Source organism: Pseudomonas morbosilactucae (assembly GCF_023241665.1).
GTDB lineage: Bacteria > Pseudomonadota > Gammaproteobacteria > Pseudomonadales > Pseudomonadaceae > Aquipseudomonas > Aquipseudomonas morbosilactucae.
Genome location: NZ_JALQCX010000031.1, coordinates 57,672 through 104,151, shown reverse-complemented (window position 1 = coordinate 104,151; position 46,480 = coordinate 57,672). Strand labels below are relative to the sequence as shown.

Here is a 46,480-nt window from a genome sequence, read left to right as displayed (position 1 = left end):
ATCGCCTGTTTCCCGTAGGAGCCGGCTTGCCGGCGATGGGGCCCTTGGGGTTTGTGCATGCTTTGAGATCGCCATCGCTGGCAAGCCAGCGCCTACAACGCTAAGGGCCGCTGTGTACTAACCTTGGGCGGCCATCGATTGTTTCGACTTCTGCATAAGGCCATGGAACATGAGTTCACCCCTCTTAAGGCCACAGTTTGCCAGCCACGTGCTGGGCACCCGCGCGCGATTGTTTCCGGCATTACTGTTGTTCGTTTCCGGCACCGCGGCGCTGATTTACCAGGTGCTGTGGATCAAGCAACTGTCGCTGGTGGTCGGGGTCGAGGTGTATGCCATCACCCTCGGCATCAGCGCGTTCTTTGCCGGGCTGGCATTGGGCGGTTGGTGGCTGGGCCGGGTTGCCGACCGGGTGGCCAATCCGCTGCGCCTGTACGCCGGGCTGGAATTGCTGGTGGCCCTGTTCGGGGTCGGCGCGACCCTGGGCCTGGGTCAGGCCGCCGAGCTGTTCGCCACCTTGCAGCAACAGGTCGGCCTGCTGGCCTGGGCCCTGCCCCTGGTGCTGGTGGGCCTGCCGGCAACCTTGATGGGCGGCACCCTGCCGGTGCTGGTCCGCGCTCTGGCGGCCGACCCCGGGCAACTGGGCCAGGCCGGTGGCCGCCTGTATGCGGCCAACACCGCCGGCGCGATTGTCGGCACCCTGCTCAGTGCCTTTGTCCTGATCGCCACCCTGGGGGTGCGCGGCAGTGCACTGTTTGCCGCCCTGCTCAACCTGCTGGCGGCCCTCGGCGCCCTCGGTTGTCAACCGCTACTGGCGCCGCCGCCCACGGCCAAGCCTCGGGGCGACGCCGCGCCCGCGCGCCTGGCGCTGATGCTCTACGCCGTTGCCGGCGGCGTGGCCCTGGGCTACGAGGTGGTCTGGAGCCAATCCATCGTGCAGTTCATGAGCACCCGCACCTACGCCTTTGCGGTGGTGCTGGCCACTTACCTGGCCGGGCTGTTTATCGGCAGCGGCCTGATGGCCCGCCGCGCCGACCGGGTGCGTGATCCCTGGGGCCTGTTCGGCCTGTTGATCGCCGGCGCGGGTTTGCTCGCCTTGCTCGAAGTGGCCTTGCTGGGGCGCTGGCTGATCCTCGCCCAGACCCAGGCCGAAGCCGCGCTGCTGGCCCTGGGTGGCAGCCCGTTGCTGGGCATGAGCGCACGCTTTGCCGTGGCGGCCCTGTGTATGGTGTTTGTGCCAACCCTGCTGCTGGGCGCCGCCTTCCCCCTGGCCTTGCGCCTGTGCGTAGGCCCGCAGCGGGTCGGCCAGGATGTGGGCGCGGTGGTGGCGGTGAACACCCTGGGGGGCATCCTCGGCGTGGCCCTGTGCGGCTTCCTGCTGATACCCCTGCTGGGGCTGGTGCGCACCCTCGGCCTCCTGGCCCTGGTGGCGGCCGGGGTCGGTTACCTGGCCGTGCGCCATGGCCAGGGCGTGACGCGCGGGCGGCGCCAGGGTTTGGTTGCCGTGGCCCTGCTGTCCCTGGCCGTGGCCTGGCTGACCCCTGTGGAGCGCCTGGCGCAGTTGCTGCCCGGGGCGCGCAATGCGCCGTTGGCGTTCTACGAAGAAGGCCGTGGCGGCACCGTCGCCGTGGTCACCCAAGGCCAAGGCAGCCGAGCGTTCCAGCGTCTGTACATCCAGGGGGTGTCGAACACCGGCGACGCCATGCCATCCCTGCGCTACATGCGCATCCAGGCCCTGCTGCCGCTGCTGATCCACAACGGCCAGCCGCGCTCGGCCCTGGTCATCGGCTTTGGCACCGGGATCACCGCCGGCGCCCTGCTGCGCTACCCCGAACTGGAACAGCGGGTGGTGGCAGAGTTGCTACCGTCGGTGATCAAGGCGGCGCCGCTGTTCAAGGGCAACTACCAGGCGGCAGCCGACCCGCGCCTGGACCTGCGCCTGCGGGACGGTCGCCAGGAACTGCTGCGCAGCCCGCAACGCTATGACCTGATCACCCTGGAACCGCCTCCGCCTTCTGCGGCCGGGGTGGTCAACCTGTATTCCACGGACTTCTACCAACTGGCCGCACGCCGCCTGGAGCACCAGGGCCTGGTGGCCCAATGGCTGCCCCTGCCGACCCAGAACATCGACGACTCGCGCGCCCTGGTGCAGAGCTTTCTTGAGGTGTTCCCCTACGCCAGCCTGTGGACCAGCGAGTTTCACGAGATGCTTCTGGTGGGCTCCCTGGCGCCCATCGAACTGGACGCCACGCGCATCGAACAGCGCTTCCGCCAGGACAGCGTGCGCACGGCCCTGCAAGACGTCGGGGTCAGTTCGGCGGCCGCCCTGCTGGCCACCTGGGTCACCGACCGCCAGGGGCTGCAACGCTTTGCCGGGGATGCACCTGCGGTGACCGACGACCGGCCGCGCATCGAGTACGCGCCGTGGGTCCGCTCCCGGGAAATCAGCCGCGTGCTGCCGGCCCTGCTGGACCTGCGCCAGCCAGCACCGCTGCTCAATGCCAGCGCCGACTTCACCCAGCGCATGAACACCCATGGCCAGCGCCTGATGCAGTTCTACCGCGCCAGCCTGCACGCCTACGACGGCGACCGCGAAGCCTGGGCCCGGGATATTCGCGAGGTGTTGCAAGGCGATGGGGCCAACCCCTACTACCGCTGGTTTGTCGGCCAATGACCAGGGCAGCGATGTAGCCGCTGCCCTGGAAGATCTCGCCCGGAACCGGGCCGAGCTTAGTTGCCCTTGAGCTTGAGGTAGGACTGGTGCAAGTCCGAGGCCCAGGCATCGATCACGCCTTTCACGTCATCGGCCTTGAGCACCTGGGTGTCGTTCTCCAGGGGTTTGCCGGTGCCTTTGCGCACCACTTGGGCCACCACGGCGTTACTGCCGCCATTGAGAAACACCGCTTCGGTGGCCAGGGTGGTTTCCTGGTCGCGAATGCCGCTGGCGGTGCTCACTGCCGCGGCCACCAGGGCGATGGGAATCACTTCATAGGGCTTGAGGCCTTCAGTCTTGCTGCTGACCGCCGTGATCGCCGCCCGCACCACAATCACGCCCGGCCCGGGGCCCGTGGCCAGCGGCAAGGATTTGCTCAGCTCGCGTTGCAGCGCCTGGTCGTAGTAACGGGTGATGTTGGACAAGGTGGTTTGAGGGATCTTGGCGGTGGGCTGGGGTTGCGGATAGAACTGGGTGGGCTCGATGTACACGCTGGTGAACTGCTTGACGTTGAGCTTGGGGTCGACCCAACGCATCACTTCCACCCCGGAAGGCGACTTGGCCTCCTTGAGCCGGCTGTAGTCCTTTAGAAAACCGGAATACTCGTCTGGTTGAGTCACGTTGCTGGAGCACCCGGCGACCCCGAGGGTGGCGAGGCACAGCGCGCTTAACGTCAATGCAAGCTTCATAGGTAACTCCTGTCGGTGACGCCGCCAAAGACTGGCTAATGGGAGTTACAGGTATAGCCAAAGCTCGACGGTTTGCCGCCCTCGCCGGCAATCTTTGTCGCGCTTCGGGAAGCCACTCACACTCGGTGATTTGACAGACCCGCAGACCACGTCAAAGCTGCACCCAGCCGGATGGCGTAGTTGGCAGCCTGCTGCCCTTGGATACGGATGCCTTAATGCGCAGAAAGAACAGCCCAACCATCCCCCCGACACCTGATGCCGTTCCTGGATTTTTCACCCGTTTTGCCTTTCCCTTGAGCGCCGCGATGCTGGTGCTGGCCCTTGCCGCACTGGGCTGGTTCCTCACCCGCAGCGCACCGTTGCCGAGCACCCTGCCGCCCCCGGCGCCGGTGCAGGCCAGCCTGCCGGCCAAACCCAGCCCGCCCCTCGCACCAGCCTTGCCAGCGGCGCAGATGGTCGATGAACAACAATGCCAGGGCTGTCACAGCCAGCCGGTGAAGGATTGGCAAGGCTCGCACCACCAACTGGCGATGCAACAAGCCAGCCCCCAGAGCGTGCTGGCGAACTTCAACGACCAGACCTTCAAGGCTGAAGGCGAGACCACGCGCTTCCTGCGCCGGGGCGATGAGTTCTGGGTCAACACCCCGGGCAAAGATGGCCGCAACGCCGACTTCAAAGTGGCCTACGCCTTTGGCATCGCGCCGTTGCAGCAGTACCTGATCGACGTCGGCGACGGCCGTTTGCAGGCCCTCGGCATCGCCTGGGATACCGAGAAAAACCGCTGGTTCCACCTCTACCCGGGCCAGGGCGTGAACTTCAAGGACCCGCTGCACTGGAGCCAGCCGAACCAGAACGCCAACTTCATGTGCGTGGAATGTCACACCACCGGCTACCAGCGCCATTTCGACGCCACCACCAACCGCTTCGATAGCCAGTGGAACAGCCTCGGGGTCGGCTGCCAGGCCTGCCACGGGCCGGCCTCCAATCACCTGGCCTGGAGCGCGGCAAAAAAACCGCTGCCCCACGCCGGTTTCGCCGTGGACCTCAAGGACCGCAACGCCACCACCGAGATCGAAACCTGCGCTCGCTGCCACGCCCGGCGCGCGCCCCTGGGGGACGGCTTCACGGTCGGCAAGCGCCTGATGGACGACTACCTGCCCAGCCCCCTGACCCGGGAACTCTATGCCCTGGACGGCAAGATCCAGGAAGAGGTGTTCGAGCACGGCTCCTTTCTGCAAAGCAAAATGTTCGACAAGGGCGTGCGTTGCAGCAACTGCCACAACCCCCACAGCACCCAGCTCAAGGCTCCTGGCAACGGCGTTTGCCTGCAATGCCACAACAGCGCCGGCAAAAGCACTGTGGACGGCATCGACGGCAAGGGCCTGCAAGCCAAGAACTATGACGCCCCCGAGCACCATCGCCACGTCCAGGGCCAACCGGGTTCGCAGTGCGTGGATTGCCACATGCCCGGCAAGGTCTACATGGGCAACGACTATCGCCACGACCACAGCTTCAGCTTGCCCAACCCGCTGCGGGCGAAAAAGCTCGGCACTTCGGACGCCTGCCTGAGCTGCCACCAGGGCCGCGAGGGCGACAAGATCAGCGAGCCATTCAAGCACTGGAGCCAGCACGACACGCCCCAGGCCCCGCGCTACGACGAAAGCCTGTGGCTGATCCGCGGCGGTCGCCCGGGCGCGGCCCAGGCCCTGTATGAACAGCTGCAACGCAGTAACCTGCCAGCCATTCAGCGCGCCACCCTGCTCGGCGAACTGCCGGGTTACCCCAGTGCCCAAGCCCTGAGCCTGGCCCGCAAGGACCTGGGCCATGGTGAACCGCAAGTGCGGGAAAGCGCCGTGCGCGCCATCAGTGCACTGCTGCCGCCAGCGGAGCGCACCGCCCTGCTCACCCCGTTGCTGGACGACCCGGTCAAGGCGGTGCGCATCGCCGCCGCTCGGGATTTGCTCGGCGCCGCACGCAACGGCCTGGGCCCGGCCCAGGAGCCCTGGAAGCGAGCGATTGGCGAATACGAGACCGTGCAATCCAGCCTGCTGGAACGGGCCGAGGCCAACCTCAACCTGGCCATGCTGTACCAAGCCAACGGGCGCAGCGCCGACGTCGAACCGCTGCTACGGGCGGCGCTGCTGCGCGACCCGAACTTCTTCCCGGCCCTGGTGACCCTGGGGCAATGGCTGGAGGGCCAGGGCCGCCAGGGCGAGGCGCAGCAACTGCTGGCCGAAGCGCTCAAGGCCCACGGTGATTCCGCCCTGCTGCAACACACCCAGGGGCTGGCCCTGGTGCGCGCCGGCCACACCGCCCAGGCCATGACCGCCCTGACCCGGGCCGTGGAGCTGGAACCGCAGAACCCGCAATACGCCTACGTGCTGGCCGTGGCCCTGCACGGCAATGGCCAGGTGGACGCCGCCTGCCGCCAACTGGAACAGCTGCTGCAACAACACCCGGCCCAACGCGACGCGCGCTTGACCCTGATCCAGTACTACCTGGAGAGCGGCCAGGAACCCAAGGCCCAGGTGCTGCTGCAAGGCTGGAAGCAGCTCAATCCGGGGGACCCGGCATTGCAGTAAAGCGCCCGGCTCCAACGCGGCGACCCACTCACCACGTCGACCCCGTTCGTGCCGCCCGATCACGCAGGGTGCTGATGCGCATGGCCTTGAGCAGGGAGACGGTGCCCACCAGGATTAGCACCGCGCCAAACGCGAAGTCGATGCCATACAGCTGGAAGTCGTTCAGCGGCCCCACCAGGAACACGCGGATCGCCGCTACGCCGAGCAGGGTCGCGAGGAAGTCGATGGCCGGCTCGTCGCGATAGCAGGCATGCAACAGCGGCAGGCAAATCACCAGCAGCAACAAGAACACCATCCACTTGATCGAGCTTTTACGCTCGATGGTCAGGGCGCATTCCTGGTTGCTGTAGGGCGGATAGTCGCTTTCGGCCAGGCCGCTGTGGCTGCCGTTGAAATAGGCCAGCGGCGAGTGCTTCTGGGTAGCGGTGAAGCTATTGGACAGGTCCGTGGTGGTGGTCACGTGGCGGAACTTCAGGTCGATCTGCTCGTTGCCCTTGAGGATGTACAGCACCGGGCGGTAGCCGTATTGATAGGTGTCGAAGGGAAAGGCCGTGGCCTGGCCGGCCAAGCGGATCGCCCGCGGCTCCAGTTCGCTGCTGGCGTTGCGGTTGGGGCCGGCGAAGTTGCGGATCAGCGGCTTGAGCCTGACCTCTTCCGGGATCAGCAGCACGTCGGACGCTGAGGTTTGCAGGCGCTCGAGCCGCAGGCGCAATTCATATTTGCCCAGCTCGTAGCGGTTGAAGGTGCGTTCGGAGACATTGACCACGCCCGACAGCGAGAAGGTGCCTTGGGCGGTGTTGCTCAGGAACAATGCCAGGTGGTCCTTCTTGAAAAACTGCTGGTCACTGGGCAACGGGTGACCGCAGGACGCGCCACTGTCAAAAAAGCTCCCCAGGCGACCGTCTTCGACTTCGCTGTAGAGGTAGAAGTAGCCGCCCCACAGCGCCAGCAGCACCGAGAGCGATAGCAAGCAGAGTATTTTTTTACCGAACGTCACAGCCATCCCTCATTTCCCTATGTGTCTTGCACGCGGCCGTCCTTCGGCCGGGCGCCAATATAGCAAAATGACATCATTGCGGGGTATGGGCTGTGACGCGGGCTCAACGCCGGCGGAACAACGGCCTGGGTTCGATCACCGAACGGCCGTAAAGCACGCTCATGCCGGCCAGGCCCTTGAGGGCGTCGTCGGCGCACTTGTCGGCGCGCACCGCAAAACTGTCGAAACCGCATTGGCGCATATGGCTGAGTTGGTCCCGCAGCACATCACCAATGGCCCGCAGCTCGCCGCTCCAGCCCAGGCGCGTACGCAGCAGATAGGCCTGGCTGTAGGCGCGGCCGTCGCGAAAGCTGGGGAAGTCCAGGGCGATCAGCGCCGCCTGCTCGAACCAGGGCGTGAGGCGTTCCACCTCATCGTCGGGCCCCAGCCACACACCGTCCCGTGCCGGATGCTGCTCGATGCGGCGCTGCAGCCACAGGGCCAGGGGCAGGATCAGCGGGCCCCCGGGCAGTTCACCCGGCAGCTCGCTCTGCTCATCGTTTGGCCGCTCGCGAACCAGGGTCCAGGGGTCATCCTCGACCCGCGTGGCGGCGCCGTCCTGTATGCGCAACAGGTTGTTCATGCCGAAGCCTCCAGCGCCTTGGGGTAGACCCGCTCCTTGAACGGCTCCAGGCCGATGCGCTGCAGGGTGTCGATAAATAGCTCGTCGCTTTCCCGGTAGCGGACAAAGGTGCCGATGATGCGCTCGATCACCTGGGGGATTTGCGCCGCGCTGAAAGACGGCCCCATCACTTTGCCCAGGCTGCTGGCCTTGCCCTGGGCGCCGCCGAGGGTGACCTGGTACCACTCGCTGCCGTTTTTATCGACGCCGAGGATACCGATATTGCCGATGTGATGATGGCCGCAGGCGTTGATGCAGCCGGAGATGTTCAGGCTGATGTCCCCCAGGTCGTGGAGGTAATCCAGGTTGTCAAAGCGCTGCTGGATGGCCTGGGCGATGGGGATCGACTTGGCGTTGGCCAGGGCGCAGAAGTCGCCGCCGGGGCAAGCGATGATGTCGGTCAGCAAGCCGACGTTGGCGCTGCCCAGGCCCTGTTCGCAGGCCCGCTGCCACAAGGCGAACAGCATTGACTTGGGCACATCGGGCAAGACGATGTTCTGCTCATGGGCGATACGGATTTCGCCAAAACCGAACTGCTCGGACCAGTCGGCCACCGCGTCCATCTGCTCGGCGCTGACGTCCCCCGGTGGCGCGCTGATGCCGGGCTTGGTGGACACCACCACGCTGACGTAGCCCGGCACCTTGTGCGATTGCACGTTGCGCGCCACCCAGCGGGCAAAGTCCGGGTGCTCAGCCAAGCGACTGCCGTACTCCAGGTCGGTGTCGGACAGGCGTTGGTAGACCGGCATCACAAAGGCATCGGCCACGCGCCGGTACTCGTCGTCGGTGAGCTGGGCCGGGCCGTCCTTGAGGTGCTGCCACTCCTCCTCCACTTCCGCGGCAAAGGCCTCGATGCCCAGGGCCTTGACCAGGATCTTGATCCGCGCCTTGTACTTGTTGTCGCGTCGGCCGTGGCGGTTGTAGACCCGCAACACCGCCTCGACGTAGGACAGCAAGTGCTGCCAGGGCAAGCCTTCACGGATCTGCAAACCGAGGATCGGCGTGCGCCCCAGGCCGCCGCCGACCATCATCCGCAGCAGCATCTGGCCCTCGGCGTCGCGGTAAAGATAGAGGCCAATGTCGTGCATCATGATCGCCGCCCGGTCCTGCTCGGCGGAGCAGATAGCGATCTTGAATTTGCGTGGCAGGAAGAGAAATTCCGGGTTGATGGTCGACCACTGGCGCAGGATCTCGGCCAGGGGGCGCGGGTCCAGCAACTCATCGGCGGCGACCCCGGCGAAGGCTTCAGTGGTGATGTTGCGCACGCAGTTGCCGGAGGTCTGGATGGCGTGCATCTGCACCTGGGCCAGGCGCTCGAGGATGTCCGGCACCTGGTCCAGTTCGATCCAGTTGAACTGCAGGTTCTGGCGGGTGGTGAAGTGCCCGTAACCTCGGTCGTAATCCCGGGCGATGCCGGCCAGGGTGCGCATCTGCGTGGCGCTCAGGGTGCCGTAGGGGATCGCCACCCGCAGCATGTAGGCATGCTTTTGCATGTACAGGCCGTTCTGCAGGCGCAGCGGCAAGAACTCTTCCTCACTCAGTTGCCCCGCCTGGAAGCGTTCGACCTGATCGCGAAACTGCGCCACCCGTTCAAAGACCAGGGCGCGGTCATAGTCGTCGTATTGATACATGGGCCTACCTCATCAGTGCTGATCGTGCTCTGCGGCGCGTTGTACGAGGGGGCGACTATGCACCTGCGGCTCAGGTGGTTACAGATTCAGGTAAAGACGAAAAAACCATATCAGACGCTGCCCCATAGCTGTGGACAGGCCACGGATCTGATCCGCATTAATGCCGTTTTTCTGAGCCTGTTTTGTTTTTGCCCGGCTTTCTACAGTGCGCCTCGTGCCAGACCGGGTGGCCTGGCAAGACTTCGCAACCGTGGAAGCATTGACCATGAACACAGCAACAATCGGACAGGCCTACAACTACAAGGTGGTGCGCCAATTCGTCGTGGCCACCGTGGTCTGGGGCGTGATCGGCATGGCCATGGGCGTATGGATCGCCTCGCAACTGGTGTGGCCCGAGATGAACCTGGACCTGCCCTGGACCACCTTCGGCCGCTTGCGCCCGCTGCACACCAGCCTGGTGATTTTCGGCTTTGCCGGCAGCGCCCAGTTCGCCGCCAGCTACTACGCGGTGCAGCGCACCTGCCAGGTTCGGCTGTACAGCGACACCCTGGCGGCCTTCACCTTCTGGGGCTGGCAGTCGGTGATCGTGATCATGCTGGTCAGCCTGCCCCTGGGCTACACCACCACCAAGGAGTACGCCGAGATCGAATTCACCGGCGCGGTGTGGATGGCCGTGGTCTGGGTGGCCTACGCCGTGGTGTTCTTCACCACCGTGGTGCAGCGCAAGACCAAGCACATCTACGTCGGCAACTGGTTCTTCGGCGCCTTTATCCTGGTGATCGCCATGCTGCACGTGGTCAATCACCTGTCGATCCCGGTGGACTGGTTCAAGTCCTACCCGGTGTATTCCGGGGCCACCGACGCCATGGTGCAGTGGTGGTACGGGCACAACGCGGTGGGCTTTTTTCTCACCACCGGCTTCCTCGGCATGATGTATTACTTCGTGCCCAAGCAGGTCGGGCGCCCGGTGTATTCCTATCGGCTGTCGATCGTGCACTTCTGGGCGCTGATTACGCTGTACATCTGGGCCGGCCCGCACCATTTGCACTACACCGCGCTGCCGGACTGGGCCCAGTCCCTGGGCATGGCCATGTCACTGATCCTGCTGGCGCCGAGTTGGGGCGGGATGATCAACGGCATGATGACCCTCTCCGGCGCGTGGCATAAATTGCGCACCGACCCGATCCTGCGCTTCCTGGTGCTGTCCCTGGCCTTCTATGGCATGTCGACCTTCGAAGGGCCGATGATGGCGATCAAGACGGTCAACGCCCTGTCCCACTACACCGACTGGACCATCGGCCACGTGCACGCGGGCGCCCTGGGCTGGGTGGCGATGATCACCTTTGGCGCCACCTACCACATGATTCCCAAAGTCTTCGGCCGCGCGCAGATGCACAGCACCGCGCTGATCAACCTGCACTTCTGGCTGGCAACCATCGGCACCGTGCTCTACATCGCCTCGATGTGGGTCAACGGCATCACCCAGGGCCTGATGTGGCGCGCGATCAACGAGGACGGCACCCTCACCTACTCCTTTGTCGAAGCCTTGCAGGCCAGCCACCCGGGATTTGTGGTGCGCTTTACCGGCGGCGTGTTCTTCCTCGGCGGCATGCTGCTGATGGCCTACAACACCTGGCGCACCGTACGCGTGGCCGACCCACGGCTGGCCGCCAGCGAAGCGCAGATCGCCTGAACCGACCCTGGAGGAACGAAGCACATGGACGCGTTACTCAACCTGCTGGGGGTGGCCAGCCTGTACCTGATCGTCGAGTACTGCCTGGCCCGGCACAGCCCGCAACACCTGGAAGAGGCCAGCCTGCTGCCCTTTGCCGACGACCCGGACGTGGCGCGCCGGGTCGAGCTGGCCACCGGGCGCAAGGTCCAGGCCGTGGCACCGCCCGCGCCCCGTCCGGGCTGGGGTGAGATCGAGGCCTGAGGCACAAGCGGGAACGCTGGGTGGCGCGGCAACCCTGGTCAGCCCGAGGCCCGTGCTTTAGCATGCCGCGCCCACCCCTGCTGAGTTCTGTGCCATGCGTACCTTGCTGACGGCGCTTGCCATCACCGGCCTGGCCCTGAGCCTCAATGGCTGTGCGTTGGCCTTTCTGCCCGGCTGCTACCTGCGCAGCAGCCCGACACTCGAACCCGCGCAACTGCCCCCGGTGCTCCAGGGGCAAGCGCTGGCCATTCGCTTGACGCTAACGGGGGGGCGGCCGACCGGCCTCTACGTCGACCCGAAGACGCCCTTGCCCCCTGGCCTGACGCTGACCTATCGGCCCGACGAAGGGGATGCCGAGCTCAGCGGCCGCCCGACCACAGCCGGCGACTATGCCTTTACGGTGTATGGCATGACGGCCGGCACCCAATGCACCGGGCAGGTTGCCGAGCGCCACTACCCACTGCGTGTGTTGGCGCCCGACTGAGAACGCCAGCCCGGGCTAGCTGCGTTCGCGGGGGATCAGGCTTTGCAGTTGCGAGGCCAGGAAATTGGCATCAAAGACAAAGGTGTCCGGCGGCTGCAGGCCGTTGGTCTTGCGCCATTGCCAGATGCCGGTGGCGTCGAACACCAGGGACACGCTGCCATAACGGGCGGCGGTCAGGCCCATCACCGCCAGTGCGATCTGGCCGTTGGTGCCCATCACTTCCGGGACGATTTCCACGGTTTTGCCGGCAATCTGGATGGTCAGCTTCTCGGTCTTGAAGATCGAGGCCTCCGGCGCCGAACCGACACTGCACGCCACATAAGGGTCGCGGCTGAACTCCAGCAGGCCGGGCATGCGCACCGGTGCCAGCCATTGTTCGATCAGCCCGAACAGCTCGCCGATGCGGGTGCCCCAGGCCTGGAACTGGGTATCGAATACTTGCTTCTTGTGGGCTTCGCTTTGCGCGTAGTGCCTGAGCATTTCGCCCAGTTGCTGTACATCGTCCATTGCGCGATTCCTCAACCTCGACCTTCAGATACTGCCGGTCGCAGGGGCCGATCATGGCAGATGCGCCCGCCCGGCGTTGGCTTAATACCGCGAACGGTACGGGCCCGGGGTCAGGGCGAGGACCTGGCGCACGGTCTGCACCCAAATTTCGACCATCCAAGCGCGGGCGTGATGCCGATGACGCGGCGAAAATCCCGCAGCAAGCGCACTCACAACTTGTATCGCGCCGCCATCTCTGAAATCGTCTGTCCCCTTGACCACAACGCCCAGCCCCATGAACCCGCACCTCGCCCAGCTTATTTCCGACTACCAAGCCGGCCTCCGCACGGCTGTCGAATGGATGCCGCCACCCGGAAGCCCATCATGAAGTTCACCTCAGCCGGTCACGTCATCGACCCACGAACCGTCAGCTATCGCAGCCTGGGCTTCGGCGAGGCACCGACAACCCCGGCAACGCCCTATGAGCTGTGCATCAACCACAGCGATCTGCCGCACAGCTTTCTGGAATGCGCCGACACCTTTACTGCCGAATGCAAAACCGACGATCAGGCCCAAGGCTTTATCGACATCCCGGAGCTTGCAGCGCTGAACTACCCAAGCTTCAGGGAACTCCTGAAACGCCACCCCGACCTGGCCGCACGCCTGGTCCAGGACTACCTGTATTTCGAGTTGTTCTTTTCCCTGTTCCCGAACGCCAGCGACCTTAAAGTGGTGATAAACAGCATCACCCACGTCGACTCCAAAGAAGGCGTCATCAGGCTGACAGGCGAGACATACGCGGCCAGAAAACCATGAAAACGCCCTGGTTTCAGGGCCACGGGACACGCCTGGATGAACCGCCTTCGGCCCCACCACAAACAGTCAACGACAGGAGCCACACCCCATGCGCACTATTGGCCTGATTGGCGGCATGAGCTGGGAATCCAGCGCCGAATACTATCGATTGATCAACCAGCAGGTGCGCGACCGCCTGGGACCGCTGCGTTCGGCGCAGTTGCTGATGTACAGCGTCGACTTTGGGCCGGTCGAACAGGCCCAGCACGCTGGGCGCTGGGACGACGCGGCGCAGATCCTGGTGGACGCCGCGCAGCGCCTCCAGGCCGGGGGCGCCGAGTGCATCGTGCTCTGCACCAACACCATGCACCGCGTGGCTGAGCACATACAGGCGGTCGTCAGCCTGCCCTTCCTGCACATCGCCGACCCGGCCGGCCAGGCCGCACTGGACCTGCAACTGACCACCGTCGGCCTGCTGGGCACCGCCTTCACCATGGAGCAGGACTTCCTCAAACAACGCCTGGCCGCCCAAGGCCTCAAGGTTCTGGTGCCCGAGCCGGAGGAGCGCCAAGCCGTGCACCGGATCATCTACGACGAACTGTGCGTGGGCGTCATCAACCCCGACTCACGCCAGCGCTACCAAGCGGTGATCGCCGCCCTGCAAGCCCGCGGCGCCCAGGCCGTGATACTCGGCTGCACCGAAATCAGCCTGCTGGTCAAACCCGAACACAGCCCCCTGCCCCTGCTCGACACCACCGAATTGCACGCCCGCGCGGCGGTGGCGTTTGCCTTGGGGGAGTAAGCGGTTGCGGGGTGACGGGGGCGGAACGCGGAACGCCCCCGGCGGCATTCCCACGGGGAACCTAGCCACCAAAAACGTCGTTGCAGCCTCGCGCGCAAAACGGCGTGCGTGTTCACAGTTCAAACGAATAATCCAGATACCTGGGATCGCGCTTGGCGATACCTGATAACGCAGGAAGCGATTGGCGCACGCTGGCCCGGCGTCGCTAAGGTTGACCCCGCGTTGCGCTGAAGCGCCAACGACGGACATAACAACAAAAAAGGTACCAACAGATGAGTGCATCCAACCTCGGCACCCCCATCAGCCTGGGCACAAAGGGCAAACGCGTGGCCGTTATCGGCGCCGGCCCCGGCGGCCTCGCGGCGGGCGTGGCCCTGCATAAAGCCGGCTTTGACGTGAAGGTATTCGAACGCCACCCCGAACTGCGCCCATTGGGCGGCGCCATCATCCTCAACGCCACGGGCATCGTCATCCTGCGCAACCTGGGCGTGCAGGTGGACGACATCTTCGCCGCCGGCCTGCCCGAGTTTCGGCGTTATGACGGCCGGGTTCGCGTCAACTTCGACATCGATATGGAGCTGATGCAACAGGCCGGCGTCAGCGGCTGGCAGTCGGGCATGATGCGCTCGGAACTCTATGAACGCCTGCTGGCGGCGGCGCCGGCCGACATGGTGGTGGCCAACCACGAGTTCAGCCATTACAGCGAACATGAGGCCGGCGTCAGGCTGCACTTCACCCAGGGCCAGAGCTACGAAGCAGACCTGGTGATTGGCGCCGACGGCCTGCAGTCAAAGGTCCGCGAACAACTGTGGGGCCCCTCGGCACTTAAACACCTGGGCATCGCCGTGTGGCTGGGCTGGTGCGAACTGCAAGGGCCCGAACGCAAGAAAATCGTCATCCAGCACAACCACGCCTACCAAATGGGCTACGCCCCCCTTCGCTACAAAGGCAAAGACTGCTTTGAATGGTGGTTCGTCGAAAAATGCACCGAACACCAAGCCGAACCCGCCGACCCGGCCCGCTACGTGCGCGAACGCATCAGCGACTTCGCCTACCCCGTGCCACAGATCCTGGAAGCCACCGACACCTCCCACAACCTGTTCCGCTGGGTGGTGAAATACCGCAAACCGCTCAAACAATGGTCCAAAGGCCGCGTCAGCATCCTGGGCGACGCCGCCCACCCCACCTCGCCCTACGCCGCCTACGGCGCCGGCATGGCCATTGAAGACGCGCACTTCCTGGCCAGCTACCTCAAAGGCCGCGACCTCAGCGACCTCAACGCGCTGCAGGCCGGGCTGCAACGCTACGACGACCAACGAGTCGACTACACCAACCAGACCACCGCCTTCGCCCGCTTCCTCGGCCGCCTGTACCACGGCGTCCCCGCCCCCTTTAACCACCTGCGCGACCTGTTTCTCGACCACTCAGGCCTGCCGGCAAAGATGATCAGCAAAGGCGTGACCCGCGAAGCGCAGGCGTTGTTAAGGGCGGTGCTGAGTTCGGGGGATTGAGTAATGACGCGAGGAAAACGGAGAGAACGTCCATAACGGACGTTGGCTGACATTTAATCCAGGGCGAGGCTTATGCCCGCCCTCGATTAGACACAGTGAAGGGCTGCGAGCCTTACTGAACGTTGTTGAATCGCACCGGCTCTGGCCCAGTGTTTACCTTTTTGATAACCACTGTCCCTGCAAGCTTGTCATGCCAGCCTTGCTTGCGCTTATCAAAAGCCACCCAGAACAGCCCCAGAAACAGGGGAACGATAGAGACAAAGTACGCGAAGTAACGGCCTACCAATTGCGCAGTACTGGCGGGCTCCCCGGTTGTGGCATCGACTATTTTTGCCGAGATTGCCATCTTCCCTGGCGTAGCTTGTTTAAAAATCCAGAAAAGTATCACTGCAATAGCGGGTAAAACCCACGAGATCAAGAAGTCACCCGGACCTGCGACGATACCCAGGTCTTCCGAGGTGAAGTAAGACCAACCGTATATCGATACAAGAAGAGGCGTTGTTATCAGCATCATTAGGATCGTATCGATAATTGAAGCGCCCGTTCTTGCCCAAAAGCCCGCGTATTCCAGTCCTTGATTTTGCATTTTTAGTGCTTCCTTGTTGGTGATGATGCTTGACGATTAAGCCAAGGGACCACGCCCATGGCCTCTCCTTTAGCGCCCTGTACGGCCGCAGTGTGTGAGAGAGGTTTATGGTGTGGAAAAACCCGAACCCTGCTGGCCGCGCCCCTGAAACTAACCATCAGTTTTTTTGTTGGCCGACCCTGTATCGGCCGCTCCAATCAACTCCTTACACGCTTGCGCCATTGAGGCAAGAATGCGGGCCGCCAAGATACGCTGAGTGAGCCGCAGTCTGTAGCCCTGAATGGCAGGTTTTTGCCTCTCGCCCCACACGTTTAGGCCGAACACGGCGCAGTAGCGCTGGCCCGTTCTCAGGCCTCCAGACCTCATAAAACAATCCTACAAAACTTACAGATTCGTCCGGCTATCCGCCCAAAACCTCAACCGCTAAGGTCTCCACTCGGCCACCCGGCGATCAGGTTTGGCGACCTGAAATTAACCAACAACCCGTCACGCGCTCATCGTCCAGCCCCTGCTAACGACAGCCTTAACAACGTGACGACCCAGGACGACCGCCAAGGTCAGCCTGCCTAATAGTGGTTAATACGGAGCCTCACCATGACCCAGCGATACATCCCCCTCACCAGCATCGACTGTCTGATCCCCTGCCTATTTATCGACCAGACCGCACCACTGGACGTCCTTCACGCCAACGGAACAGCCCGCCTACAGGCCGTCACCCAACTGCTGGAAACCTTGTCCCGCGGCGAACTGAAAAACGCCGACGATACGGACCTTCGACATATCGCCAACGTCACCTCGATCCTCCTGCGGGATAGTTGCGACCTGTTGGATTTGATGAGTTGGCGGTTGCAGGCTTGAGTGTTGCGCTCCGCGCCAGGGATGGCGCGGAGTTTTTGAGTGTGTTCTTGATAACTCAACGTCAGCCATTTATGAGCGAAGAAAGAGGCTTGCAAATGACTGCATTCGGTCAAAAGCAGACGGTCAACCCAGGTGACCGCCCTAACAGATGGACCTATGATCTACCCACCAAATGATCGCCACTTCAGGCCTATGATTCTTAAATCATCACCTGTTTGAACTGAGCACGACATGATGATAAATGATTCAGATTTGGCCGAACTGATTCCTTCCGCGCTAACAGGTGTAACGGTTGGGATCGGCTCGCAGACCCTGCTTTTTGGTGATACGGCTAGCGTGTTGATTCAGTGCCCATTCGTTTGTGACATCAATAGGGTTTGCAAGTGGGGGCATGGTGAAGACCCTGCCACCAGCCCTTTACTTTTCGACTTTCTAAACCTCGATGTAGTAGCTTTTTCAATTGATGATTCTGGGGTTTTCACCATCACCTTCAGTACGAAAATGACCTTGAAAATCTTTCCGGAAAAAAATGGGTTTGAGTCTTATGTCGTGAATACGCGGCGCGATATATTTCCAATCTCGGTGTGGTAGCCGGAAGAACGCGATGTCTATGCGGCGTGAATCGCCCCGGCCTTAGTTCTGACTCTGATTGGCCGTCCGGTGTTGATTTCTGCTTGGCGCCAACGCCAGCTAGAGGGTCGGTTAGCGACAGCCCGAGTTCGACCGTCGCTATACATAGTCAAACCTCTGTCTGTTCCACCATCGCCAAAGCATCATCAACCTCAATCCCCAGATATCTCTCAACCGTAGCTGGGGGGTCTACCCGACCAGTTTTCCTTTGTTCCAGGGCTGACGGCTGCGGGTAGCGATGATGTTCATCACATGTCCTGCACGCGTGGAAGGACAAGGATGGCTAACCAGAGCAGCGGTCGCTAACTGGCCAATAGCAGTCATTCAAATCATCGCTTTCAAACCACGCCAGCACGCAGCCCCAATATCAAGCCCTTCGCAAAGACTGCTATCGTTGCACTTTTTACTGGAGGCGATAAGCCATGGGACCAGTGACACGCTCAAAAGCGTCTCTTCGTATCAGCGGTTCGGATCTTGCTGCCGGAGAGATAACCAAGCTTTTGGGGTGCGAGCCCACGTTCGCGAGAACCAAGGGACTACCCGTCAAACCAGGCTCAAACACTCTTTTCCCTACCGGGGGATGGATCCTTCAAGCTAACGAGTCGAGCCCTGAAGACCTGAACGGACAAATCATGGAATTGCTAGACAAGCTCACTCAGGACCTTGAGGTCTGGGCTTCGATAGGCCGCCGATTCCACGTTGATCTGTTTTGCGGACTTTTCATGGAACAAGGCAATCAAGGCGCATCTTTATCCGTGGAGAGTCTCAGCGCCCTGTCTTGCAGGGGGATAGAGCTGAGTCTGAATATCTACGCGCCGTAAAGCGTTACAACCGGATGCTGAGGTCCGCTCTGGGTCGTAGCTGCCCTTCACGACGGGCAGCTACCGGCCAAAAGCGACCATTCGCACCGACACTACGCACCTTCTAGCTTATCTCTTAGAAACTCAATAAACCTTTGGGTTTTCGCCGGAAGCAGGCGCGTTTCGGTCAGTGCATAGACCGACACTGGTGATGCCTGCCATTGCGACAGGACTTTGCAAAGCTTTCCGTCTGCGACGTCCTGCCCCGCGATGCCTTCAGGCAACAATGCAATACCAAGATCCAACGACGCCAAACGCCTGAGCATCCCTACGCTATTGAGTTCGAACCGCCCTCCAACATCGATATCCACGCTCTCGGAGGCGCGTGACAGCGTCCAACGGTCGGCACCTGCGCTACGCATTCGCAGGCATTCATGATTAACCAGGTCGGCTGGGTGCTCAGGCTCGCCGGAAACCTCCAGGTATCGTGGAGATGCATACAGCCCGCGCCCTAAACTCGCGAGTTTGCGAGCGATCAGGTTCGAGTTTGGCGGCTCGCCCATACGGATTACTACATCCACCGGATCGCTGATCAGATCGACCTGACGCGGGCTCAGGTCAAACTCGAAACTGATACCGGGATAGAGCCTAGCGAAGTCTGCAATCAGTGGGGCCAGGTAGACCGTTGCGAAGTCGACCGGTAGCGAAGCGCGCAACAGCCCGCTGGGCCGGGCCAGCATTTCCCCCAGCTGTTCATGCGCCAGACGGGCTTCATCGACGAGTCGTTTGCAGCGTTCAAAGTACAACTGGCCCGCTTCGGTCGGCTCAATCTTGCGAGTCGTGCGGTGCAGCAACCGCAAGCCAATCCCTTTCTCCAGCTCACTGATACGTCGCGACAACGTCGAGTTGGGTATCCCCAGCGTTTCCGCCGCACGCGTGAAACTGCGCGCCTTCACCACCTCGACAAACAGCGCCATGTCGTTGAGAAAATCCACAGAATTATCCCATTAATGGATTAGTTATTTCTATTTTACTGCATTTATCCCGAATTCGGATTGATGAATCATAGCCACATCACTTCTGAGGAGCACCGAAATGAACTCTCTTTTTTCCGAAGTCCAGGTAGGCCGCTACACCCTGTCCAACCGTATGGTCATGGCACCGATGACCCGCTCGCGCTCCGATGATGCTGGTGTGCCCAGCGAGCTGGTTGCCACCTACTACGCACAGCGCGCCACTGCCGGGCTGATCATCAGCGAAGGCGTGTTTCCGGTTGCGCTAGGTAAAGGTTACGTCCGCACCCCAGGTATTGAAACCGCCGAACAAGTCGCGGCCTGGAAGAAAGTCACTGATGCCGTGCATGCTCGTGGTGGTCGCATCTTCATGCAACTGATGCATTGCGGACGAGTGTCTCACCCTTCTTTGCTACCCGAGGGCGCACAGCCACAAGCACCTTCTGCAATCAAGGCCGCTGGCCAGACCTACACCGCCACCGGCTTGCAGGATTTCGTGACACCGCACGCCCTGACCGTCTCTGAAATCGCCGAAGTGGTTGAAGGCTATCGTCAGTCTGCTCGCCGGGCCATTGAAGCCGGTTTCGACGGCGTTGAATTGCACGCTGCCTCGGGCTATCTGCCTGAGCAGTTTCTCTCCACCGGCAGCAACCAGCGCAACGACCAGTACGGTGGCTCGGTTGAAAACCGCACTCGCTTCGTACAGGAAGTGCTCGCCGCCATGGTGAGTGAAGTGGGCAATGACCGTGTCGGCATCAAGATTTCCCCGGAGATGAACTTCAACGACATCGTCGATGCCAATCCGCAGGAAACCTACACGTACCTAGTCAAGCAGCTTCACGACCTCAAGCTCGCTTACCTGCACGTCGCGCTTTTCGGGGCTAAGTTCGATTACCACGCGGCGTTGCGCCCACTGTTCGACGGTAGCTATCTGATCGGCAGCGGCCAGACCAAAGACAGCGCCGAGTCACTGATCAATGAAGGCAAAGCAGACGCCGCAGTGTTTGGCAGCACCTTCCTGGCCAACCCTGATCTGCTTGAGCGGTTCCGCGCCGACGCAGAGTTGAATACGCCGAATAAGGACACTTTTTACGCCCCAGGTGCAGAAGGCTATATCGATTACCCAACTATGTCCCAAGGGGCCTGAGGAGCTTCGTCATGCAACCCACCGCACGCTTACAGCGCATGAACCACGGCAGCCAGTTTCGGGCATTCAGCCTGCGTGGTGATCAGAATGCGAAACCCATCGACCCGTTTCTCGGCATAGACCATGCCTGGATCAGCGGACCGACGTTTCCCCCTCATCCTCATGCAGGTTTTTCAGCAGTCTCTTATCTGTTTCTGGATTCGGAAACAGGCATCGACAACCGTGACTCGCTGGGCAACCGCAACGTGATTCAACCCGGTGGCTTGCACTGGACGGCGGCGGGTGAAGGCATCGTTCATGAAGAGGTTCCAGCCCAGCCAGGCAAGACCGTTCACATGCTGCAAATCTTCATCAACCTGCCCGAAGACAAGCAAGCTGATGCACCCTTTGTCTTCAGTGTGGAGGCTCAGGATGTCCCTACTGTTTATTTGGCGGGGGTAAAAATCAGAGTCCCCTTGGGCAACTTCGAAGGACTGGCCTCTCCGCTATTACTGCCTACGGACGTAAGGCTTCTGGACATATCCCTTGAAGCCGCAAGCGAAGTGAAAATTCCAGTGCCAGAAGGACACGTGGCATTCGTTATGCCAATTGACGGCGAGGTCTACGTCGACGGTCGGGCCTTCAACCTGATCGACCCGAAGGCACCAGTCAATCTTCCTCAGGGCGCGGATCGAGTTGTCACCCTGCAAGCGAAGAATGGAGATGCCAAGGCCGTGCTGTTCTCCGGTACTCCGTTAAATCAACCCGTGTATTGGCAAGGGCCCATGGCCCTCGCTTCGATGGACGCGCTGGCCGCAGCAGTCGATGGCTACCGGCGCGGTGAGTTCGGAACACTGCAAGCGCGTTAAGCGATTTATATACCCAAAAAAACGGGGTAAGTGCCCCATCGTAGTTGCCAGGAGAATCACCATGTCATTCGAAAACTTCAATGCTGATAATGCTGCTCTGCTGCTGATTGACCACCAAGTCGGAACCATGGGCTGGGCTAAATCCATGCCCTTTGAAGAACTGAAGCGCAACGCTCTGATGCTGGCCAAAGCAGCCCGCATCCTGAAGCTCCCCGTGGTACTGACCTCCAGCATGGAAGAGTATGCCCAAGGTCCGCTGTTGAGCGAACTGGAAGAGATTCTTCCAACTGAGTTTGCCGGTCGAATCAAACGTATGGGCATCGTCAACGCCATGGACGATGAGAACTTCGCCGCAGCAGTGAAAGCGACAGGCCGCAAGAAACTGATCATTGCGGGTGTAACCAATGATGTGTGCACCGTATACCCTGCGCTCTCACTGGTCCGTGATGGCTATGAAGTCCAAGTCGTAGCAGATGGCGGGGCTTCGCCCACCGCCATGGCCGATGACATCGCTCTACGCCGCATGGACAAAGCTGGTGTAACACTGACCACCACCAACCAATTGATTGCTGAACTGGCTGGCAGTTGGGCAACACCGGAAGGCGGCGAACTGGTTCAAGTGCTTATGGAAGCCTTCGGCGAGTAAGCATGCTTGCAAAGGCCCGGAACATTCCATTCAGGGTGTCCGGGCCTTTCTCGATTGCTCAAGAATGTGTTTCTGGCGTGACCAGAACGCTGACTTCTCAGGCTATACACAAAGTATTTCTCTCACCCATGTATCGCCGATCGCCAAAACACCCTGTTTATGCCCTTAGGAGATAGTCAGTGCGGAAAGTCCGCTAATGGCCGGTAACAGCCAGACATAGGATTTAGCCCCATGATTTTTACCGGCCAACAAGCCTACGCGCTCTATGACGGCGGGATTGAGACAGCGTTTTGTCCTCGGCGCACTGAGCCAAGATCGCGGTCAGCGCAATGTCTAAAGGAAAGCCATCCTCCAGCCATTTAAGCGCCAGTCCTGACCAATATTCGGAATGCGACGTCAAGGCTGTGATCACCAGCGGCTGCAACGCAATGTCGGCAGGTAGCTTATATTTTTTACTAAGAGCGCTTACCGCATCTGGCAAATCGAGTGCTGCCGTTTCGAAAGGTTTCTCAAGCAGCGGCAATAGCCACACATAGCTGAACTCTTCGTTCATCTTCCCCCGATTGCTGATGGTCGTTTTTTTGCCTATCACCAAGAGCATAAATCAACCCAGCGGATAACAGTCGCCACCAACGGCCGTAGCATCCGGGGCGCCGAAAACAGATTTTCTAGAAGGCTAAAGGTTTATTTTCCTTCGGGTTGTGAGTCCAGGCGTCCAAGGCCGTAGTAATTCATGAATTCGCGCATAGTCGGTGAAAGCGTCTCTTGTGAAGCAATCTGCCAGAATTTTCTCTCCCCAAGAACCGGCTGTAACCGCTTGATGAGTTCCTGCGCCGTATTGTGATGGCCAGCACGCAGCCAGTGCCTGAACATGTATTCGTTTTCTTGCCTCGGTAGCTGTGCTGCTTGGAGCAGTCTGAGTGAATACCGGAAGTTCAGTGGCCAAAGTTGCTTTAAAAAATCGAGTCTCTCAGCGATTGGAAGGCCCACTAACCATTGCCTCACATCCTTATCCACCTGAGCATTACCAGATCGCGACGCCACCTGCTGCGGGGTGAAACGAGAGTCGTCCATGGAGTGCAAGGCCTAAGAGTATATGGGAAGGTCACATTCTGTCGTACGCATAGGAATAACGGGCAGCTTATTTTTTGCCCTTTGTCTGCTATTGGCCGAAAGCGATCATTCATGAGCTGCAGCTACCGACCAAAAGCAGCGCCCCGAGCTCGAAGAAATCCGGAACGACTCAAACAGTGGAAATCCCCCCACCACCCCAAAAACTCAACCACCAAATAAAAATATTGTTATAAAAACAGAGAAATAAACTCCTCAAAATCATTTGAAATCTTGCGCCAGTAATCATCATCCCACCAGATAACGGACGGCGCGCCTTATCATTCCTGAAGTCAAAGCAAAACTGACTTCCATCGGCAGCCATGCCAAAGCACACAATCTTTGTGAAGTCGGTAATGTCGACAATTGCTCCCGGATGACTACTTTCAATCGCGGAATCACCGTAGCACCCATCGAGTGCAAAGTACTCGTTGAGCTGTTTTGTTTTGGCGGCCAGCTGCACCTCATCAATATAAATCTGAGCCAATTCAGTTTCTAAAAAGTTGCCGAAGGCGTCGTGCTCGCCTGCAAGCCTTAAGTTGCAAAACCCACCTGAGGCCTGATGCTTTGATGCGAGGGCGGTGTACGCCTCGGGGAGTTGCAGATTGTTAACGTTCACGACCGCACCCTCTTTTCATGTCTTATCCCTGACTCGCTTGCCAATGGCGTCCATCGGCCCATGGCAGACGTTGCCTTTTCTAGAGCCAACGCCTGACCTGGCTGCAGTATTGCGTGAACTCACTCCCGAAAAGGCTGGCGAGGGCCCGCTCTTCCGGGCCGATCTGGAAGAGGTTCATGTAGATCACGAAGCCCAGCACGCCCAGGAGGGCTGGCGGCCAGGCGAGAAAGATTGACCAGGCGATCAGGGCCGTGGCGAAGCCTAAGTACATGGGGTTGCGTGTATATCTGTAGACGCCCGAGCTGACCAGAGCCGAGGCCGTTTCCGGCTTCAGCGGGTTGACCGTGGTACGTGCGTGGCGGAAGGAAAGCACGCCGGCCAGGCAAATAGCTACGCCCGCTAGCAACACCGCCAGCGCCAGGCCAATGCGCCATTCGATGGTCAGCTCCAGGGTGCCCGGTAAGTGCCGAGCAGCGAACCACGCCAACAGGCCGAACAGGATAGCAACCAGCGGCGGAGGGATGCGGTTGTCCATGATGAATTCCTAGTAGGGACGAACGGGCTACTAGCGTGAGGGTTATAGTCCCTTCAGGGTCAAGCACCCTGAGCACGATGGAGACTGCGGGGGCAGGTAGCCCGTATCAGCGAAATCAAAGCGGTGATCGCCCGTTACGACTATCAGTGAATCACCCCGGATCTATCAGAACGTGAGCGGCGGCTACGGGTGGTAATCAGCCTCTTATCCATCCCTCTCAAACAAACGCCCCCTGCACAAACGCCTCCAACGCCCCCTCCTCCAATATCTCAATCGAAAAGTGCCCAAAGCGCTTCGGCAGCCAGATAATCCGCCCGCCGGACGGGGATTGCAGGCTGTCACGCGCCAATGGCTTGCCGTTTTCATCCTCGGGCTGCACCCCGGCGGCGATCAGTTCGTCGTAAGCCACTTCGATATCCGGCGTCGAATAGCAATGGCGGTAGATCATGCCCTCGCCCGAGGCGTCCAGCAGGTCTTTCAGGTTGCCGGCCAGGGGCTGTACCAGCATGAAGCGCTCTTGGCCGATCAGGGCGATGGCGTAACGCACGTGCAGGCCGCCGCGCTCCCAGACCAGGGTTTGGGAGATTCGGGCTTTGAGGATGTGCGCGTAGTAGGCGCAGGCTTCTTCGAGGTTGTTGACCAGTACATCGACGTGGCTGAACTTCAGGTCCATTGAGGCTCTCCTGCCAAACGGGCGTCGCGGCTTGGGGTCGGTGGGTCAGCTCTCAGTGGAGGTGCTGGGGTCCACGCTGGCTTCAGCTTCGAGTTTCAGCCGGTCGGCTTTGCTGATGTACTTGGGCTTGCTTTTGGGGGCCAGTTTGGCGCTGGCTTTTTTGGCGTTGGCTTTCAATATCTGATTGAGTTTTTTACGGCGGTTCATGGTGCGGTACTCGGCATTTTTTAATGCGCGGATGATATCAGCTAACAATATTCAACCCGATGCCTTTGATAGGCCGTTGGGCTATCTCTGTGCATACTCTGCGTCCCACGGGGCATCTAGTCGCTTGATGATGCCGCACAACGCAAACATCAGGCATCGAGCCCATGCACCTCCCCCCTCTTCTTCCTGCGCACAAACTGGATACTGACGCCGCCTCGAAGCTCGTGGCCCTTGGATTTCCAGCGGTCGAGCCGGTGTTGCCAGCGCTGCTGGAGTGGCTGCAAGACATGAACTGGCCGGTCGCGCGGGTTGTTCAGCCGTTTCTGGCGGGCATCGGAGCCCCGCTGGCGCCGCCTATCCGCACCGTTTTCGCCTCGGGCGACAGCCTGTGGAAATACTGGGTCATTCAAGGTGTGGTCGGCGAATGCCCGGCACTGGCACGTGCCCTGGAGCCGGAGCTTGAGCGCCTGGCGTATGAGCCAACACCTGAGGACCGAGAAGAAGGCGTTCAGGAGCTCGCAGCACAGGTGCTCAAGAAGGTTCGCAGCCACAACCCCGGCGCCTAAGCCTTCTATCGAGGGGCGGTCGTCTGCCCTGCAAAGCCCCTGCCCCGGCACCCCTCCAGGCCCGGCCGGCGCTCCGTGCCGAAAACCACAACACTTCGCCGGCAAAAAACCGGATAATGCCGACCAATTTTTTGCCTCGTCACGTCGGTACCCCCATGGAAATCAAAGTCAATTTTCTCGATAACCTTCGACTTGAAGCCAAGTTCGACGACTTCACGGTGGTGGCCGACCAACCTATCCGCTACAAGGGCGACGGCTCGGCGCCGGGGCCGTTCGACTATTTCCTGGCGTCTTCGGCCTTGTGCGCGGCGTACTTCGTCAAGTTGTACTGCCAGACCCGCAACATCCCCACCGACAATATTCGCCTGTCGCAAAACAACATTGTCGATCCGGAAAACCGCTACAACCAGATCTTCAAGATTCAGGTGGAGTTGCCGGCGGACATCTCCGCCAAGGACCGCCAGGGCATCTTGCGCTCCATCGACCGTTGCACCGTAAAGAAGGTGGTGCAGACCGGCCCTGAGTTCGTGATCGAGGAAGTGGAAAACCTCGACGCCGATGCCCAGGCGCTGCTGATGCCACAATCGACCTCCAGCGAAGGCACCTACATTGCCGGCAAGGACCTGCCCCTGGAGCAGACCATCGCCAATATGTCGGGGATTCTCGCCGGCCTGGGGATGAAGATCGAGATCGCCTCGTGGCGCAATATCGTGCCCAACGTCTGGTCGCTGCACATCCGCGACGCGCAGTCGCCGATGTGTTTCACCAACGGCAAGGGCGCGACCAAGGAAGGCGCCCTGGCCTCGGCGCTGGGCGAGTTTATCGAGCGCCTCAACTGCAACTTCTTCTACAACGACCAGTTCTGGGGTGAAGAGATCGCCAACGCGGCCTTTGTGCATTACCCGGACGAGCGCTGGTTCAAGCCGGGCCGCAAGGATGCGCTGCCCAAGGAACTGCTCGACGAGTACTGCCTGGGCATCTACAACCCGGATGGCGAGCTGCTGGGTTCCCACCTGTACGACACCAACTCGGGCAATATCGAGCGCGGTATCTGCTCCCTGCCCTATGTGCGCCAGTCGGACGGCGAGGTGGTGTACTTCCCCTCCAACCTGATCGAGAACCTGTTCCTCAGCAACGGCATGAGCGCCGGCAACACCTTGGCCGAAGCCCAGGTGCAGTGCCTGTCGGAAATCTTCGAGCGTGCGGTCAAGCGCGAGATTCTCGAAGGCGAGCTGGCCCTGCCGGACGTGCCCCAAGAGGTGCTGGCCAAGTACCCGAGCATTCTCGCGGGCATCCAGGGCCTGGAAGAACAAGGCTTCCCGGTGCTGGTCAAGGATGCATCCCTGGGCGGTGAATTCCCGGTGATGTGCGTGACCCTGATGAACCCGCGCACTGGCGGTGTGTTCGCCTCGTTCGGCGCGCACCCCAGCCTGGAAGTGGCGCTGGAGCGCAGCCTCACCGAACTGCTCCAGGGCCGCAGCTTCGAGGGCCTCAACGACCTGCCGCAGCCGACCTTCGAAAGCCAGGCGCTGATGGAGCCGAACAACTTTGTCGAGCACTTCATCGACTCCAGCGGCGTGGTGTCGTGGCGCTTCTTCAGTGCCAAGGCGGACTTCGAATTCGTCGAATGGGACTTCACCAGCCAGAGCGGCTTCAGCGAAAGGGAAAAAGCCAGCGCCGAGGAAGCCGCCACCCTGTTCGGCATCCTCGAAGGCCAGGGCAAGGAAGTCTACATGGCGGTGTACGAGCACCTGGGCGCTACAGCCTGCCGCATCCTGGTGCCGGACTACTCGGAAATCTACCCGGTGGACGACCTGATCTGGGACAACACCAATAAAGCGCTGTTTTTCCGCGACGACATCCTCAACCTGCACAGCCTCGACGAAGACGGCCTGCGGTCACTGGTGCAGCGCCTGGAAGAAAGCGAGCTGGACGAATACACCGACATCACCACCCTGATCGGCATCGAGTTCGACGACAATACGCCCTGGGGCCAGTTGACGGTCCTTGAGCTGAAGCTGCTGATCCACGTCGCCCTGGGACAGTTCGACCCGGCCAAGGAACTGGTGGAAATGTTCCTGCAATACAACGACAACACCGTCGAACGCGGCCTGTTCTACCAGGCCATGAACGCGGTGCTGGAAGTGGAGCTGGACAGCGATCTGGACCTGGCGCACTACGAGGTCAACTTCCGCCGCATGTTCGGCAATGAGCGGATGGACGCGGTGATCGGTTCGGTAAACGGCAGCGTGCGCTTCTACGGCCTGACCCCGACCAGCCTGCAACTGGAAGGCCTGGACCGTCACCAGCGGCTGATCGACAGCTATAAAAAGCTGCACACCGCACGGGCCAAGTGGACGACAGCAGCCCGCTGATACACCGTGCGGCTACGCTGAGCCCGCCAATAGGCGGGCTATCTTCTTGCGCAAGGCGCCATGCTCTTCCTCGACGTAGGGCGGCGCGTTTTTCCAGTCGTAGAACCATACCGGCATCGTGCGTTTCCCTTCCGGCTCCGATGCGTAGCGCGCAAAGATATGGCAATGCAACTCCGGCTCGGAATTGCCGAGAATTTCGTAGTTCATGCGCAAGGCCCCAGTGGCCTGTAGCACGGCATCGCCGATGCGTGCCATGTCCAGCAGGTAAGTGGCTCGGGCTTCGGCGTCCAGATCATTGAGGCTGGCCACCACTGGGTCGGGCAACAACAGGCAGTAGCCCGGCAGAAATTGCACATCGCCCATGACCGCCCAACCCGAGGCCATGCGGCAAATCACTTTATCGTTGGCACCCTGGCGGGCCAGCGCTACACGTTGCGAAATCAGTGGCATGTCATCGTCCTTAACGAGGGCAGGTCCGGCACAGACGCCAGACCGGTCAGACGCGGCTACCCGCAGGCCAGGGCTTCACATCTTCCCTGTCCGGCGGCCCATACAGTTCTTGTTCCCACGCTTGGAACTCGGGCAGCGCGCTGTACCCAGGGTCACAATATTGCCGAATGTATTGCGCCGCCCTGTGCTCCGCGTACTTGGCATTGACCGGCACGCCCTGTTCATCCATCTCCAGCACATTGGCAAAGATCGCGTAGGCCATTTCCAACATGCTCGGCTCCTCCCCCAGGCAGCTTCGATAGTCGATGCCTTCCAGCAGCGGATAACCCACGCTGCCGTTGGCGATCCAAAAGCTGAATGTCCGCAGCGCTCCGGAAAACTCCGGGCTCAACGTCTTCGGGTACCGCATGGTGATCACCTCTCCTAAACCGTGGGCAGGCGCGGATTTTCAACGGGAGGGCCTTTGAAAGGCAAGCCGCAGTCCAGGAGCAAAGGCTGGCGCCCGCTGAATCGGCCACTCGGACAACCCCCATCGTGGAACCAAACCGCCTGGGTGTTTTCTCACCTAGCCCGAGCCGTCACAATGCGTCTCGCTCTCAACACCCTCCGTTGCCCCTGGCGACGCCACACCTGCGCAAGGATCGCCCGATGAGTTTCCTCGACAAACTGCTCAACGCCTTTAAAAAGCCCTCGCCAGCCACCGCCGAACCGAGTTTGCCGCCAACGGTGGCCAGCGAGCCTGAAACCTCCAGCCACAGCACCCAGCCCTTCGATTTGAGCCCGGCCGAACAGGCCAACCTGGCCGCCCGCGAAGCCAGTGGTGCCTGCCTCGACCGTCACTGGCAAGCCGTCGGCACCTGCGAGACGGACGTGCTGGGCTTTGCCATCAGCCCCAGTTTCATGGGTGGCCCCGACTGGCCCTCGACCCGCCAGGCCTATCGCGTCGTGCGCCGCGAAAACCGCATCATTCTCGCCACCGAAGGCCTCAGCGATCCATTCGACGGCGTCGAAGGCGACGACCTGGGCAACGGCTTCGAGATGGAACTGTTTGTCGAAACCCCGGACATCCCCGCCCACGCCCAAGGCCCCCTGGGCGATATCAGTCCGTTTGCCCAGAGCTGGACCTTCGAGCTGCTCAAGCACGTGGCCAATACCGTGGCCGACGCCGGCGGCATCAACCACCAGCTGGAACAATACGCCGTGCTGTCCCTGGAACTGCCAGGCTTCAGCCAGTCCCACGCCATGAGCGAGCAACTGCCGGCGCAGTTTGTCAGCGCCGACGATTGCGCCGGGGTGCTGATCGGCGGCCCCGCACCGGACTTCCCCACCCGCCTGGAAGACATGCCCCTGTCCCCCGTGACCCTGGTGCCGGTGGTGCTGATTACCGCGTCGGAACTGGATTACGTGCGCAGTGGCGGCGCCGCCGCGCGGCACGACTTGGTGGAACGCCTCAACGCCGCCGGCTTTGGCCACGTCAGCCACCTGCAACGGGCCAGCGTTGTCTGACCCCGGACGCACACCCGACTGCGGCCATGGAAAGGAGCCCATCACGCTATGCAAGAACACGACGTCTACTTCGCTTTCCACCTGTTCGCCGCCCGCTTCGCGGATGACGCCGAGGCCGAACGCTTTGCCTTCGAACAGTGGGAACCGGCACCCGCGGCGGACGCCAGCGATGCCGAGTTCAGCGCCTGGGAAGCGCGCAACCCGAGCTGGCGCTTGAATCAGGAACTGGGCTTTTACATGGACTCGGACTTCGTCGAGCTCTGCACCTGCGTCGACTACCTCGACTCCCTGGTCCGCAGCGAGGCACAAAAAGCCCTGCTGCGCTCCCGAGCCACAAAAGCGTTCAGCCACTTCATCCTGGTGGGCAGCCAGTCGATTTACGGTGACAAGCGCTCCGCAACCTCCGGCCCTAATCAGCGTCAGCCCGAGAACACCGCCACCCTGGATTATCTGGGGGAATTCAACGGATGAGCCTCCGGCATAAAACCCTTGGCCTGCTGTTGCTCACACGCGTCGTTGCCGGTTGCCAAAGCAGCCAATCGCCCCGCCGCCGGGCCGTTACTGCTCATCTTCCGGACGCAACGGCGAGTGGCGCCATTCGAACCGGTTGATCAGCTGCCTGGAAAGGTCATCGAGTTTTGCATGATAGTTGTGCGCGTGGGGCACGGGCATTTCCGGCTGGCCATGGCTGAAGCCCAGGGCCCGCAGCTCGCGTGTGTAGGCATCAAGAGGGCCATAGGCGTAAAGCAAGTCATGCCGATCCCAGGCCACGGTGGCGTTCTCCTCGGGCGCATAGACCCACAGATCAAAGCGACTGTCTCTGGAGAGCAAGGGAGTGAACTCGTTGATGAAGGCTTCAAACTCCTGACGCGTCAGCTCCGGGCTCTGATAACGACCGGCTTCCCCCTCTCCTCCGCGAGGCGTGTGGAGGATGTACAGCAGGATAAAGGGCTCGCTGAGGCAGCGAACCAGCCGGGTCACCACCTCCGGATCGGAGCCCGGCACAGCTGCAACAATGCGCTGGCCCTGGCCAATCGCGGCCACCTGAAAAATGGGCGGATGACTGTACGGCAGCCACTGGTTGTCGACGTTATGCTCAAGTCGGTGCATGGGAAACTGATCCTCCTGATCAATGAATGGTGTGGATCCCCATCACACTCGGTGAAGCTGCGGCGTCCTGGTCAAGGGCGCGGGCATCGGCAGCAGGCGGCATTTTCACTGAATATGATTTTATAAATCCACACTCCGCCCCACATTCGCGCGCACCCACTCAACGCCACCCTTTGCCTAGAGCGCGGCAGCCCCTCTGCCCCGGCCATCCCAGCGTGACAATCACGGCGCAATACCGAAGAATCGGCGACCTCAATCACCACCCCCTACGCCCCCATGCCTGCCACGATAAAAACCCTACGCCCGCTGTTCTGGTCCGCCGAGCAAGGCATCGACTACAGCGCAACGCCATTGCTGTTGAACGACCTGCTACCGGCAGTGGGCCAAGCCACCTCGGCGTTCTTCGATAACCAGGAGCGCCTGTTGCCGGGCCAACCCCTGCAACTGATCTGGTGCCCACCGGTTTCCGACCTTAACGGCTGGGATGAACAGCCGTCGGAAATAGGCCAGAGCCAGCTGTTGCAGGTCAAGGTGATCGGCCCGGCACTGGCGCCCTCGTTGCCGGCGCACCCGATCCATCAAGGGCTACAGCAATACCCGCTTGAGGTGTTGGCCTGTGAGCCGTTATTGCCGGCCCTTCGGGCACAGCGTGAAGACCCGGGGGCCTGGCAGTTGCAAAGCGTCGGCACTGCGCACGGCTCGCACCTGAGCTGGGATAGATTGCGTGGCTGCAGGCGTGCCGAGGTGCAGGGGCTGACCTACCTGACGGGCAGTGGCGGCGGGGAAAGCATGATGGAGTTGATCCTTGAGGTGACGGACGACGCGGTGTTCGGGCTGTTGTCGGTGCACCTTGACCCGGGAGGCCACTTCCACGACCTGGGTCGGCGCAGGCTGCTGGGCGACGAGCTGCGGGCTATCCGCCAGGCGCTGAAAACCGCCGAAACGCTGAAGGATTCCCAGCCCTGCTACCTGGCCATTTGAAGCGCTACAGGGGCGAAAACGTCGTCGAACTGCCCCTCCGCTACCCTGCCCCGGACTAAACAGCTGTTTTCAAAGCTATTTTTTATTCGCAGGGGCTTCCCAGGCGGCGTAAAAATTGATAAATTTCCGCCCGTTCTTGCACAGGCCCTCCCCGGGCTGCAGCACACGCAAGTAACGTCGCAACAGCTACAGGGGCGTCGCCAAGCGGTAAGGCAGCAGGTTTTGATCCTGCCATGCGTTGGTTCGAATCCAGCCGCCCCTGCCATTTTTCTTATCTGCATTCCATTCAAAACCCGCCCACAGCCATAAACCGATGGCGGTTAAATGCACCTGGCCGCTGCCTACCCTCACTTGAAATTCGATCGGCAAGGCCTTGCCCTCTGCCCTGCTGCGTCCTGTCTAGAGGCATCGGGGGGGGGGCTGGAAAGCGCTGGGGAAAAACCCGATAGTAGCGACCCGCGAGGGCCGGAGTTCTCGCGAAGGGTGTTTTTTTCATGGAGCGTGTTGATGTCTGATTCCCAACCTGCGGCTGCGACCTTCGAACCCATCCCGACCGACCGTCTGGCCCAGATGCACGGCTTGCGAGCAGCGCTCGGCGAACTGATTGCCAGCCTGTTTCCCGGGGCTGTACTCACCGGCACCGGAGCCGACTTCCCGCTGTTGCAGCAGATGGTCGATAGCCAGACCCTGGCCGCGACCGATGAACCGGCCTGGGAGGCCATGGGCATCGCACTGGGCGACGCCTTGGTCACCGAAGTGCCCGGGCTGGCCTGGATGCAGGTGAGCGATGAGTTCGGCATCGACCCAGTGCTGCGTTATCGGCAAACCAGCTTGCAGATTGGCGTGCTCACCCTGCTGCTGAAGCGGGCTGAACAGGGTGAAGAAATCGACATTCAACACATTGCCAACTGGCTCCAGAAATTCATTGAAACCAAGGCGGACGAGTATCAGTGATACGCCCTGGGACGCAGGGCGTCCCGTGTAGGAGCTGGCTTGCCGGCGATGGCGTCGGCAAGATCACATAGGAATTTGGGTGTTGGTGAACCCGCAATAAAAAAGCCCCGTATCTTGCGATACGGGGCTTTTTTTACGACGGGTTCAGGCAGTTACAGCCCTGTCTGGCCGCTCATGGCCAGGTCCAGCAGTTCACGGTTGGCCACCGCGTACATGGCGTAGTCCGTGCCTACTGCGGCACGGATTTCCACCATCATGGCGCGCCAGCGATCAGCCATGCTCGCGTTCTGTTCAAGCCACAGGGCCACGCGGGCCTCCATGTCTTCTGGCGCGTCGGCCATTTTCAGAACCGAGATGGTGATCGCCCGTTGCTGCCAGTCCACGTCATCGCGGAAGGCTTCGCGGGCCTGGGCCTGCCAGTTGTTGCCCACCGGCAGATCGCTGATCTGCTGCAGGTACCACGGCAAGTCCAGGGCGCTGCCTACGGCGAAGTAGGCCTTGGCCACATCGGCCGCGCTCTGACCGGTCACGTCCGCCGCTTCGATGATCGGCAGCAAGGTGTACAGGTGCGTCGTGCCTGCAACCATGCGCGCCAGCAACTCCGGCACGCCGGCTTCGACGTACGCCTGGTAGCGGGTCTGCCAGCCTTCACGGGTCGGGCCTTCCAGCAGTTCGTCGAGCTTGAGGCCCAACGCCGCCAGGTGCGGACCGAAGTGCGCGACGTCGCGCGCTGCATCCTGCTCGTTGCGACGGCTGCGCAGGAACCAGCGCGTGGCGCGGCGGCCCAGACGCATCAGTTCGTCCATCAGCTCCAGTTGCACCTGGGCCGACACCTGGTGATCCAGGGCTTCGATCTGACGGAACCAGTGCGGAAGGTGGAAGATGTCCCGCACGATCACGTACGCACCCGCCACGTTGGCCGGGCTCATCCCCGTGGACTCCTTCAAGCGCTGCACGAAGGTGATGCCCATGTGGTTGACCAGGTCGTTGGCGATCTGGGTGCTGACGATTTCGCGCTTCAGGCGGTGACGGCGCATGGCTTCGGCGAACTTGCTGACCAGGGTCGGCGGGAACGCGGTTTCCATGTCACGGGTCAGGTAGTCGTCATCCGGTACCAGGGACTTGAGCAGGGCTTCCTTGAGGTCGATCTTGCTGTACGAGATCAGCACCGACAGCTCCGGACGGGTCAGGCCCTTGCCGGTCGCGGCGCGCTCGACGAGCTGCTCCTCGGTCGGCAGGTACTCGATGGCGCGGTCCAGCTTGCCACGGCCTTCCAGGTCGCTCATCAGGCGCTTGTACTCGGCAGCACGCTCGTAGGCACGGCGCGCCGCCAGGGACAGGGCCTGGGTCTGCTTGTAGTTGTTGCCCAACACCAGGCCACCGACTTCGTCGGTCATGCTCGCCAGCAGCTGGTTACGCTGCTTGTCGGTCATGTCACCCACCTGCACCACTTCGTTGAGCAGGATCTTGATGTTCACTTCGTGGTCGGAGCAGTCCACGCCACCGGCGTTGTCGATGAAGTCGGTGTTGGAACCGCCGCCATTCAGGCCGAACTCCACACGACCCAGCTGGGTCATGCCGAGGTTGCCGCCCTCGCCCACCACCTTGCAGCGCAGCTCGTTACCGTTGACCCGCAGCGCGTCGTTGGCCTTGTCGCCCACATCGGCATGGCTTTCGGTGCTGGCCTTGACGTAGGTCCCGATGCCGCCGTTCCACAACAGGTCCACCGGCGCCTTGAGCAAGGCGTTCAGCAGTTCGGTCGGGGTCAGCTTGTCGGCCGAGATGTCGAAGCGTTCTTTCATCTGTGGCGAGATGGCGATGCTCTTCGCGCTGCGCGAGAAGATGCCGCCGCCTTCGGACATGATGCTGGTGTCGTAGTCGGTCCAGGCCGAACGCGGCAGGTCGAACAGGCGCTGACGCTCGGCGAAGCTGTTGGCCGGCTCAGGGTTTGGATCGATAAAGATGTGCAGGTGGTTGAACGCGGCCACCAGTTGCAGCTTGTCGGACATCAACAGGCCGTTACCGAACACGTCGCCGGCCATGTCGCCGACACCAACCACGGTGATGCTGTCTTGCTGGACGTTGATGCCGCGCTCGCGGAAGTGGCGCTGTACGCCGACCCACGCGCCCTTGGCGGTGATGCCCATTTTCTTGTGGTCGTAACCGGCCGAGCCGCCGGAAGCGAACGCATCGCCCAGCCAGAAGCCGTAGTCGATGGCAATGCCGTTGGCGATGTCGGAGAAGGTTGCGGTGCCTTTGTCGGCCGCCACCACCAGGTACGGGTCATCGTTGTCGTGGCGCACCACGTTGGCCGGAGGCACCAGGGCGCCGTCTTTCAGGTTGTCGGTGATGTCCAACAGGCCGGAAATGAAGATGCGGTAGCAGGCGATGCCCTCGGCCGCGATCTCGTCCCGGCTGCCGCCCAGTGGCAGGCGACGCGGCAGGAAGCCGCCCTTGGCGCCCACCGGCACAATCACCGAGTTCTTCACTTGCTGGGCTTTTACCAGGCCCAGGACCTCAGTACGGAAGTCTTCTTCACGGTCGGACCAGCGCAGGCCGCCACGCGCAACGTTGCCGAAGCGCAGGTGCACGCCTTCAACCCGTGGCGAGTAGACGAAGATTTCGAACTTCGGCACCGGTTTCGGCAGTTCTGGAATCGCGTGCGGGTTGAACTTGAAGCTGAAGTAGGACTTGTTCTGGCCGTTGGCGTCGGTCTGGTAGAAGTTGGTCCGCAGGGTGGCCTTAATCAGGTCCAGGTAGCGACGCAGGATGCGGTCTTCGTTGAGCACCTGAACATCGTCCAGGGCCGTCAGAATTGCCTGTTCCAGACGCTGCTGCTTGTCTTCCAGGTCGTCGCTGGTGAGCTTGCGCGCCAGGTAGAAGCGGGTCTTGAACAACCGGGTCAACTCGCGAGCGATGTCGGTGTGGTTGTTCAGGGTGCTGGCGATGTAACCCAGGTCGAAGCCCAGGCGGATCTGCTTCAGGTAACGGGCGTAGGCACGCAGCAGCGCGACGTCGCGCCATGGCAGGCCGGCGGTCAGCACCAGGCGGTTGAAGGCATCGTTCTCGGCATCGCCACGCACGATGTGGACGAAGGCGTCTTGCAGCGTGTCGTTGAGCTGCTGAATGTCCAGGTCCAGGCCTTCGGCGGCGGTGAAGGCGAAGTCGTGGATCCAGAACTCGCGGCCGTTGTTGTGGCGCAGGCGATAGGGGAATTCACCCAGCACTCGCAGGCCGAGGTTTTCCAGGATCGGCAGCACGTCGGACAGCGCCAGCGGGGTGTCGGCGTGGTACAGCTTGCAGTGCAGCTCACGCTGGCCGGAAACCTGGCCCAGAGGCTGGTAGAAGCTCATCACCAGCGGGTTGGCTTCGGACAGGCTCAGCAGGTGCTGCATGTCCACCACCGCCGAGTGCGCGGCGAAACGCTCGCGGTAGCCGGCCGGGAAGCCTTTCGGGAAGTCCGCCAGCACGTTGGTGCCCTGGGCTTCGCCGAAGCTTTCGACCACCAGGCTGGCGTAGTCGTCCTGCCAGCTGCGGCAGGCCTGCACCACTTCTTTTTCCAGCAGCAGCGGGTCGATGTCGATGCGGTTCTTCGGGTCGACCCGCAGGATCAGTTGCACGCGAGCCAGTACCGACTCGGAGAAGAAGGTCCAGAACTCGCAATCCGTGGCTTGCAGGCGATCCATCAGCACTTGCTGGATCTTCTGCCGCACTTCGGTGGAATAGATGTCACGCGGCACGTAGGCCAGGCAGTAGCAGAAGCGGCCGTACGGGTCTTTGCGCAGGAAGACGCGGATCTTGTTGCGTTCCTGGATCTGCACGATCGACATCACGGTGCTGAACAGCTCGTCCACCGGGGTCTGGAACAGGTCATCACGCGGCAGCACTTCGAGAACCTGGGCCAGTTCCTTGCCCAAGTGAGCCTTGGACTGGAAGCCCGAGCGCTGCTCGACGATTTCCACCTTGCGGCGGATGTAAGGGATGACACGCACGCTTTCGCCATACACCGACGAGGTGTACAGGCCCATGAAGCGGCATTCCTTGACCACTTTGCCGTCGGCGTCGATCTGGCGGATCGACACGTAGTCCGGGTAGGCCGGACGGTGCACACGGCTTGGGTGCGCGGCCTTGGCGAACGACAGCGGGGTCGGTTCGCGCAGGTAGTTCACGGCGTAGTCTTCGATGCGCAGGTCTTCGGCGGTGAGGCCGGCGCGCAGCAGCTTGGTCAGGCCGAGGAAGGAGCTTGGGTCATATTCGAGATGACCGCCGTCCTGGTCGGCACCGACCACGAATTCTTCATAACCGAGGAAGGTGAAGTGGTTGCCCACCAGCCATTCGAGGAAGCTCTTGATCTCGCTCTTTTCATCGTCAGCGATGGCGAACGGGCTGTTGTCGATGCCGTCGATCAGTTCCTGGACCTTGGCCTTCATCGGCTCAAAATCGGCCACGGCCACGCGCACTTCGCCCAGCACCTGCTCCAGTTCCTTGCTCAGGACATTGAGCTCGGCCGGGTTGGCGCAACGGTCGATCTCCAGGTACATCAGGGATTCTTGCAGGATGCCGTCGCCCTGGGTGCCCTTGGGCAGGACTTCCAGCAACTCGCCCTTGCTGCCACGACGCACGCTGAGCACGGTGGTTTGCAGGGTGTGGATGCTGTAGCCGCGACGGTTGAGTTCGGTGCGGACCGAGTCCACCAGGAACGGCAGGTCGTGGTGCAGCACTTCGACCGCGGTGTGGGTCGACTGCCAGCCATGACGTTCGTAATCGGGGTTGTAGACGCGCACTTGCGGTTGCGCGTGATCGAAGCGCTCAAGCAGGCGCCAGGCTGACAAGGTGCAGCCCGCCAGGTCGGACAAGCGACGCTGGGTGAGTTCGTCCAGGGAAATGATGCCGAAGAATTGTTCAGCGAACAGCGCCACTTGTGGCAGTGCCTGTTCACTGATGTGCTGCGCCAGTGCCGCTTGCAGTTGGTGCTGGAAGTCGGCTTTGCTGGCTGCGGTGAAGAACGCCATCTGTGGTACTCCGCTTGGGCTTGTTATTGATGGAAGCGTCGCGTGCAAACCCCTTGCGGGGGTGGTCGGTCACCCTGCTCCTGGTCTCGGGCAGAGGTGGCAGGATGACAGGTGGGTGAAGCTGGACAAGACACTGGGGTCACATTCACGTTCAAGGATGGGCATCTGCAAAAACGACTGTCGACAATGCCTTTACAGGTGTCCATCCCCCATCGGACTTATCCTATTGCGTGCGCAGCTTAACGAGTGCAACAAGGCCGCTGCTTGCGATGCTGCGACATATTCGGACATTGGCTGGCAGTTGATGGCCGGCGCCAAGATCAACACTAGCAGCCACGAGGCAAAACGGCCGGTTTGGCCCTGCTTTCCGGTACTCTCGTGCCAGAAATTCGCCTTGAGCGCCGGGCCGACCCGACCTGTTCTCTGACAGACAAACCAGCAGAAATTCCCTCGGGCTGGCAGAATTGCCCTTTGCTTGCCCTGCTCCCCCGGCCGGAGCCCAGACTCAGGACCCACCGCCATGCGCATGACCACCGCCCATTTGATCGCCAACCCCTGCGACGACGAAGAAGACAACATGGCCATGCTGTGCTGCCACAGCCAGCAGGGCGAGATGTTCCTGATGACCCGTTACCCGGACGAAGACGAACTGGAAATCACCCTGGATGGTGAGCCCTCGACCCTGGACGGCGTGAAAGTCACCCTGAGCCCAACCCTGCTGCTGATCGAAATTGCCGCTGGCGACACCGACGCCCTGAACGGCGCCGACCACCTGGAAATCCACCACAACACCGCCACCGCCGACCTGGCCGAAATCGAGCTGACCCTGCAAAACATCCTCAAGGGCACCGGCACCTACATCAGCCAACTGGCATAACCCCCAAAACCCAACCTGTAGGAGCTGGCTTGCCAGCGATGGCGGTTGCAACAGCGCTGCACGCTCCAAGCCTCAAGGCACAATCACCGGCGAGCCGGTTCCTACAGGATGTCGGCACGTGGAAAAACGCGGACTTTTTCGACTAATTGGCTAAATCAGGGTTTCCCCGTTAGTCGCCAACCCCCGCGATGGATTAAAGTAACGCCCCCGGCCCTGGCGTTCATTCGACGCCTCTGCTCACCCTCTCCAGGAACAGTCATCGATGGAACATCGTGAAGCGCTGCTGGCGCTGCGAACCTTTCTTTCAACGCAGATTCTCGGCCAGGAAAAACTCATCGAGCGCTTGCTCATTGCCTTGCTTGCCGACGGCCATATGCTGGTCGAGGGCGCACCTGGCCTGGCCAAGACCAAGGCCATCAAAGAGCTGGCCGAAGGCATCGAAGCACAGTTCCATCGCATCCAGTTCACCCCTGACCTGTTGCCCGCCGACATCACCGGCACCGAGATCTATCGCCCGGAAACCGGCAGTTTCGTGTTCCAGCAAGGCCCGATCTTTCACAACCTGGTGCTGGCGGACGAAATCAACCGCGCCCCGGCCAAGGTCCAGTCGGCCCTGCTGGAAGCCATGGCCGAGCGTCAGGTCAGCGTCGGCCGCAGCACCTATGACCTGTCGCCGCTGTTCCTGGTGATGGCGACCCAGAACCCCATCGAGCAGGAAGGCACCTACCCGCTGCCCGAAGCCCAGCTCGACCGCTTCCTGATGCACGTCAAGATCGGCTTTCCCGACGCCGCCGTGGAGCGCCGTATTCTCCAGCAGGCCCGGGGCGAAGCCTTGAACGGCGAGACCAAGCCCGAGCGCCGGGTCAGCCAGCAGGCAATTTTCGCCGCGCGCAAGGAAATCCTCGGCCTGTACATGGCCGATGCCGTGGAGGAATACCTGGTGCAGTTGGTGATGGCCACGCGCACCCCGGCCAAGTTCGACCCGGAAATGGCCGAGTGGATCGCCTACGGCGCCAGCCCGCGCGGTTCCATTGCCCTGGACCGCTGCGCCCGGGCCCACGCCTGGCTGGCCGGGCGCGACTTCGTCAGCCCGGAAGACATCCAGGCCGTGCTGTTCGACGTGCTGCGCCACCGCATCATCCTGTCCTTCGAAGCGGAAGCGGCAGGCATCGACCAGGACCGTGTGGTTCAGCGCATCCTCGATGTCGTAGCCGTCGCTTGACCCCCATGAACGCCAGCCCTGTGGCCGAGCCCGGCATCCGCATCAGCCTCAGCGAGCTGATCGAGATGCGCCATCGCGTACGAGAAGTGCAACTGTTCTCCACCCCGAGCCAGCGCAGCCCGCTGATTGGCCTGCACCACTCCAAGCTGCGCGGGCGCGGCGTGGACTTCGACCAGGTGCGGGTCTACCAGGCCGGCGACGACGTGCGCACCATCGACTGGCGGGTCACGGCGCGCACCCAGGAGCCCCACACCAAGCTGTTCCACGAAGAGCGCGAACGGCCGATTTTCATCATGGTCGAGCAAAGCCGCCGGCTGTTCTTCGGCTCCGGCCTGATGTTCAAGTCGGTGCTCGCGGCCCAGGCCGCAAGCCTCATCGGCTGGGCGGCACTGGGCCACAACGACCGGGTTGGCGGCCTGGTGTTCGGCGATGACCAGCACTACGAAATCAAGCCCCGGCGCAGCAAGCAAAGCCTGCTGCAACTGCTGAACCGCCTGGTGCGGGTCAACCAGTCGCTGCACGCCGAGGCCCAGCCGGAACGCGACAGCCTGGGCACCGCCCTGCTTCGGGGCCGGGAAGTGTTGCGCCCGGGCAGCCTGGTGATCGTGATCTGCGACGAGCGCGCCCTGTCGGATGCCGCCGAGCAACAGCTGAGCCTGTTGTCGCGCCATTGCGACCTGCTGCTGATGCCGCTCTCCGACCCGCTGGACCACGCCCTGCCCGCCGCAGGGCTGTTGCGCTTTGCCGAACGCGGCGCGCAGCTGGAGCTGGACACCCTGAATTACGACCTGCGCCAGGCCTACCGGGCCATGAGCGAGGCACGCATCGCCCGTTGGGAACGCCTGGCGCAAAAGCTCAGGGTGCTGCTCATGCCCTTGAGCACCCAGAGTGAAATGGTCGAACAACTGCGCGAATACCTGAACCCCCAGCGCCCGGGGAAAAGCCGATGAGCAGCCTGGAGCAACTGCAACCGCTGATCGCCCCGCCGGCCATCGGCTGGTGGCCGCCGGCGCCGGGCTGGTGGCTACTGCTGGTGCTGCTGCCCCTGGCCGGCTATGGCCTGTGGCGCCTCAAGGCGTTATGGCCCGGTAAGCGCAAGGTGCGCCGTGCCGAACAACCTTTGGACCCGGTCCGCCTGGCGGCCCTGGCCGAACTGGCGCTATTGCCCAAGCCCTACGATGGCGCCCCGGCCGGTGCCTGGCTGCAGCAACTCAACGGGCTGCTCAAGCGCCTGTGTCGCAACCACTATCCCTACAGCCAGAGCCACACCCTCAATGGCCGCAAATGGCTGGCCTTTCTCGACAACCGCTGCCCCGCTGCGGGCCTGACCCGCTGGATGGTGCTGGTGGAAGGCGCCTACAAACCCGAGTGCAAGCTCGATGACAAAGCCATTGCCGGCCTGACCCAAGCGGTCGACACCTGGATTCGCAAGCATGTTTGAGTTCGCCTGGCCCTGGGTCTTTGCCCTGCTGCCCCTGCCCTGGCTGCTGCGGGTCTTGCTGCCGGCGGCAGACAGCGGCGAACCGGCGCTCAAGGTGAGTTTTCTCGCGGACCTGGAAGGCCTGGCCAAACGTCGGGCCCGGGCCAACCTGCCCGCCTGGCGCCAGCAAGCGCCGTTTATCCTGCTGTGGCTGTTGCTGCTGCTAGCCGCCGCCCGCCCGCAATGGCTGGGCCAACCGCTGCCGGTGGCCGCCAGTGGCCGCGACTTGCTGGTGGCGGTGGACGTTTCCGGCTCCATGGACTTTCCCGATATGCAGTGGCAGGACGAGGACGTCAGCCGCCTGAGCCTGGTGCAGCACCTGCTCGGCGACTTCCTCGAACAGCGCGAAGGCGACCGGGTCGGCCTGATCCTGTTTGGCAGCAAGGCCTACCTGCAAGCGCCGCTGACCTTCGACCGGCGCACCGTGCGGGTGTGGCTGGATGAAGCGAAGATCGGCATTGCCGGCAAGAACACCGCCATTGGCGACGCCATCGGCCTGGCCCTCAAGCGCCTGCGCCAACGCCCGGCACAAAGCCGGGTGCTGATTCTGGTCACCGACGGCGCCAACAATGGCGGGGAAATCGACCCGGTCACCGCCGCGCGCCTGGCCGCCGATGAAGGGGTGAAAATCTACCCCATCGGCATCGGCGCCGACCCGGAACAAAGCGGCACCCTGGGCCTGCTCGGCCTCAACCCGAGCCTGGACCTGGACGAACCGACCCTCAAGGAAATCGCCGACCTCAGCGGCGGTCGCTACTTCCGGGCCCGGGACGGCCAGGAGCTGCTGACCATCAAGGACACCCTAGACCAACTGGAACCCGTGGCCCAGCAACCGACCCAGGCCCGCCCGGCCCAGGCGCTGTACAGCTGGCCTCTGGCCCTGGCGCTGCTCTGGAGCATGCTGCTGGTGGTGCGTGAACGCTGGCCGGAGAACCCCCTGCAGCGGTTCTTCAGCCAATCGAAGTTCCTGCAACCGAGCCACGACTGGCGCCAGCGCCTCAAGCGCCTGCGCCTGCGGAGGCGTCGATGATCAGCCTCTGGCCCCATTGGTTCCGCCCCGCGTGGCTGCTACTAGTGCCCGTATTGGCGCTCTTGCTCTGGCAGCTGTGGCACCGGCAGAAACGCGCCGGGCGCTGGCAGGTGATCTTGCCCCCGGCCTTTCACGCCGCCCTGCTCAGCGGCGGCAATGGCCGCGAAAGCAAACTGCCGTGGGTGGCCCTGGGCCTGGCCTGGCTGATTGCCGTGCTGGCCCTACTGGGCCCCAGTTGGCAGCGAGTGGAACAACTCAGCCAGAAACCCGCCGACCCGCTGGTGGTGCTACTGGAGCTGACCCCGGAGATGCTGGCCGCCGACGTCTCGCCCAACCGCCTGGAGCAGGCCCGGCACAAGCTGCTGGACCTGTTGCAACTGCGCAGCGACGCCCAGACCGCCATCGTCGTCTATGCCGGCAGCGCCCACACCCTGGTGCCGCTGTCCGATGACCTGGCCACCAGCCGCAACCTGCTGGAGGCCCTCAAGCCATCAATCATGCCCCAGGCCGGGCATCGCGCCGACCTGGCCCTGGACAAGGCACTCAAGCTGCTGGACCAGGCCGCCCTCGGTCGCGGCCGGGTGCTGCTGATCGGCTCGACCCTCAGCGAGCAGGAACGCCAAGGCATCCGCCGTGCCCTGAGCGGCCAGGCACCGCAGGTGCTGATGCTCGGCATCGGCAGTCGCGACGGCGCGCCGGTGGTGCAGGACGACGGCAGCCTGCTCAAGGATGAACACGGCGGCATCCTGGTCTCGCGCCTCGACAGCCCGGGCCTGAAAAGCTTCTTCAGTGACTTGGGCGGGCGTTATCGCCAGGCCCGCCTGGACGACAGCGACCTGCGTGGCCTGGGCTTGCTCAACGGCCCGCAAGGGGTGCGCAACGACGGCCAGACCCTGCTCCTGGACAGCTGGGCCGACCAGGGTTACTGGTTGCTGCTGCCCCTGCTATTGCTGGCGGCCTGCGCCGGGCGCCGGGGCTGGCTGTTCTGCCTGCCGCTGTTGTTCTGCCTGCCGCAACCGAGCCAGGCCTTCGAGTTCGGCGACCTGTGGCTGCGCCCCGACCAGCAAGGCCAACGCTTGCTGGAACAGCAGCGCCCCAGCGAAGCCGCCCGGCACTTCCAGGACCCGCAATGGCAAGGCGTGGCCCTGTATGAAGCCGGCGACTATGCCGGCGCCGCTCAGCGTTTTGCCGAAGGCAACGATGCCCGCGCCCACTACAATCGGGGCAACGCCCTGGCCAGGAGCGGCGAGCTGGAGGCCGCCATCGACGCTTACGAACAGGCCCTGGAGCTGCAACCGGACTTGCAGGCCGCGCAGTTGAACAAGGCCCTGGTGGAAAGCCTGTTGCAGGAAACGGCCCCGCCGGCCAACGAAGACGCCGGCCAGAACGCCGCCGGCGAAAGCGACGAAACCACCCGGGATGCCCAGGCCGGTGCCGCCACCCAGGACCCGCCGCCCCCCGGCGAAACGCCCCCCGAGGCCCAGGACCCCAGCGCCAACGGTGAGCCGCACCAGAGCGATGACAGCCAGGACGGCCACAGCGACGTCCCGGGCAGCGAACTGGACGATGAACGCACCACCACGCCGCCGATCCGTGGCAGCGCCGCAGGTTTTGACGACGAACGCCGACAGGCCCTGGAACAGTGGCTGCGCAAGATCCCCGACGACCCGGGCGAACTGTTGCGACGCAAATTCTGGTACGAACAGCAACAACATCAGGATCAGGGAAAAACTCGATGACCCGCTTCACCGCCCCTTTGCTCACCCTTGTTCTCTGGTCCTTTCAGGCCCAGGCTGCCGGGCTGGTCGCCAGCATTGATCGCAGCCGCGTGAACCTCGGGGAAACCGTCGAGCTGACCCTGGAATCCACCGACGCCACCCTGTTCGGCAAGCCCGACCTGGCGCCCCTGGAGCTGCTGTTCGAGGTCCGTGGCACACGCCAGGTCAACCAACTCACCAGCCTGGGCGACGATCAGCGCGCCTCCACCCGCTGGATCATCACCCTGCTGCCGCGCCAGGCCGGTAGCCTGGAGATTGCCCCGCTGCAACTGGGCGAGGCCAAAAGCCAGGCCATCAGCTTGCAAGTGCTGGCCGAGACCGCCCAGGACAGCGACAGCCGCCTGGAGCCGGTGTTCATCGACGCCAGCCTGGACCAGGACAGCGTCTATGTGCAGGCCCAGGCGCTGTTGACCCTGCACGTCTACCACTCGGTGTCGCTGTACGACGACAGCAACCTGACGCCGCTGCAGATCAGCGACGCCCGGGTCGAGCAATTGGGCGAGCCGCGCACCTACGAAAAAGTCATCAATGGCGTACGCCACGGGGTGATCGAAACCCGCTACGCCTTGTACCCGCAGCACAGCGGCGAGTTGCGCATCCCCGGCCAGACCTTCAGCGCCACCATGGTGCTCAACGCGCCGAGCCAGGACGCCACGCCCCAAGGGCCGAAGCCGGGCAAGCTGATCCACGTCAGCTCGGCGCAGATGAGCCTGACCGTCAAGGCCCGGCCCGCAGCCTACCCGGCCGACGCCCCCTGGCTGCCGGCCCGCAGCCTGAGCCTGGCGGAAAGCTGGAACCCGGAGCCCGAGCACCCGCAAGTCGGCGATTCCCTGACCCGCACCCTGACCCTGCGCGCCGAAGGCCTGTCCAGTGCCCAGTTGCCGCCGCTGCCCAGCAGTGAAGTCAACGGCCTGCGCAGCTACCCCGACCAGGCGCAGTTGAGCAATCAGAACGGCGAACGCGGGCTGGTGGGCAGTCGCGAAGAGCGCCAGGCCCTGGTGCCGACCCGCAGCGGCAGCGTCGAATTGCCGGCCCTGGAAGTGGTCTGGTGGAACACCTTTGAAGACCACTTGGAGCGCAGCAGCCTGCCGGCGCGCACCCTGCAAGTGGCGAACAACCCGAGCCTGGTGGTCGACACCCCGGCCGGCAACCCGCCGCCCGCCGCCGCTGGCGACCCGGGCCACCTGTGGCTGTGGCAGCTCAGCACCCTGTTGCTGACTTGCACCACGCTGCTGGGGTTCGGCCTGTGGTGGCGCGCCCGTTCGCAGCCGGCCATCCTCAAGGCGGCGCAGACCGGGCCCAGCCCGCGGACCCTGCTCGACGACCTGAAACGCGCCTGCCAGGCCAACGACCCACAAGCCACCCGCCAGGCGCTGGACGCCTGGGCGCGCCAGCAACCGGAAACCCTGGCCGAGATGGCGGCGCGCTTCGTGCCCCTGTCCGATGCCCTCGACGGCCTCAACGGCGCCCTCTACAGCGAGTCTGGCCAGTACTGGCAAGGCGACGAACTGTGGCGAGCGATCCGCGCCATCCCCATGGCCGAACGGGTCCAAGACCCGGTGGCCGACACCAGCAGCCTGCCGCCGCTGTACCCTAAATAACAGCAGCCGCAAGCGGCAAGCCTCAAGCGGCAAGATTCGCTTAGGCTTGCCGCTTGTAGCTGCTTTTCTTGGAGCTTGCCTTGCGTCTGTTTCACACCTCCGACTGGCACCTTGGACAAAACCTCCACGGCCAGGAACGCGATTTCGAACACGCCTGTTTCCTCGACTGGCTGCTGCGCCAACTCAAGCACGAGCAACCCGACGTGCTGCTGATTGCCGGCGATATCTTCGACACCGTGAACCCGCCGGTCAAAGCCCAGGAACGCCTGTACGACTTCATCGTCAGCGCCCATGAGCAGCAGTCGACGCTGACCATTGTGATGATTGCCGGCAACCACGACTCCGGCTCGCGCATCGAACTGCCCGCGCCGCTGATGCGGCGTTTGCGCACCCACGCCCTGGGCCGGGTGCTGTGGCTGGACGACGGCCAGTTGGACGCCGAACGCCTGTTGCTGCCATTGCCCGATGCCAGCGGCGCGATTGCCGGCTGGTGCCTGGCCCTGCCCTTTCTGCGCCCGGCGGAGGTCACCGGTGCCCAGCTCGGGGACAACTACCTGCGCGGCATTGGCCAGGTACATGAAT

45 protein-coding genes and 1 tRNA gene (1 of these 46 running past the window's edge) are annotated in these 46,480 nt (G+C 62.3%); 29 read left to right on the top strand and 17 right to left on the bottom strand.

What is annotated here, in order from left to right; all coding sequences use genetic code 11:
* Window positions 1–169: 169 nt before the first annotated feature.
* Window positions 170–2,671, top strand: a complete 2,502-nt coding sequence (locus M1B35_RS16970) for a fused MFS/spermidine synthase (protein WP_268262575.1) — start codon at window positions 170–172, stop codon at window positions 2,669–2,671.
* A gap of 56 nt (window positions 2,672–2,727) precedes the next feature.
* Here M1B35_RS16970 and M1B35_RS16965 read toward each other — a convergent pair whose 3' ends face one another.
* Window positions 2,728–3,399 carry a DUF3313 domain-containing protein gene (locus tag M1B35_RS16965; protein WP_268262574.1) on the bottom strand — a complete coding sequence of 224 codons (672 nt, stop codon included), beginning with the start codon at window positions 3,397–3,399 and terminating at the stop codon, window positions 2,728–2,730.
* A gap of 215 nt (window positions 3,400–3,614) precedes the next feature.
* On the opposite strand from M1B35_RS16965, the gene M1B35_RS16960 reads away from it, so the two are divergent.
* Window positions 3,615–5,981, top strand: a complete 2,367-nt coding sequence (locus M1B35_RS16960) for a tetratricopeptide repeat protein (RefSeq protein ID WP_268262573.1) — start codon at window positions 3,615–3,617, stop codon at window positions 5,979–5,981.
* 28 nt (window positions 5,982–6,009) lie between these two features.
* Here the strand turns inward: M1B35_RS16960 and M1B35_RS16955 are convergent, their stop codons facing one another.
* From M1B35_RS16955 to M1B35_RS16945, 3 genes are all read right to left on the bottom strand, one after another.
* Window positions 6,010–6,978: a hypothetical protein gene (locus M1B35_RS16955; RefSeq protein WP_268262578.1), complete on the bottom strand. Its 969-nt coding sequence runs from the start codon at window positions 6,976–6,978 to the stop codon at window positions 6,010–6,012.
* A gap of 103 nt (window positions 6,979–7,081) precedes the next feature.
* Window positions 7,082–7,600, bottom strand: coding sequence for a DUF934 domain-containing protein (locus M1B35_RS16950; RefSeq protein ID WP_123332524.1), 519 nt, complete (start codon window positions 7,598–7,600; stop codon window positions 7,082–7,084).
* Window positions 7,597–9,270, bottom strand: a complete 1,674-nt coding sequence (locus M1B35_RS16945; protein ID WP_268262572.1) for a nitrite/sulfite reductase — start codon at window positions 9,268–9,270, stop codon at window positions 7,597–7,599. The genes M1B35_RS16950 and M1B35_RS16945 overlap by 4 nt, the downstream gene beginning before the upstream one ends.
* Before the next feature lie 265 nt (window positions 9,271–9,535).
* Here M1B35_RS16945 and ccoN point away from each other — a divergent pair, with 265 nt between their 5' ends.
* The 3 genes from ccoN to M1B35_RS16930 all read left to right on the top strand — a co-directional run bounded on the left by ccoN (window position 9,536) and on the right by M1B35_RS16930 (window position 11,690).
* Window positions 9,536–10,963, top strand: a complete 1,428-nt coding sequence (ccoN, locus tag M1B35_RS16940; protein WP_123332520.1) for a cytochrome-c oxidase, cbb3-type subunit I — start codon at window positions 9,536–9,538, stop codon at window positions 10,961–10,963.
* 24 nt (window positions 10,964–10,987) lie between these two features.
* On the top strand, window positions 10,988–11,206 hold the full coding sequence (locus M1B35_RS16935; RefSeq protein ID WP_123332518.1) for a cbb3-type cytochrome c oxidase subunit 3: 219 nt from the start codon (window positions 10,988–10,990) through the stop codon (window positions 11,204–11,206).
* A 94-nt stretch (window positions 11,207–11,300) separates the two neighbouring features.
* Complete coding sequence (locus M1B35_RS16930; protein ID WP_268262571.1) at window positions 11,301–11,690, top strand: hypothetical protein; 390 nt, start codon at window positions 11,301–11,303, stop codon at window positions 11,688–11,690.
* A 15-nt stretch (window positions 11,691–11,705) separates the two neighbouring features.
* Here M1B35_RS16930 and M1B35_RS16925 read toward each other — a convergent pair whose 3' ends face one another.
* Window positions 11,706–12,197 (bottom strand): hypothetical protein, encoded by a 492-nt coding sequence (locus tag M1B35_RS16925; RefSeq protein ID WP_268262570.1) that lies wholly within the window; start codon window positions 12,195–12,197, stop codon window positions 11,706–11,708.
* A 363-nt stretch (window positions 12,198–12,560) separates the two neighbouring features.
* On the opposite strand from M1B35_RS16925, the gene M1B35_RS16920 reads away from it, so the two are divergent.
* The 3 genes from M1B35_RS16920 to M1B35_RS16910 all read left to right on the top strand — a co-directional run bounded on the left by M1B35_RS16920 (window position 12,561) and on the right by M1B35_RS16910 (window position 15,284).
* Window positions 12,561–12,992, top strand: coding sequence for a hypothetical protein (locus tag M1B35_RS16920; RefSeq protein WP_268262569.1), 432 nt, complete (start codon window positions 12,561–12,563; stop codon window positions 12,990–12,992).
* 88 nt (window positions 12,993–13,080) lie between these two features.
* The gene (locus M1B35_RS16915) at window positions 13,081–13,773 is read left to right on the top strand and encodes an aspartate/glutamate racemase family protein (RefSeq protein ID WP_268262568.1); all 693 of its coding nucleotides are present in this window, start codon (window positions 13,081–13,083) and stop codon (window positions 13,771–13,773) included.
* A 272-nt stretch (window positions 13,774–14,045) separates the two neighbouring features.
* On the top strand, window positions 14,046–15,284 hold the full coding sequence (locus M1B35_RS16910) for an FAD-dependent oxidoreductase (RefSeq protein ID WP_268262567.1): 1,239 nt from the start codon (window positions 14,046–14,048) through the stop codon (window positions 15,282–15,284).
* 112 nt (window positions 15,285–15,396) lie between these two features.
* Here the strand turns inward: M1B35_RS16910 and M1B35_RS16905 are convergent, their stop codons facing one another.
* Window positions 15,397–15,870, bottom strand: a complete 474-nt coding sequence (locus M1B35_RS16905; RefSeq protein ID WP_268262566.1) for an RDD family protein — start codon at window positions 15,868–15,870, stop codon at window positions 15,397–15,399.
* 594 nt (window positions 15,871–16,464) lie between these two features.
* On the opposite strand from M1B35_RS16905, the gene M1B35_RS16900 reads away from it, so the two are divergent.
* The 3 genes from M1B35_RS16900 to M1B35_RS32290 all read left to right on the top strand — a co-directional run bounded on the left by M1B35_RS16900 (window position 16,465) and on the right by M1B35_RS32290 (window position 18,179).
* The gene (locus tag M1B35_RS16900; RefSeq protein WP_268262565.1) at window positions 16,465–16,728 is read left to right on the top strand and encodes a short-chain dehydrogenase; all 264 of its coding nucleotides are present in this window, start codon (window positions 16,465–16,467) and stop codon (window positions 16,726–16,728) included.
* A gap of 231 nt (window positions 16,729–16,959) precedes the next feature.
* Entirely contained in the window at window positions 16,960–17,319 is a 360-nt protein-coding gene (locus tag M1B35_RS16895) for a hypothetical protein (RefSeq protein WP_259740384.1), read from the top strand.
* Window positions 17,320–17,780: 461 nt separating this feature from the next.
* Window positions 17,781–18,179 (top strand): DUF4279 domain-containing protein, encoded by a 399-nt coding sequence (locus M1B35_RS32290; protein WP_425273420.1) that lies wholly within the window; start codon window positions 17,781–17,783, stop codon window positions 18,177–18,179.
* 92 nt (window positions 18,180–18,271) lie between these two features.
* Here M1B35_RS32290 and M1B35_RS16890 read toward each other — a convergent pair whose 3' ends face one another.
* Window positions 18,272–19,153 carry a LysR family transcriptional regulator gene (locus M1B35_RS16890; protein WP_123332503.1) on the bottom strand — a complete coding sequence of 294 codons (882 nt, stop codon included), beginning with the start codon at window positions 19,151–19,153 and terminating at the stop codon, window positions 18,272–18,274.
* A 100-nt stretch (window positions 19,154–19,253) separates the two neighbouring features.
* Here M1B35_RS16890 and M1B35_RS16885 point away from each other — a divergent pair, with 100 nt between their 5' ends.
* From M1B35_RS16885 to M1B35_RS16875, 3 genes are all read left to right on the top strand, one after another.
* The gene (locus tag M1B35_RS16885; protein ID WP_268262564.1) at window positions 19,254–20,318 is read left to right on the top strand and encodes an alkene reductase; all 1,065 of its coding nucleotides are present in this window, start codon (window positions 19,254–19,256) and stop codon (window positions 20,316–20,318) included.
* A gap of 11 nt (window positions 20,319–20,329) precedes the next feature.
* Window positions 20,330–21,166 (top strand): pirin family protein, encoded by an 837-nt coding sequence (locus M1B35_RS16880; RefSeq protein WP_268262563.1) that lies wholly within the window; start codon window positions 20,330–20,332, stop codon window positions 21,164–21,166.
* 61 nt (window positions 21,167–21,227) lie between these two features.
* The gene (locus tag M1B35_RS16875; RefSeq protein WP_123332497.1) at window positions 21,228–21,812 is read left to right on the top strand and encodes an isochorismatase family protein; all 585 of its coding nucleotides are present in this window, start codon (window positions 21,228–21,230) and stop codon (window positions 21,810–21,812) included.
* Between the two features lie 238 nt (window positions 21,813–22,050).
* On the opposite strand, the gene M1B35_RS16870 is transcribed toward M1B35_RS16875, so the two are convergent.
* The 6 genes from M1B35_RS16870 to M1B35_RS16845 all read right to left on the bottom strand — a co-directional run bounded on the left by M1B35_RS16870 (window position 22,051) and on the right by M1B35_RS16845 (window position 24,956).
* A complete protein-coding gene (locus M1B35_RS16870) occupies window positions 22,051–22,365 on the bottom strand; it encodes a hypothetical protein (RefSeq protein ID WP_069076399.1) in 315 nt (104 codons plus the stop codon).
* 131 nt (window positions 22,366–22,496) lie between these two features.
* The gene (locus M1B35_RS16865; protein WP_169902358.1) at window positions 22,497–22,886 is read right to left on the bottom strand and encodes a hypothetical protein; all 390 of its coding nucleotides are present in this window, start codon (window positions 22,884–22,886) and stop codon (window positions 22,497–22,499) included.
* Between the two features lie 169 nt (window positions 22,887–23,055).
* Window positions 23,056–23,541 carry a hypothetical protein gene (locus tag M1B35_RS16860; RefSeq protein ID WP_268262562.1) on the bottom strand — a complete coding sequence of 162 codons (486 nt, stop codon included), beginning with the start codon at window positions 23,539–23,541 and terminating at the stop codon, window positions 23,056–23,058.
* Window positions 23,542–23,620: 79 nt separating this feature from the next.
* Window positions 23,621–24,076: a methyltransferase family protein gene (locus M1B35_RS16855; RefSeq protein WP_268262561.1), complete on the bottom strand. Its 456-nt coding sequence runs from the start codon at window positions 24,074–24,076 to the stop codon at window positions 23,621–23,623.
* Window positions 24,077–24,293: 217 nt separating this feature from the next.
* Entirely contained in the window at window positions 24,294–24,749 is a 456-nt protein-coding gene (locus M1B35_RS16850; protein ID WP_268262560.1) for a VOC family protein, read from the bottom strand.
* A 45-nt stretch (window positions 24,750–24,794) separates the two neighbouring features.
* Complete coding sequence (locus tag M1B35_RS16845; protein WP_268262559.1) at window positions 24,795–24,956, bottom strand: DUF2986 domain-containing protein; 162 nt, start codon at window positions 24,954–24,956, stop codon at window positions 24,795–24,797.
* A 164-nt stretch (window positions 24,957–25,120) separates the two neighbouring features.
* Between M1B35_RS16845 and M1B35_RS16840 the strand changes: the two genes are divergently transcribed.
* Window positions 25,121–25,522 carry a DUF5071 domain-containing protein gene (locus tag M1B35_RS16840; RefSeq protein ID WP_123332484.1) on the top strand — a complete coding sequence of 134 codons (402 nt, stop codon included), beginning with the start codon at window positions 25,121–25,123 and terminating at the stop codon, window positions 25,520–25,522.
* Between the two features lie 155 nt (window positions 25,523–25,677).
* Window positions 25,678–27,897, top strand: coding sequence for an OsmC domain/YcaO domain-containing protein (locus M1B35_RS16835; RefSeq protein ID WP_268262558.1), 2,220 nt, complete (start codon window positions 25,678–25,680; stop codon window positions 27,895–27,897).
* 12 nt (window positions 27,898–27,909) lie between these two features.
* Here the strand turns inward: M1B35_RS16835 and M1B35_RS16830 are convergent, their stop codons facing one another.
* The gene (locus tag M1B35_RS16830) at window positions 27,910–28,347 is read right to left on the bottom strand and encodes an HIT family protein (protein ID WP_123332482.1); all 438 of its coding nucleotides are present in this window, start codon (window positions 28,345–28,347) and stop codon (window positions 27,910–27,912) included.
* Window positions 28,348–28,393: 46 nt separating this feature from the next.
* Window positions 28,394–28,756 carry a DUF7677 family protein gene (locus M1B35_RS16825; protein ID WP_268262557.1) on the bottom strand — a complete coding sequence of 121 codons (363 nt, stop codon included), beginning with the start codon at window positions 28,754–28,756 and terminating at the stop codon, window positions 28,394–28,396.
* Between the two features lie 239 nt (window positions 28,757–28,995).
* Here M1B35_RS16825 and M1B35_RS16820 point away from each other — a divergent pair, with 239 nt between their 5' ends.
* Both M1B35_RS16820 and M1B35_RS16815 read left to right on the top strand, forming a co-directional pair.
* Complete coding sequence (locus M1B35_RS16820; RefSeq protein ID WP_268262556.1) at window positions 28,996–29,853, top strand: suppressor of fused domain protein; 858 nt, start codon at window positions 28,996–28,998, stop codon at window positions 29,851–29,853.
* Window positions 29,854–29,901: 48 nt separating this feature from the next.
* Window positions 29,902–30,324, top strand: a complete 423-nt coding sequence (locus M1B35_RS16815; protein WP_123332476.1) for a hypothetical protein — start codon at window positions 29,902–29,904, stop codon at window positions 30,322–30,324.
* Window positions 30,325–30,411: 87 nt separating this feature from the next.
* Here M1B35_RS16815 and M1B35_RS16810 read toward each other — a convergent pair whose 3' ends face one another.
* Window positions 30,412–30,963, bottom strand: a complete 552-nt coding sequence (locus tag M1B35_RS16810; protein ID WP_268262555.1) for a hypothetical protein — start codon at window positions 30,961–30,963, stop codon at window positions 30,412–30,414.
* Between the two features lie 276 nt (window positions 30,964–31,239).
* On the opposite strand from M1B35_RS16810, the gene M1B35_RS16805 reads away from it, so the two are divergent.
* From M1B35_RS16805 to M1B35_RS16795, 3 genes are all read left to right on the top strand, one after another.
* Window positions 31,240–31,944: a hypothetical protein gene (locus M1B35_RS16805; RefSeq protein ID WP_123332472.1), complete on the top strand. Its 705-nt coding sequence runs from the start codon at window positions 31,240–31,242 to the stop codon at window positions 31,942–31,944.
* Window positions 31,945–32,134: 190 nt separating this feature from the next.
* Window positions 32,135–32,209 (top strand) — tRNA-Gln (locus M1B35_RS16800).
* A 242-nt stretch (window positions 32,210–32,451) separates the two neighbouring features.
* Entirely contained in the window at window positions 32,452–32,898 is a 447-nt protein-coding gene (locus tag M1B35_RS16795) for a DUF3806 domain-containing protein (RefSeq protein ID WP_268262554.1), read from the top strand.
* A 152-nt stretch (window positions 32,899–33,050) separates the two neighbouring features.
* Here M1B35_RS16795 and M1B35_RS16790 read toward each other — a convergent pair whose 3' ends face one another.
* Window positions 33,051–37,910 carry an NAD-glutamate dehydrogenase gene (locus M1B35_RS16790; protein WP_268262553.1) on the bottom strand — a complete coding sequence of 1,620 codons (4,860 nt, stop codon included), beginning with the start codon at window positions 37,908–37,910 and terminating at the stop codon, window positions 33,051–33,053.
* Between the two features lie 520 nt (window positions 37,911–38,430).
* On the opposite strand from M1B35_RS16790, the gene M1B35_RS16785 reads away from it, so the two are divergent.
* The 8 genes from M1B35_RS16785 to M1B35_RS16750 form a co-directional block, all read left to right on the top strand.
* Entirely contained in the window at window positions 38,431–38,787 is a 357-nt protein-coding gene (locus M1B35_RS16785; RefSeq protein ID WP_268262552.1) for a hypothetical protein, read from the top strand.
* Between the two features lie 262 nt (window positions 38,788–39,049).
* Complete coding sequence (locus tag M1B35_RS16780; RefSeq protein ID WP_017479925.1) at window positions 39,050–40,009, top strand: AAA family ATPase; 960 nt, start codon at window positions 39,050–39,052, stop codon at window positions 40,007–40,009.
* 5 nt (window positions 40,010–40,014) lie between these two features.
* Window positions 40,015–40,959, top strand: a complete 945-nt coding sequence (locus M1B35_RS16775; RefSeq protein ID WP_123332463.1) for a DUF58 domain-containing protein — start codon at window positions 40,015–40,017, stop codon at window positions 40,957–40,959.
* Entirely contained in the window at window positions 40,956–41,450 is a 495-nt protein-coding gene (locus tag M1B35_RS16770) for a DUF4381 domain-containing protein (RefSeq protein WP_268262551.1), read from the top strand. Before M1B35_RS16775 ends, M1B35_RS16770 begins: the two co-directional genes overlap by 4 nt.
* The gene (locus M1B35_RS16765; protein WP_123332459.1) at window positions 41,443–42,519 is read left to right on the top strand and encodes a vWA domain-containing protein; all 1,077 of its coding nucleotides are present in this window, start codon (window positions 41,443–41,445) and stop codon (window positions 42,517–42,519) included. Before M1B35_RS16770 ends, M1B35_RS16765 begins: the two co-directional genes overlap by 8 nt.
* Window positions 42,516–44,258: a vWA domain-containing protein gene (locus M1B35_RS16760; protein WP_268262550.1), complete on the top strand. Its 1,743-nt coding sequence runs from the start codon at window positions 42,516–42,518 to the stop codon at window positions 44,256–44,258. Before M1B35_RS16765 ends, M1B35_RS16760 begins: the two co-directional genes overlap by 4 nt.
* Window positions 44,255–45,898: a BatD family protein gene (locus M1B35_RS16755; RefSeq protein WP_123332455.1), complete on the top strand. Its 1,644-nt coding sequence runs from the start codon at window positions 44,255–44,257 to the stop codon at window positions 45,896–45,898. The genes M1B35_RS16760 and M1B35_RS16755 overlap by 4 nt, the downstream gene beginning before the upstream one ends.
* Window positions 45,899–45,978: 80 nt before the next feature.
* Window positions 45,979–46,480, top strand: the 5' end (the start) of a protein-coding gene (locus M1B35_RS16750) for an exonuclease SbcCD subunit D C-terminal domain-containing protein (RefSeq protein WP_268262549.1). The gene runs 743 nt beyond the window's last position; the window shows 502 of its 1,245 coding nt (coding positions 1–502); the start codon lies at window positions 45,979–45,981; the stop codon falls past the right edge of the window.

What these genes read in the sequence shown, in the direction of transcription:
- M1B35_RS16870 (WP_069076399.1), bottom strand. Translation starts at nt 22,365, where the DNA reads ATGAACGAAGAGTTCAGCTATGTGTGGCTATTGCCGCTGCTTGAGAAA.
- M1B35_RS16900 (WP_268262565.1), top strand. Translation starts at nt 16,465, where the DNA reads ATGACCCAGCGATACATCCCCCTCACCAGCATCGACTGTCTGATCCCC.
- M1B35_RS16850 (WP_268262560.1), bottom strand. Translation starts at nt 24,749, where the DNA reads ATGGACCTGAAGTTCAGCCACGTCGATGTACTGGTCAACAACCTCGAA.
- M1B35_RS16845 (WP_268262559.1), bottom strand. Translation starts at nt 24,956, where the DNA reads ATGAACCGCCGTAAAAAACTCAATCAGATATTGAAAGCCAACGCCAAA.
- M1B35_RS16780 (WP_017479925.1), top strand. Translation starts at nt 39,050, where the DNA reads ATGGAACATCGTGAAGCGCTGCTGGCGCTGCGAACCTTTCTTTCAACG.
- M1B35_RS16825 (WP_268262557.1), bottom strand. Translation starts at nt 28,756, where the DNA reads ATGCGGTACCCGAAGACGTTGAGCCCGGAGTTTTCCGGAGCGCTGCGG.
- M1B35_RS16920 (WP_268262569.1), top strand. Translation starts at nt 12,561, where the DNA reads ATGAAGTTCACCTCAGCCGGTCACGTCATCGACCCACGAACCGTCAGC.
- M1B35_RS16875 (WP_123332497.1), top strand. Translation starts at nt 21,228, where the DNA reads ATGTCATTCGAAAACTTCAATGCTGATAATGCTGCTCTGCTGCTGATT.
- M1B35_RS16880 (WP_268262563.1), top strand. Translation starts at nt 20,330, where the DNA reads ATGCAACCCACCGCACGCTTACAGCGCATGAACCACGGCAGCCAGTTT.
- M1B35_RS16930 (WP_268262571.1), top strand. Translation starts at nt 11,301, where the DNA reads ATGCGTACCTTGCTGACGGCGCTTGCCATCACCGGCCTGGCCCTGAGC.
- M1B35_RS16770 (WP_268262551.1), top strand. Translation starts at nt 40,956, where the DNA reads ATGAGCAGCCTGGAGCAACTGCAACCGCTGATCGCCCCGCCGGCCATC.
- M1B35_RS16965 (WP_268262574.1), bottom strand. Translation starts at nt 3,399, where the DNA reads ATGAAGCTTGCATTGACGTTAAGCGCGCTGTGCCTCGCCACCCTCGGG.
- M1B35_RS16760 (WP_268262550.1), top strand. Translation starts at nt 42,516, where the DNA reads ATGATCAGCCTCTGGCCCCATTGGTTCCGCCCCGCGTGGCTGCTACTA.
- M1B35_RS32290 (WP_425273420.1), top strand. Translation starts at nt 17,781, where the DNA reads ATGGGACCAGTGACACGCTCAAAAGCGTCTCTTCGTATCAGCGGTTCG.
- M1B35_RS16785 (WP_268262552.1), top strand. Translation starts at nt 38,431, where the DNA reads ATGCGCATGACCACCGCCCATTTGATCGCCAACCCCTGCGACGACGAA.
- M1B35_RS16885 (WP_268262564.1), top strand. Translation starts at nt 19,254, where the DNA reads ATGAACTCTCTTTTTTCCGAAGTCCAGGTAGGCCGCTACACCCTGTCC.
- M1B35_RS16865 (WP_169902358.1), bottom strand. Translation starts at nt 22,886, where the DNA reads ATGGACGACTCTCGTTTCACCCCGCAGCAGGTGGCGTCGCGATCTGGT.
- M1B35_RS16915 (WP_268262568.1), top strand. Translation starts at nt 13,081, where the DNA reads ATGCGCACTATTGGCCTGATTGGCGGCATGAGCTGGGAATCCAGCGCC.
- M1B35_RS16830 (WP_123332482.1), bottom strand. Translation starts at nt 28,347, where the DNA reads ATGCCACTGATTTCGCAACGTGTAGCGCTGGCCCGCCAGGGTGCCAAC.
- M1B35_RS16970 (WP_268262575.1), top strand. Translation starts at nt 170, where the DNA reads ATGAGTTCACCCCTCTTAAGGCCACAGTTTGCCAGCCACGTGCTGGGC.
- M1B35_RS16815 (WP_123332476.1), top strand. Translation starts at nt 29,902, where the DNA reads ATGCAAGAACACGACGTCTACTTCGCTTTCCACCTGTTCGCCGCCCGC.
- M1B35_RS16820 (WP_268262556.1), top strand. Translation starts at nt 28,996, where the DNA reads ATGAGTTTCCTCGACAAACTGCTCAACGCCTTTAAAAAGCCCTCGCCA.
- M1B35_RS16805 (WP_123332472.1), top strand. Translation starts at nt 31,240, where the DNA reads ATGCCTGCCACGATAAAAACCCTACGCCCGCTGTTCTGGTCCGCCGAG.
- M1B35_RS16960 (WP_268262573.1), top strand. Translation starts at nt 3,615, where the DNA reads ATGCGCAGAAAGAACAGCCCAACCATCCCCCCGACACCTGATGCCGTT.
- M1B35_RS16945 (WP_268262572.1), bottom strand. Translation starts at nt 9,270, where the DNA reads ATGTATCAATACGACGACTATGACCGCGCCCTGGTCTTTGAACGGGTG.
- M1B35_RS16755 (WP_123332455.1), top strand. Translation starts at nt 44,255, where the DNA reads ATGACCCGCTTCACCGCCCCTTTGCTCACCCTTGTTCTCTGGTCCTTT.
- M1B35_RS16925 (WP_268262570.1), bottom strand. Translation starts at nt 12,197, where the DNA reads ATGGACGATGTACAGCAACTGGGCGAAATGCTCAGGCACTACGCGCAA.
- M1B35_RS16895 (WP_259740384.1), top strand. Translation starts at nt 16,960, where the DNA reads ATGATGATAAATGATTCAGATTTGGCCGAACTGATTCCTTCCGCGCTA.
- M1B35_RS16835 (WP_268262558.1), top strand. Translation starts at nt 25,678, where the DNA reads ATGGAAATCAAAGTCAATTTTCTCGATAACCTTCGACTTGAAGCCAAG.
- M1B35_RS16950 (WP_123332524.1), bottom strand. Translation starts at nt 7,600, where the DNA reads ATGAACAACCTGTTGCGCATACAGGACGGCGCCGCCACGCGGGTCGAG.
- M1B35_RS16840 (WP_123332484.1), top strand. Translation starts at nt 25,121, where the DNA reads ATGCACCTCCCCCCTCTTCTTCCTGCGCACAAACTGGATACTGACGCC.
- M1B35_RS16810 (WP_268262555.1), bottom strand. Translation starts at nt 30,963, where the DNA reads ATGCACCGACTTGAGCATAACGTCGACAACCAGTGGCTGCCGTACAGT.
- M1B35_RS16910 (WP_268262567.1), top strand. Translation starts at nt 14,046, where the DNA reads ATGAGTGCATCCAACCTCGGCACCCCCATCAGCCTGGGCACAAAGGGC.
- M1B35_RS16935 (WP_123332518.1), top strand. Translation starts at nt 10,988, where the DNA reads ATGGACGCGTTACTCAACCTGCTGGGGGTGGCCAGCCTGTACCTGATC.
- M1B35_RS16795 (WP_268262554.1), top strand. Translation starts at nt 32,452, where the DNA reads ATGTCTGATTCCCAACCTGCGGCTGCGACCTTCGAACCCATCCCGACC.
- M1B35_RS16790 (WP_268262553.1), bottom strand. Translation starts at nt 37,910, where the DNA reads ATGGCGTTCTTCACCGCAGCCAGCAAAGCCGACTTCCAGCACCAACTG.
- ccoN (WP_123332520.1), top strand. Translation starts at nt 9,536, where the DNA reads ATGAACACAGCAACAATCGGACAGGCCTACAACTACAAGGTGGTGCGC.
- M1B35_RS16775 (WP_123332463.1), top strand. Translation starts at nt 40,015, where the DNA reads ATGAACGCCAGCCCTGTGGCCGAGCCCGGCATCCGCATCAGCCTCAGC.
- M1B35_RS16855 (WP_268262561.1), bottom strand. Translation starts at nt 24,076, where the DNA reads ATGGACAACCGCATCCCTCCGCCGCTGGTTGCTATCCTGTTCGGCCTG.
- M1B35_RS16765 (WP_123332459.1), top strand. Translation starts at nt 41,443, where the DNA reads ATGTTTGAGTTCGCCTGGCCCTGGGTCTTTGCCCTGCTGCCCCTGCCC.
- M1B35_RS16905 (WP_268262566.1), bottom strand. Translation starts at nt 15,870, where the DNA reads ATGCAAAATCAAGGACTGGAATACGCGGGCTTTTGGGCAAGAACGGGC.